This is a genomic window from Citrobacter sp. H12-3-2, assembly GCF_009649895.1.
Taxonomy (GTDB): domain Bacteria; phylum Pseudomonadota; class Gammaproteobacteria; order Enterobacterales; family Enterobacteriaceae; genus Citrobacter; species Citrobacter portucalensis.
In genome coordinates this window covers 1900930-1956352 of record NZ_CP045837.1, presented here as the reverse complement: position 1 = coordinate 1956352, position 55423 = coordinate 1900930, and the positions used below count along the sequence as shown (strand labels likewise).

Genomic DNA, 55423 nt, shown 5'->3' with positions numbered 1-55423 from the left:
TGCGTGAATAAGGATTTTGCGGGTCCCTGCTCGACTATCCGTCCTTGATCCATAAATATCGCTCTATCGGCAACATCGCGAGCAAAGCTCATTTCATGCGTCACAATTACCATGGTGCGTTTTTCCTGCGCCAGTTGGCGGATGGTATTAAGTACCTCACCAACCAGTTCAGGATCAAGCGCAGAGGTCGGTTCATCAAAAAGAATAACCTCAGGTCGCATCGCCAGCGCTCGGGCAATCGCTACGCGCTGCTGCTGTCCACCCGATAAACGCCGCGGATAGCTGGTTTCTTTGCCCGCCAGCCCGACTTTCGCCAGCAGCTCACGCGCACGAGCAGTCGCTTCAGCTTTTGGTTCACCTTTGACTATCACCGGCCCTTCAATAATGTTTTCCAGCACCGTTCGATGTGGGAACAAATTAAAGTTCTGAAACACAAAACCGACGTGCTGACGTAACTGACGAATTAGCCCTTTTTGCTGGGTCAACGAACGCGCGGTATCAATAGTAATCTCACCCACTTTAATGGTGCCCGCCTCCGGTTGCTCCAGCAAATTAATGCTACGCAGCAGCGTGGTTTTGCCCGATCCGCTCGGCCCGATAATCGCGACTACTTCACCAGGTTTGACGTCAAGATCGATCCCATGCAGCACCGTTTGCCCATGAAATTTTTTGACCAGGTTTCTGACTTCGATAGCACTCATTTCGGCTCTCTCTCCTGGCGGTTCAGTTGTTCTTCAAAATAGTTTTGCAGCGCAGAAAGCACCGTCGCCATCACCCAGTAAATCAACGAGGCCGCCAGATACATCGTAAAGACTTCCAGCGTACGCGAGGTAATCAGCTGCGCCTGACGGAACAGTTCCGGTACCTGGATAGTGGCGGCCAGAGAGGTGTCCTTCACCAGGCTAATAAAGCTGTTGCTCAGCGGCGGCAACGCAACGCGCGCAGCCTGCGGCAGGATTGCCCGGCGCATAGTCTGCCAGCGCGTCATACCAATACTGGCGCCTGCCTCCCACTGCCCTTTATCGATGGAAGATATTGCCGCACGCAGGGTTTCCGCAGCGTAGGCCGCTGTATTCAGCGACAAGCCAATCATCGCCGCCGGGATGGGATCAAGCTCAATACCAAACTGCGGCAGACCGTAATAGATCATGAACAGCTGGGCAATCAGCGGTGTTCCGCGAAAAATAGAGATATAAAAACGCGCCAGCCAGCGCACAGGCAACAGCGGCGACAAACGCATCAGCGCCAGGATAAACCCCAGCACGAGGCCAAAAAACATCCCGCCGATACTCAGTTGCAGCGTAAAAACCGCGCCTTTGAGCAGATACGGCAGAGAATCAATTACCAGTTGGATACTTTCATGCATTAGCGTTTTTCGACCTGGTTGTTACACGTGAGGATGGTAGGCAAACAGTGCAGGTGCCCCACCGGTATGAATAAAGAGGATTGGGCCTTCGTCTTTGAAGCGCTTCTGGCTGATGCCGTCAATCAAACCTGCCATCGCCTTACCGGTATACACCGGATCCAACAAAATGCCTTCCAGGCGCGCCAGCAGTTTTACCGCCTCCATGCCTTCTTCGTTTGGCGTACCGTAGCCCGGCGCATAATAATCATCCCATAACAGGATATCCGCTGAGGCCGTCAGTTCCAGTTCACGGGCAATATCCTGCTGCAACGTTACAACTTTGGGCTTTTGATCGGCGACGCTGCGCGAGACGGTCACGCCGATCAGCTCGACGTCTGGCATCAGTTGTTCCAGGCCCACGGCCAGCCCGGCGTGCGTTCCCGCGCTGCCCGATGCCACCACAACGGAAGAAAGCGCAACGGCCCCTTCACACTGCTGGGCAATTTCCAGCGCGCTTTCCACATAACCCAATGCGCCCAGGACGTTAGAACCGCCAACAGGGATCACATACGGGCGAAAGCCCTGTGCTTCAATGCGCGTCGCCAGTTCCTGAAGCTGCGCATTCGGGTCGGTCAGCGCATCGCACATTTCGATCTGCGTATTAAACAGGTCCAGCAGCAGACGGTTACCGTTGGTGAGATAGTTTTCCGCAGTAGTGCCAATCGGATTTTCCAACAGCGCCACGCAGTGCAGGCCAAGCTTAGCCGCTACCGCCGCCGTCTGGCGAACATGGTTAGACTGGATGGCACCCGCGGTTATCAGCGTATCAGCACCTTCACGAAGTGCGTCTGCGGCCAGGAATTCCAGCTTACGCAGCTTATTGCCGCCCATAGCCATCGGCGTGACGTCATCGCGTTTGATGAAAATATCGCGCCCGAGATAGTCGGAGAAGCGTGGAAGATATTCGAGCGGCGTTGGCGCGCCAATAAATTCCAGACGTGGAAAGCGCGTTAAGTTATGCAGCGGCATACAGCCTCCGGTATTCGTTGTTGTGATGTTCTTTTTATTATGCACGTTCAGGCGCAATGAAATAAAAAAAGGCGCTGTTAAAGGCGCCTTTTTTCATCGGATGCCGATTATTTCGTCACATCCGCTCCAAACCATTTTTCAGACAGAGCTTTCAGCGTACCGTCTTTCTGCATTTCAGCAATGGCCGCATCAACCGCTTTCAGCAGATCTTCATTGCCTTTGCGCAGCGCCACGCCGGACTCCTGGCGGGAGAATGCTTCACCGGTCACAGCCAGCGTATCCTTGGTTTTCTTGACCAGATCCAGCGCCGCCAGACGGTCAACCAGAATGGCGTCGATACGGCCTACACGCAGATCCTGGTATTTGGTCGGGTCATCATCATAGGTACGAATATCCACGCCCTGCACGTTCTGGCGCAGCCACTCTTCATAGTTGGTGCCCAGGCCAACGCCGACTTTTTTACCTTTCAGATCGGCAGCGGTCTTAATAACGCCTTCATTACCTTTCTTCACCAGCGCCTGAATACCAGAAACCGTATACGGGGTAGAGAAATCGTATTTTTTCTTACGTTCGTCAGAGATGGTCACCTGGTTGATGACCACGTCAATGCGCTTGGAATCAAGAGAGGCCAGCATACCGTCCCACTTGGTCGGCTTCAGATTAGCTTTCACCCCAAGGTGCTTGGCCAGTTCCTCAGCGAACTCCACTTCGAAACCGGTCAGCTTGCCGTCGTCACCCTGAAAACTAAACGGGGGATAGGTCCCTTCCAGGCCCACCAGCAGCGTGCCGCGCTCTTTAACTTTATTTAACAGACCTTCATCTGCATAAGTTTTTACGCTCATTCCGGCGACAAGTGCAACAGCCATTACACCCATCAGAGCCTGACGTCCCAAAAGTGCTAATTTCATAGTTACCCCGAATATTGTCATTAGTGACTGCTATTTATTCACAAAATCATTCGAGTTGTATCAAGGCGGCAAGCGAGTGAATCCCCAGGAGCTTACTAAAGTAAGTGACTGGGGTGAATGAGCGCAGCCAACGCAGAGACAGCTTGAAGGATGACGTGTATATGACTGTAGTGTAGAGCGTTTGTCGTGATCCACAAACACAACTCTGTTACACCTTATTCGTTTTTAATATATATCAGAACTGGCTGTCCAGGAGGATTTCTGCATATGCCCTATATGCGTATGGGCTTTGAACTGCTCATACTTACGTAAGGCGATGCGGTAATTGTTGGTGCTGGTTTCCGGCAGCCACGGGGCAAGGTTTTCGTCGAGGAACCCTTCCTGCAGCAGGTCATGAGAGATATTTTGTTCGGTCAGGTGATTTCCGAGGCGACGCAGGCGGACAACGTATTCACGTACCGTGCCGTGACTCATTTCGGTCTGCTCAAATAAAAACTGTTTAAAACCAATGATATCGAAAAATTCGCTCTGCTCTTTGCAATGCAAATCACCGCAAAAACGACACAGTGCCACCCACTCTTTTTTCTCCTGTTCCCACTCGGCTTCATCCAACAAAGTGTCCAGTCGGGCGATGGCGATTTTATTCACAATTTGCCCACGACGAACCAGCGTGATCCGGTCGAGCAACTTAAAGCAATGGGCGCAATGCGTCTGGCTGTGTTTGAAATCTTTGAGGTAGCGGCTTAGAGGCCGTCTTTTTGATTGCTGCACCGTCATGAGAACTCCTGGTAGTCAATTCGTAATGCGGCATTGTTCAGGGGTAATGATGTACCCCTATAGCTTACCCAGCTTGGTGCGTAGACGTTTGATGGCCTGACTGTGCAACTGGCTGACCCGTGATTCCCCGACTTCCAGTACCGCGCCAATCTCTTTCAGATTCAGCTCTTCCTGGTAGTACAGCGTTAACACCAGCTTTTCGCGCTCCGGCAACGCCTCGATCGCGTCCATCACGCGCTGGCGGAGGTTACCCTCAAGAAGCTGTTGTAACGGGTTTTCCTGCTGATGTTCTTCCGTCACCAGCTCAATACTATCGCCATGCTCTTCCCGCCACTCGTCATAAGAGAAGAGTTGGCTGTTATTGGTATCGAGCAACATCTGACGATACTCTTGCACAGGAATAGCCAGACGCTCCGCCACTTCGGTTTCCGTCGCGTTGCGCCCTAATTCCTGCTCCAGTTGTCCCATCGCCTGTGCCACTTCGCGAGCATTGCGCCGAACGCTACGCGGCACCCAATCCCGGCTACGTAGTTCGTCCAGCATTGCTCCACGAATACGCTGCACTGCGTAAGTGGTAAATGCCGTTCCTTGCAAAGCGTCATATCGGTCAACGGCATTCAATAACCCGATGCCGCCCGCTTGTAGCAGGTCATCCAGTTCTACGCTCGCCGGCAAACGCACCTGAAGGCGCAATGCTTCGTGACGCACCAACGGTACATAACGCTGCCACAGCGAGTGTTTATCCATTACACCTTCAGCGGTATACAGTGAATTCACGATAAACAGCCCTGCGTTAAATGAGTTATCGGCATGATTATCCGTTTCTGCAGGAGTTTTAATCGGGTGAATAGTGGGTGAAATGAGGGGTTATTTGGGGGTTACGGGTAAAGCTAAATATAAAAAACCCCGCCGGAGCGGGGTTTGCGCGATAAGCGTAAATTAACGCAGCAGAGACAGAACGTTCTGCGGAACCTGGTTGGCCTGTGCCAATACAGAAGTACCTGCCTGTTGCAGGATCTGAGCACGAGACATGTTGGACACTTCGGTCGCGTAGTCAGCATCTTCGATACGGCTACGAGCAGAAGACAGGTTGTTTACGGTGTTACCCAGATTGGTGATAGCAGAATCGAAACGGTTCTGGATTGCCCCCAAGTTAGACCGTAAAGCATCAACCTGAGAGAGGGCCTTGTCTAGGGCAGCCAATGGGTCATTAGTTTTACTTGTTGAAAGCGAAGTCAAACTATCGGTCTTGAGATTTTTATCCTTCAGATCAACAGCTGAATATGTCTTTGCGTCAACGCCGCTACCAATAGTGACAACTTCAGTTTTACCGTCTAAGCCACCCAACTCAATATTACTTGTTGCGGCTTTGCCGTCAGCATCTTTATAGCTAACGGTTTTAAGAGTAGCATTGCCATCTTTGTCCACATTAGCAGCAAAGCGTTTCCCATCAGCATTAACCAATGCATATGCACCAGTATCTTTACCATTTGCGTCTGTTAGCTTATTAAGCTTATATCCTGTCGGCGGGGTAACAGAAATGTCAACTTTCGCCGTTGTCGTTTCTTTCAAATCAGCCGGATCAACGCTAGAGACGTCTGTTCCTGTTATTGTTAGTTTGCCATCTTTATCTGCTGACGCTGTATAGTAACCATCCTTAGCTGTGGTAGCAACCGGAGGAGTGGCACCATCATTAGTGTCTTTTACCTTGACATATAACTGTCCGCTGGTGTCCGTGTAAACTTCATCGCCATCAATGGCTCCGTTATTTGGAACAGTAGTTATTGTAGAAGCTTTATCCAAGGACACGTCTGCCCCAGGAATGGTTGTTACTTCAGTAGCGTCTAAAGCTTCAGCCTTCTTGATACCAAACCCTGATAAACCAAGTGTATCAGAATTAATTTCCTGCAGTTTAATAGTGATTGTTTCACCATCATTGGCACCAACCTGGATTGTCATATCTTGGTTGGAGGCAAGTACTTTTACGCCGTTGAACTGTGTTTGGCCAGATACACGATCGATTTCACTCAGGCGTTGCTGGATTTCAGATTGAATAGAAGTCAGATCACTATCAGAGTTAGTACCGTTAGTCGCCTGTACAGACAGTTCACGAATACGCTGCAGGTTGTTGTTAATTTCGTTCAGAGAGCCTTCAGTGGTCTGTGCCACCGAGATACCGTCGTTGGCGTTACGGGAAGCCTGGGTCAGGCCTTTAACGTTGGCAGTGAAACGGTTAGCGATCGCCTGACCAGCAGCATCGTCTTTCGCGCTGTTGATACGCAGACCGGAAGACAGACGCTCGATAGCGGAACTCAGGGAAGACTGAGATTTGTTCAGGTTGTTCTGGGTCAACAGCGACAGGCTGTTTGTATTGATGACTTGTGCCATGATCTTTTCCTTATCAATTACAACTTGATGTTATTGGGCTGTTGCCCACGGTTTCTCACCGTAACCCATGTATCGGCACCTTAAATTCGAACTTTAGAAAATTTTTACTTTCCGCTCTCTTTTTTCTTAGCCTCAGAAATACCCGCAATATGCCCCACTATTCTGCGCATTATTTTTACAAAACTATCATTAAACTTTGCGCGCAGATTGCCGATAACCCGCTTAACTACTGTTTGCAATCAAAAGGAATTAGGCATGGCTTCATTTACTTCTCTTGGCGTCGGGTCAAATCTGCCGCTGGATACGTTGCTGAACAACCTGACAATCGCGGAAAAAAAACGCTTAAACCCAATAACTCAACAACAAAGCGACAATACCGCGCGTCTGACCGCCTACGGCACATTAAAAAGTGCACTGGAAAAATTTCAGACTGCGAACACAGCGTTAAATAAGGCCGATCTGTTCAAAAGCACGACCGTTACCAGCAGCAGCGAAGATCTGAAAGTGACCACCGAAGCTGGAGCGGCACCGGGTATCTATACCATTAGCGTCACCCAACTGGCACAAGCGCAATCTTTAAGAACCAACTCACCGACTACAATTGCTTCAACAAAAGACGCGCTGGGTGATAGTTCAGCAGAAACACGCACCATAAAAATTGCGCAAGACGGCCGTAAAGAGCCACTGGAAATTAAGCTGAATAAAGACCAGACCTCACTGGATGAGATCAGCAAAGCGATAAACGATGCCGATAGCGGAATTTCGGCCAGCATCGTTAAGGTTAAAGATGGCGACTACCAATTAGTACTGACTGCCAGTGAAGGCGAAGCCAATAAAATGACTATCTCCGTTGAGGGAGACAGTAAGCTAAATGACCTGCTGGCGTATGACAGCGAAACCGGCACCGGGAATATGAAGGAACAGGTTAACGCTCAAAATGCGAAGTTAACCGTAAACGGTATCGATATTGAACGTTCCAGTAATAAAATTACCGATGCCCCTCAGGGCGTAGTGCTCGATCTGACCAAAAAAGTCACTGATGTTCGGGTCACGGTAACAAAGAATAACGACAAAGCAACCGAAGCCATTAAAGGCTGGGTCGATTCATATAATTCCCTTATCGACACCTTTAATACGCTGACTAAATATAAAGAAGTTGATCCGGGTGCTGAAGCGCAAGACAAAAATAACGGAGCGCTGCTTGGTGACAGTGTTGTTCGTACGATTCAAAGTGGAATTCGTGCACAATTTGCTAACGGTGCCAGTGATGGCGCTTTTAAAACATTAAATGAAATTGGCATTAAGCAGGACGGCGCAACCGGCAAGCTAAAAATTGACGATGATAAGCTGAAAAAAGTCCTGAACGAAAATACAGCCTCCGTGCGTGAACTGTTAGTTGGCGATGGTAAAGAAACCGGTATCACCACCAAAATTGCCACCGAAGTAAAAAGCTATTTGGCTGATGACGGCATTATCGACAATGCGCAAGACAGTATTAACGCCACACTGAAAAAACTGACTAAGCAGTATCTGTCGGTCAGCGCCAGTATTGAAGATACGGTGGCGCGTTACACGGCACAGTTTACGCAGTTAGACACCATGATGAGCAAGCTCAACAACACCAGCAACTATCTGAGCCAGCAATTTACGGCGATGAGTAATTCCTGATAACACGAGGTAAGTATGTATACCGCGAGCGGTACCAATGCCTATGCACAGGTCAGCATAGAGAGTGGCGTGATGAGCGCTAATCCGCATCAGCTGATTGAAATGTTGTTTGATGGCGCGAACAGCGCCCTCGTGCGCGCTCGCCTGTTTATGCAACAGGGTGATATCGTCGCCAAAGGCGAGGCCTTAAGCAAAGCCATTAACATTATCGACAATGGCCTGAAAGCAGGCCTGGATCAGGAAACTGGCGGTGAAATCGCCACCAACCTGTCTTCGCTGTATGACTATATGATCCGCCGTTTACTGCAAGCTAACTTGCGTAATGATTGTCAGGCCATTGAAGAAGTCGAAGGGTTACTCGGCAACATTGCAGATGCCTGGAAACAGATCTCACCGAAAGCGTCGTCCCAGGAGTCTCGTTAATGACCTCAGCCGTGGAGTTTATCAACCGTTGGCAGCGCATCGCGCTACTCAGTCACTCGCTGCTGGAACTGGCGCAGCGCGGTGAATGGGACCTTTTACTGGAACAGGAAGTTACCTATCTGCAAAGTATTGAAGTGGTCATGGAAGAGCAAACTCCACCGGGCATTACGCGAAGTATTCAGGACTTAGTTGCCGGGTATATTAAGCAAACGCTGGATAACGAACAATTACTCAAAACGTTGTTGCAGCAGCGCCTGGATGAGCTCAGTAACCTCATTGGCCAGTCGACGCGCCAGAAGACGCTGAATAACGCTTATGGTCGTCTTTCCGGCATGCTGTTGGTACCCGACGCCCCCACCTCGCCACAATAATTTCCCGTCTCGTCTGAATTATCTTCCATACTCCAGAGGTCGGCCAAACGACTTCTGGAGCACGGAAGATGAAAAATCCCACGTTATTGCAGTACTTCCACTGGTATTACCCTGATGGCGGTCAACTCTGGCCCGAGCTTGCCGAACGCGCAGGCGGACTCAATGATATCGGCATCAATATGGTATGGCTGCCCCCCGCCTATAAAGGCGCGTCCGGCGGCTATTCCGTTGGCTATGACTCCTACGATCTGTTTGACTTGGGCGAATTCGACCAAAAGGGAACCGTCGCCACCAAATACGGTGATAAAAACCAGCTGCTGGCGGCGATTGACGCACTTAAGCACAATGATATTGCCGTACTGCTGGACGTGGTGGTTAACCACAAAATGGGCGCTGATGAGAAAGAAAAGATCCGCGTCCAGCGCGTTAACGCCGAGGATCGCACGCAAATAGATGATGAGATTATCGAATGTGAGGGCTGGACGCGCTATACCTTCCCTGCCCGCGCAGGCCAGTACTCGCAATTCATTTGGGATTTTAAATGCTTCAGCGGCATTGACCATATCGAGAACCCAACCGAAGACGGCATTTTTAAAATCGTTAACGACTACACCGGCGAAGGCTGGAACGATCAGGTTGATGATGAGTTGGGAAATTTTGATTATCTGATGGGCGAAAACATCGATTTTCGCAATCACGCGGTGACTGAGGAGCTCAAATACTGGGCGCGTTGGGTAATGGAGCAAACCCAGTGTGACGGTTTTCGTTTAGATGCCGTGAAACATATTCCGGCATGGTTTTACAAAGAGTGGATTGAGCACGTGCAGGAGGTTGCTCCCAAGCCGCTGTTTATTGTGGCGGAATACTGGTCCCATGAAGTCGATAAGCTGCAAACCTACATTAATCAGGTGGAGGGGAAAACCATGCTGTTCGACGCCCCTTTGCAGATGAAATTCCACGAGGCCTCCCGTCAGGGCCGCGATTACGACATGAGCCAGATTTTCACCGACACTCTGGTGGAGGCCGATCCTTTTCATGCCGTCACGCTGGTGGCCAATCACGACACCCAGCCATTGCAGGCACTCGAAGCCCCCGTCGAACCGTGGTTTAAGCCGCTGGCCTATGCGCTAATCCTGTTACGCGAAAACGGCGTACCGTCGGTGTTTTACCCTGACCTCTACGGAGCGCATTACGAAGACACCGGCGGCGATGGCGAAACCTATCCTATCGACATGCCGATCATTGAACAACTTGATGAACTGATCCTCGCACGCCAGCGCTTCGCGCATGGGGTACAGACGCTCTTTTTCGATCATCCTAACTGTATCGCTTTTAGCCGCAGCGGTACGGATGAGGATCCCGGCTGTGTGGTGGTGTTGTCTAACGGCGATGACGGAGAAAAGACCATCAATCTCGGCGCCAATTATGGCAATAAAACCTGGCGGGACTATCTGGGAAATCGTGAAGAAAGCGTGGTCACCGATGAAAACGGCGAAGCGACGTTTTTCTGTAACGGCGGGAGCGTCAGCGTGTGGGTGATTGAAGACGTGTTGTAAAGCTCAACCCCGGTGACCGATGGCTACCGGGGCGTACGGCTTATGGCAGCGGTGTTGCCAGCGGCGTTTTCTTTAACGCGTCAGCACATTCCTGCGTCGGGCGATCCACCCGTTGCAGCGTCATACCGTCATATTCCAGCGTATTGCCTTCACGCTCGATCTCGTACAGCTCGCGTTTCACCGTCACGTTGGTGAGATCGCCGGAAATCATCGTCAATTTCCCCGGCAGGGCAATGACCCGCTGCCACTGGCGACAATCCAGTGTATCGCCCTCTTTCGTTATCACCAGGCTGGCAATCGCTTCCGGACTCACCAGACTGCGTTGCGGACCTTTTGACTGCCAGTATCCTTCCAGACCGGCTGGCGCTGGCGTTTTCACCACGTCGTTATAATTTTCTACTTCGGCGCATCCGGTAAGCGCCAGAAATACACCAACGATTGCTAATTTTTTCATCATTCATCCTGCATGCGAAGAAAATGGGATTGTGGCATTAAAGGCCTGATGTCGCCAGCCTTTCGGCAGCGTTGAGAAAGATTGATCCAGACGGTGTTACCTCTTATTACTCATAGTCAAAAATTCTGAACGGTGTAGTATCCACACTTCTTGTTACATACCTTCTGAGTTCAGAGGCACAACGCATGTCATGGCAACACTTCAAACAGGCCTGGTTAATTAAATTTTGGGCCCCCGCCCCTGCGGTCATCGCAGCGGGTATTCTCTCTACTTACTATTTCGGCATTACGGGAACCTTCTGGGCCGTTACCGGTGAATTCACCCGCTGGGGTGGTCAAATCCTGCAACTGTTTGGTGTGCACGCCGAAGAGTGGGGATACTACAAGCTGATACATCTCGAAGGCTCGCCCCTGACCCGCATCGACGGCATGATGATCCTCGGTATGTTCGGCGGCTGTTTTGCTGCCGCACTGTGGGCCAACAACGTCAAGTTACGCATGCCGCGCAGTCGAGTGCGCATTATGCAGGCGATAGCCGGCGGGGCAATCGCCGGATTCGGCGCACGGCTGGCAATGGGCTGTAACCTGGCCGCATTCTTCACCGGCATTCCGCAGTTCTCACTACACGCCTGGTTTTTTGCGCTGGCCACGGCCATTGGCTCATGGTTTGGCGCACGCTTTACCCTGCTGCCGATGTTCCGTATTCCGGTCAAAATGCAGAAAGTCTCCGCCGCTTCGCCGTTAACGCAAAAGCCGGATCAGGCCCGTCGCCGTTTCCGCCTGGGCATGCTGGTGTTTATCGCCATGATCGGCTGGGCGCTGCTCACGGCGATGGATAAACCCAAGCTCGGTCTGGCGATGCTGTTCGGTGTTGGGTTCGGACTGCTGATTGAACGGGCGCAAATCTGCTTCACCTCCGCCTTCCGCGACCTGTGGATTTCCGGTCGCACCCATATGGCAAAAGCGATCATCTTCGGGATGGCGGTCAGCGCCATCGGTATCTTTAGCTATGTGCAACTGGGCGTCGAGCCTAAAATCATGTGGGCGGGTCCGAATGCGGTGATTGGCGGCTTGCTGTTCGGCTTTGGCATCGTTTTAGCGGGCGGATGTGAAACCGGCTGGATGTATCGCGCCGTTGAAGGCCAGGTGCATTACTGGTGGGTTGGTCTGGGCAACGTTATTGGCTCGACCATTCTGGCCTACTACTGGGATGATTTTGCTCCCGCGCTTGCCACTAACTGGGACAAAGTGAATCTGCTCAACACCTTCGGCCCGCTTGGCGGTCTGCTGGTGACCTATCTGCTGTTGTTTGCCGCGCTGATGCTCATTATCGGCTGGGAAAAACGTTTCTTCCGTCGCGCAGGGCTGACGCCTGCCAAGGAGTCTGTATGAAAAATATCGTGCCTGATTATCGCCTCGATATGGTCGGCGAACCGTGTCCGTACCCGGCTGTAGCCACGCTGGAAGCGATGCCGCAATTGAAGAAAGGTGAAATTCTGGAAGTGGTGAGCGATTGCCCGCAGTCAATCAACAATATTCCACTGGATGCGCGTAATCACGGCTATACGGTGCTGGATATTCAGCAGGATGGTCCAACGATCCGCTATTTGATTCAGAAGTAACTGGTTGCCGGATAGCGCTGCGCTTATCCGGCAAACATTCTCTGCACGTTGTCCCTACACCTGCATCGACATGACTTCCTGATACGCCGACATCAGTTTGTTACGCACCTGAATACCCATCTGCATCGATACCGACGCTTTTTGCATATCGGTCATCACATCATTTAACGCAATACCCGGCTCACCCAGGGTAAATTTCTCAGCCTGGGTACGGGACGCGGTTTGCACATCGCTGATCCTGTCTAACGCCGCATGCAGTTGTCCGGCAAAACTCACGGTCGGTTGTGGCTGCATATCCTGCGTTTTTGCTGACATCGCCGTGGCCTGTAACTGGCTGATGACCCCTTCAATCCCCTGTATTGCCGACATTCTGATCCCCTGGATGATTTTTTACGTAGCTGAGATTACCAGTTAGTCAATAAGATAAAGGCGTTAAATAACGATAAAAAACCACGGTTTTTAACGCATAGAAAAATTCGAAAACGCAAATAATGAGACCGTCAATTTTTCGAGTTTGCTGACCCGGGAGTGAGTCTTGTTCCACTTTGCAAAAAACGCCGTCCACGATAAGCCACGAGGTGCGAGATGAGTGCGACAGCATCGACTGCAACCCAGCTTAAACCTCTCGAGTGGTTAAACCGCCTGCGCGCGAATCCCAGAATTCCTTTGATTGTGGCGGGAGCCGCTGCCGTCGCTATCATCGTGGCGATGGTCCTGTGGGCCAAAGCGCCTGACTATCGCACGCTGTTCAGCAATCTTTCCGATCAGGATGGTGGCGCGATTGTCACCCAACTGACGCAGATGAACGTTCCCTATCGTTTTACTGAGGGAAGCGGTGCTATCGAAGTTCCTGCCGATAAAGTCCACGAACTGCGCTTACGTCTGGCGCAGCAAGGCCTGCCGAAAGGCGGCGCCGTTGGTTTTGAACTGTTGGATCAGGAAAAGTTTGGTATCAGCCAGTTTAGCGAGCAGGTCAACTACCAGCGTGCGCTGGAAGGTGAATTAGCCCGTACCATTGAAACGCTGGGACCGGTAAAACGCGCCCGCGTGCATCTGGCAATGCCGAAACCGTCGCTGTTTGTGCGTGAGCAAAAAGCGCCTTCAGCCTCCGTGACCGTGAATCTTGAACCGGGTCGCGCACTGGATGAGGGTCAGATCAGTGCAGTTACGCATCTGGTTTCCAGCGCTGTCGCCGGGTTACCGCCGGGCAACGTTACGCTGGTCGACCAGGCGGGTCATCTGTTAACTCAGTCGAACACCAGCAGCCGCGATCTTAACGATGCGCAGCTGAAATACGCCAGCGATGTCGAAGGCCGCGTTCAACGTCGTATCGAATCGATCCTGTCGCCGATTGTCGGCAACGGTAACGTACATGCACAGGTCACCGCGCAGCTGGATTTTGCTAATAAAGAGCAAACCGAAGAACAGTACCGTCCAAACGGTGATGATTCCCAGGCCGTGCTGCGTTCACGCCAGTTAAACGTCAGCGAGCAGATCGGAAGCGGAGCGCCAGGCGGCGTACCGGGCGCATTGTCTAATCAGCCAGCACCGGCGAATACCGCGCCAATCGCCAACCCTCCAGCTAATCAGCAAAATGCGCAAACCACGCAGACGGCAAATAACAGCAATAATGCCGGTCCACGCAGTACGCAGCGCAATGAAACCAGCAACTATGAAGTCGACCGTACCATTCGCCACACCAAAATGAACGTCGGGGATGTGCAGCGTCTCTCGGTTGCAGTGGTGGTCAACTATAAAACGTTGCCGGACGGCAAACCGCTGCCGCTAACCGCCGATCAGATGAAACAGATTGAGGATCTGACCCGCGAAGCGATGGGCTTCTCCGACAAACGTGGCGATACCCTGAACGTGGTGAACTCTCCGTTCACGGCGACCGACGATTCCATGGGCGAGCTGCCGTTCTGGAAACAGCCGTTCTTTATTGATCAGTTGATGACCGCAGGCCGTTGGTTACTGGTTCTGCTTGTTGCCTGGATCCTGTGGCGTAAGGCTGTTCGTCCGCAGTTGGTTCGCCGCAGCGAAGAAGCAAAAGCGGTACAAGAACAAACGCGTATTCGTCAGGAAACCGAAGAAGCGGTAGAAGTTCGCCTCAGCAAAGACGAACAGACCCAGCAGCGTCGTACGAATCAGCGTCTGGGTGCAGAAGTGATGAGCCAGCGTATTCGTGAAATGTCAGATAACGATCCGCGCGTCGTGGCGCTGGTCATTCGCCAGTGGATGAGTAACGATCATGAGTAATGCCCTTACCGGTACCGATAAAAGCGTCATCCTGCTGATGACCATTGGCGAAGATCGCGCGGCAGAGGTGTTTAAACACCTTTCCACGCGCGAAGTTCAGGCGCTGAGTACAGCGATGGCGAACGTACGCCAGATCTCCAACAAACAGTTGACGGAAGTGCTGGCCGAGTTTGAGCAAGAAGCAGAACAGTTTGCCGCGCTGAATATCAACGCCAACGAATATCTGCGCTCCGTGCTGGTGAAAGCGCTGGGCGAGGAACGCGCCTCCAGCCTGCTGGAAGATATTCTGGAAACCCGCGATACCACCAGCGGCATTGAAACGCTCAACTTTATGGAGCCGCAAAGCGCCGCCGACCTTATCCGCGACGAGCATCCGCAGATTATCGCCACCATTCTGGTGCACCTCAAACGGGGCCAGGCCGCCGATATTCTGGCGCTGTTCGACGAGCGTTTACGTCACGACGTGATGCTGCGTATCGCCACCTTCGGCGGCGTGCAGCCTGCCGCACTGGCAGAACTGACCGAGGTACTGAACGGTCTGCTCGATGGCCAGAACCTCAAGCGCAGCAAAATGGGCGGCGTGAGAACGGCGGCAGAAATTATCAACCTGATGAAAACCCAGCAGGAAGAAGCGGTTATCACCGCCGTACGCGAGTTCGACGGCGAACTGGCGCAGAAAATTATCGACGAAATGTTCCTGTTCGAAAACCTGGTGGACGTCGACGATCGCAGTATCCAGCGCCTGCTGCAGGAAGTGGATTCCGAATCGCTGCTGATTGCGCTGAAAGGTGCCGAACAGCCGCTACGCGAGAAGTTCCTGCGCAACATGTCGCAACGTGCTGCCGATATTCTGCGCGACGACCTTGCCAACCGCGGTCCGGTGCGCTTGTCGCAGGTGGAAAACGAACAGAAAGCGATTCTGCTTATTGTGCGTCGTCTGGCGGAAACCGGCGAGATGGTGATCGGCAGCGGCGAGGATACCTATGTCTAACGAACTGCCGTGGAAAGTCTGGACTCCGGACGATCTCGCCCCACCGATGGCAGAGTTCGTGCTGGCCGACCACAGCGAAACGCCGCTGTCCGAAGAGACGGAAGAACCCGAGCTTTCCGCAGAGCAACAGCTTGAACAACAGCTCGCACAGCTGCAAATGCAGGCCCATGAGCAAGGGTATAACGCGGGGCTGGCGGAAGGTCGACAAAAGGGTCATGAACAAGGTTATCAGGAAGGTCTGAGCCAGGGGCTGGAGCAAGGCCAGAACCAGGCGCGAGCACAGCATGCGCCGATCCATGCCCGTATGCAGCAGCTGGTGAGCGAGTTTCAGAATACGCTGGACGCACTGGACAGCGTCATTGCCTCGCGCCTGATGCAAATGGCGCTGGAGGCGGCGCGTCAGGTGATTGGTCAGACGCCTATCGTGGATAACGCTGCGCTGATTAAGCAGATCCAACAGTTATTGCAACAGGAACCGCTGTTTAGCGGTAAACCGCAGCTACGCGTACATCCGGACGATCTCCAGCGTGTGGAGGAGATGCTCGGTGCCACTCTCAGCCTGCACGGCTGGCGGCTGCGCGGCGATCCCACGCTGCATCACGGTGGTTGTAAAGTCTCAGCCGACGAAGGCGATCTGGATGCCAGCGTCGCCACACGCTGGCAAGAACTCTGCCGTCTGGCAGCGCCGGGAGTCGTGTAATGACCACTCGCCTGACTCGCTGGCTCAATACGCTGGACAACTTCGAAGAGAAAATGTCGCTGCTGCCTGCGGTGCGTCGTTACGGTCGCCTGACCCGCGCCACCGGGCTGGTGCTGGAAGCCACGGGGTTACAGCTGCCGCTGGGTGCCACCTGCGTCATTGAACGCCAGGATGGCAACGAAACCCAGGAAGTTGAAAGCGAAGTCGTAGGCTTTAACGGTCAACGTCTGTTTCTGATGCCGCTCGAAGAGGTCGAAGGCGTTCTGCCCGGGGCGCGCGTGTACGCGAAGAACATTGCCGGAGAAGGTCTGCAAAGCGGGAAGCAATTACCGCTTGGCCCTGCTCTGCTGGGGCGTGTGCTGGACGGCAGCGGCAAACCGCTCGACGGACTGCCCGCCCCGGATACCACCGAAACCGGCGCGCTGATTACACCACCGTTTAACCCGCTGCAACGTACCGCAATTGAACACGTTCTGGATACCGGTGTACGCCCCATCAACGCGTTGTTAACCGTAGGCCGCGGCCAGCGTATGGGGCTTTTCGCAGGTTCCGGCGTCGGTAAAAGCGTCCTGCTCGGCATGATGGCGCGTTATACCCAGGCCGACGTCATCGTCGTGGGCCTGATTGGCGAGCGTGGCCGCGAAGTTAAAGATTTTATTGAAAATATTCTCGGCGCTGACGGTCGCGCACGCTCGGTAGTGATTGCCGCTCCGGCGGACGTCTCGCCGCTGTTACGTATGCAAGGCGCGGCCTACGCCACGCGCATCGCCGAAGATTTCCGCGATCGCGGACAGCACGTATTGCTGATTATGGATTCCCTCACCCGCTATGCGATGGCGCAACGTGAGATAGCCCTGGCGATCGGCGAGCCGCCGGCGACTAAAGGTTATCCGCCGTCAGTATTCGCCAAATTACCGGCGCTGGTTGAACGTGCCGGGAACGGTATTCACGGCGGCGGTTCAGTCACCGCGTTTTATACGGTACTGACCGAGGGTGACGACCAGCAGGACCCGATTGCCGATTCCGCGCGCGCAATTCTGGACGGCCACATTGTGCTGTCACGTCATCTGGCCGAGGCGGGTCACTATCCGGCCATCGATATTGAAGCCTCGATCAGCCGCGCCATGACCGCGCTCATTAGTGAAAAACATTACGCACGGGTGCGCAACTTTAAACAGTTGCTGTCCAGCTTCCAGCGTAACCGCGATCTGGTTAGCGTGGGGGCGTATGCCAAAGGCAGCGATCCAATGCTGGATAAAGCCATCGCCTTATGGCCACAGCTGGAAGCGTTTTTACAGCAAGGCATCTTTGAACGGGCTGACTGGGAAGATTCTCTACAAGCTTTAGAACTGATTTTCCCTGGTGTGTGATTAAGCAGGAGAGCATAGGTCATGGCACAACATGGTGCGTTAGCAACACTGAAAGACCTGGCTGAAAAAGAGGTAGATGACGCCGCTGTCTTATTAGGAGAGATGCGTCGTGGCTGTCAGCAGGCGGAAGAACAGTTAAAAATGCTGATCGATTATCAGCATGAGTATCGCAACAATCTGAATACCGATATGGGCCAGGGTATTACCAGCAATCGCTGGATTAACTACCAGCAATTCATTCAGACGCTGGAAAAAGCGATTGAGCAACACCGCCAACAGCTCAATCAGTGGACGCAAAAAGTGGACATGGCTTTGAACAGTTGGCGCGACAAAAAACAACGATTACAGGCGTGGCAGACGTTGCAGGACAGACAAACCTCGGCGGCGTTACTGGCCGAAAACCGTCTGGATCAGAAAAAAATGGATGAATTTGCTCAGCGCGCAGCTATGAGGAAACCCGAATGATTACTTTACCCCAACTGATTACCACCGACACCGACGTAACCGCAGGTCTTCAGTCAGGCAAAGCGGTAGATTCACCCGAAGATTTTTTAGCGCTGCTGGCTGGCGCATTAGGTGCGGGCGACGCGCAGGGTAAAGACGCTCCGCTGTCGCTTGCCGACTTACAGGCGGCCAGCAGTAAGCTGCAAAAAGGGTTACTGCAAAAAAATGGCGATACCGCACAGTCGGTCAAATTAACCGATCTGTTGGCGCAACAGGAGCTACAAACCGAGGCTTCTCTTGCCGACATGACAGACGCTCAGCAACTGTTGTCTGCTCTCACACCTTCACTGAAAGCTAATGCCCTGACGACGCTGGGCAAAGTCGCTCAGCAGGACGAAAAAAACACTACGCTGAGTGATGACGATCTCGCCAACCTGAGTGCGTTGTTCGCCATGCTGCCAGGACAACCGCTGGCTACGCCTGCCGTCGACAGCGCACCAGCCCCGGTTGATGCCACGCTTTCGGTGTTGTCACGTGGCGCGGTACACGGCGCGACGACTGATAATGCAGACGAATTGCTGCCGGGTGATGCCAAAAAAGGCAAAGCGGATGTCACACTTGCTGGCGGTGGTGCTAATCAGGCAAACAATACAGCACTAACCCCGCTGACGGCGGCGGCGAACGCCAGAGCTGAAATCGACAGCACCCCGTCACCGACCAGCATTGGCATGACTGCGGCCCCGCTAAGTGGTCCACAAACACACGCACAACCGTTACCGACGGCCGCGCCAGTGTTAAGCGCTCCGTTAGGTAGCCATGAATGGCAGCAATCGCTGAGCCAGCACGTCACATTGTTCACGCGCCAGGGCCAGCAAAGCGCAGAGCTGCGTCTGCATCCGCAGGACCTGGGTCAGGTACATATTTCCCTCAAGCTGGACGACAACCTCGCACAGTTGCAAATGGTATCACCGCACAGTCACGTGCGCGCCGCACTGGAAGCCGCATTACCGATGCTGCGTACGCAGTTGGCTGAAAGCGGCATTCAACTGGGGCAAAGCAACATCAGCAGTGAAAGCTTCGCTGGCCATCAGCAGTCTTCCGGGCAGCAACAGCAGGCTGGTCGCGCTCAAGGACAAGACATTTTTGCCGCTGAAGATGACGCAATACTGGCAACCCCAGCCTCGCTGCAAGCCGCTGCCCGCGGCGATGGCGCAGTAGACATCTTCGCCTAACGCCAGAGGTAGCATGATTATCCGCGTCTTTTCCACGCTTTGTCGTGGACAGGACACGGGATAATCAGCCCATAAGCTGTACCGAAACAGGAAGCCCGTATCTGATGACTGACTCCGCGATTAACAAAAAAAGTAAACGCGCTATTTGGATCCCTCTGCTGGTATTAATTACCCTCGCCGCCTGCGCAACTGCGGGTTATAGCTACTGGCGCATGCAGCAGCAGCCGTCCGCCAGCGTCAAAGCGGAACCGCCTCCACCGCCAGCCCCGGTATTCTTTGCGTTGGATACCTTTACCGTCAATCTGGGTGATGCAGATCGTGTGCTGTATATCGGTATCACGCTGCGCATGAAAGATGAGGCGACACGTTCACGTCTTAACGAATATCTGCCGGAAGTGCGCAGCCGCTTGCTGCTGCTGTTCTCTCGTCAGAATGCAGCCACACTCGCCACCGAGGAAGGTAAGCAACAGCTGATTACCGCCATCAAAGAGACGCTGGCGACTCCGCTCGTTGTTGGGCAGCCGAAACAGGTTGTCACCGACGTTCTTTATACAGCTTTTATTCTGCGGTAAAGACATGGGCGACAGTATTCTTTCTCAGGCTGAAATCGACGCATTGCTCAACGGCGATAGCGAAACCAAAGACGAACCCATTTCAGGTATCGCAAAAGAAAGCGATATTCGTCCTTATGATCCCAACACTCAGCGTCGCGTGGTACGTGAGCGTTTACAGGCGTTGGAGATCATTAACGAACGCTTTGCGCGCCAGTTCCGTATGGGGTTATTTAACCTGTTGCGCCGTAGCCCGGATATTACCGTGGGTGCGATCCGTATCCAGCCATACCATGAATTTGCGCGCAACTTACCGGTTCCGACCAACCTGAACTTAATCCACCTGAAGCCGCTGCGCGGTACGGGTCTGGTGGTGTTCTCACCGAGTCTGGTATTTATCGCCGTAGACAACCTGTTTGGCGGTGACGGTCGTTTCCCGACGAAAGTCGAAGGCCGCGAATTTACGCACACGGAACAGCGCGTTATCAACCGCATGTTGAAGCTGGCGCTGGAAAGCTACAGCGACGCGTGGAAGGCCATCAACCCGCTGGAAGTGGAATACGTCCGTTCGGAGATGCAGGTGAAATTTACCAATATCACTACCTCTCCGAACGACATCGTGGTGAATACCCCGTTCCACGTTGAAATTGGCAACCTGACCGGTGAATTTAACATCTGTCTGCCATTCAGCATGATTGAACCGTTGCGTGAGCTGTTGGTGAATCCGCCGCTGGAAAACTCACGTAATGAAGATCAGAACTGGCGCAATAATCTGGTGCGTCAGGTTCAGCATTCTGAGCTGGAGCTGGTGGCAAACTTTGCCGACATTCCGCTGCGGCTATCCCAGATTTTAAAACTGAAACCCGGCGATGTACTGCCGATTGAAAAACCCGACCGCATTATTGCTCATGTGGACGGCGTGCCTGTGCTGACCAGCCAGTATGGCACCGTAAACGGTCAGTATGCGTTACGCGTAGAACATCTGATAAACCCGATTTTGAATTCGCTGAATGAGGAACAGCCCAAATGAGTGATATGAATAATCCGTCCGATGAGAACACTGGCGCATTGGACGATCTGTGGGCTGACGCGTTAAACGAGCAAAAAACCACGCCCACCAAAAGTGCGGCCGATGCGGTATTCCAGCAGTTAGGTGGCGGCGACGTCAGCGGTGCTTTGCAGGACATCGACCTGATCATGGACATTCCGGTCAAGCTGACCGTCGAACTAGGCCGTACCCGCATGACCATCAAAGAGCTGCTGCGTCTGACGCAGGGTTCGGTTGTCGCACTGGATGGTCTGGCAGGCGAACCGCTGGATATTCTGATCAACGGTTATCTGATTGCCCAGGGCGAAGTCGTCGTAGTTGCGGATAAATACGGTGTGCGTATCACTGACATTATCACTCCGTCTGAACGTATGCGCCGCCTGAGCCGTTAATCATGAATACCCAGGCTACCATTTCTCAACCCGCCGCCGTTCCCGGCTCACCGCTGGTGCAGGTAAGCGGCGCGCTGCTCGGGATCATCGTCTTGATCCTGGCGGCGGCCTGGGTCATTAAACGTCTGGGGTTTGCCCCCAAAAGTGCCGGTACGCGCGGGCTGAAAGTCACGACCAGTACCTCACTGGGTCCACGTGAGCGCGTGGTGATTGTCGAGGTCGAAGATGCCCGTCTGGTACTGGGCGTCACAGCCTCGCAGATTAACGTCCTGCACACCCTGCCCCCGGCACCTGCCGATGCAGAAGAAAAAACGGCCTCCCCTGCGGATTTCCAGGCCATGATGAAGAGTTTGCTGAAGCGTCCTGGGAGATCCTGATGCGCCGTTTGTTATCCCTTACGCTGGCAGGCTTGTGGCTTTTCAGCCCCGTTGCCCTCGCCCAACTCCCGGGTCTGGTCAGTCAGCCGTTGCCGGGCGGCGGACAAAACTGGACGTTGCCCGTGCAGACGCTGGTGTTCATCACCTCGCTGACGTTCCTGCCTGCAATTTTGCTGATGATGACCAGCTTCACCCGCATCATCATCGTTTTTGGTCTACTGCGAAATGCGCTGGGTACCCCCTCAGCACCACCTAACCAGGTGCTCCTGGGCCTGGCGCTCTTTTTGACCTTTTTCATCATGTCGCCGGTGATCGATAAAATCTACGTTGACGCATACCAACCGTTCAGCGAAGAGAAGATCTCCATGCAGGAAGCCATGGAGAAAGGCGCCCAGCCGCTGCGTGGGTTTATGTTGCGCCAGACCCGTGAAGCCGATCTGGCACTCTTCGCGCGCTTAGCAAATAGCGGTCCGTTACAGGGACCAGAAGCCGTGCCGATGCGAATTTTGCTGCCCGCTTATGTCACCAGTGAGCTGAAAACAGCATTCCAGATAGGCTTTACCATTTTTATTCCGTTTCTGATTATCGACCTGGTGATCGCCAGCGTGTTGATGGCGCTCGGGATGATGATGGTCCCGCCCGCCACAATCGCGTTGCCGTTCAAGCTGATGCTGTTTGTGTTGGTAGACGGTTGGCAGCTACTTGTCGGCTCGCTGGCACAAAGCTTTTACAGTTAGAGGCGCGAAATGACTCCTGAATCGGTCATGATGATGGGCACAGAGGCGATGAAAGTCGCTCTGGCCCTTGCCGCGCCTTTGCTGTTGGTCGCTCTCATCACGGGTCTTATCATCAGTATTCTGCAGGCGGCGACCCAGATTAACGAAATGACGCTGTCCTTCATCCCCAAAATTGTCGCGGTGTTTATTGCCATCATTGTTGCTGGCCCGTGGATGCTTAACCTGCTGCTCGACTACGTGCGTACGCTGTTCAGCAATATCCCCTATATCATCGGGTAGACAACGTTATGTTGCAGGTGTCCAGCGTTGAGTGGCTCCACTGGCTGAATTTATACTTCTGGCCTTTGTTGCGCATACTGGCGCTCATCTCAACGGCCCCCATCCTCAGTGAACGAGCCATCCCCAAACGGGTAAAGCTGGGGCTGGGGTTGATGATTACCGTCGTTATCGCCCCATCGATTCCCGCCGTTGACGTCCCCATCTTTTCTGTTGGCGCGCTTTGGCAGGCAATGCAACAAATCCTGATCGGTATCGCATTAGGCTTCACCATGCAGTTTGCGTTTGCCGCAGTACGTACCGCCGGGGAATTAATTGGCCTGCAAATGGGCCTTTCCTTCGCGACGTTCTTCGATCCCGGTAGCCGTCTGAATATGCCGGTTCTGGCACGACTGATCGACATGCTCGCCATGCTGCTGTTCCTCACCTTTAACGGCCATTTATGGCTGATTTCGCTGCTGGTAGATACTTTTCATACTCTGCCCATCGGCGGCAATCCGGTGAACAGCAATGCGTTTCTCGCGCTGGCACGGGCAGGTAGCCTGATTTTCCTCAACGGACTAATGCTGGCCCTGCCGGTAATGACGCTGCTGCTCACGCTGAACCTTGCACTTGGTTTGTTAAATCGCATGGCACCACAGCTGTCGGTTTTCGTCATCGGCTTTCCTCTCACTCTGACCGTAGGTATTTCACTAATGGCGGCGCTAATGCCATTAATTGCGCCATTCTGCGAACGATTATTCAGTGAGATTTTTAATTTACTGGCCGATATCGTCAGCGAAATGCCTGGAAAATAATAACCCTTATTTTTTATCCTGTTTTACTAAGGATTGTCCTAAATTTAAAAAGTGACAACATCCACCAGGATATCTCTGTCGCGGCTTATTTGTTTTTGCCTCACTCACATAACGCAACATTCACTTTACTTTAAGATGTTTCCTGGCAAATTATACGCAACTTTACGGGATAGTAAATTCACCTGAAAAACAGCGAAAGCGTCATCTTGGGTCGTTATTATTCCGTTTAGTTGTGATGAAATAATCAGGTAAGGGGAATTATCGTTACGCATTGAGTGAGGGTATGCCATGTCAACGATTATTATGGATTTATGCAGTTACACCCGACTAGGGTTAACCGGATATCTGGTAAGTCGGGGAGTGAAAAAAAGGGAAATCAACAACATTTCCAACGTTGATGAACTCAGTCTCGCCTGTGTCTCTCAACAACCCGCTGTGGTGTTTATTAATGAGGACTGCTTTATCCACGATCCTGCTAATAGCCAGCAAATAAAGCAAATCATTAATCAGCATCCCAGCACATTATTTATTGTGTTTATGGCAATTGCCAACGTGCATTTTGATGAATATCTACTCGTCAGAAAAAATTTATTGATTAGTTCTAAGTCGATTAAACCTGACTCACTGGATAAACTACTTGGCGATATTCTGAAAAAGGAAGTAGATATTGCTATTGATGTGAATCTGCCGACATTATCATTAAGTCGAACCGAATCCAGCATGCTGCGTATGTGGATGGAGGGTCAGGGAACAATACAGATATCAGATCAAATGAATATCAAAGCCAAGACGGTGTCATCCCATAAGGGGAATATAAAACGAAAGATTAAAACGCATAATAAGCAAGTTATCTATCACGTTGTAAGGCTTACGGATAACGTCACCAATGGTATCTTTGTGAATATGCGCTAAGACGTTCTGACTGGTGGCGACTCCACCAGTCAGAATCAAACAGCGAAACTCATCTCAATCCACTTTTTCCACAAAGATACCATCCTGATGACCTGATTCATTAAAGAACCAGATACCGAGCGGGTAGTCTTCCAGCGAAACCAGGTACATGGTGCCTTCACTAAACTCTTCGATTGCCAGTACCACGCCCGGTCGACGAGGACCGCCGTCCGTTTTGACTGTGACCCGATCATTCACCTTCATAGTTTTCCTCCTGTGGCTTTGTGCCAGTGTAGAACAAATTCCTTTTTCTGGCAGCGCTGTGCACGCGCGATTGCGGGTTTTATCGACGGTCTATACTTAAGTTGTGCGTATCTGATGTTTGGGTACGCTCCCCCGGTATCCTTAACGGTTGAGAGGTATGAGGATGAAAACCGCGAAAGAGTACAGCGATACGGCCAAACGTGAAGTCAGCGTCGATGTCGACGCGCTGCTAAAGGCAATCAACGAAATCTGCGAGAGTGAAATTCATCGCAGCCAAGATGACCCGGAGCGCGTCAGCGTTGACGGGCGTGATTACCATACATGGCATGAACTGGCCGATGCGTTCGAGCTTGATATCCATGATTTTAGCGTGTCGGAGATCAATCGCTGACTGAGGGCGAAAAAAATCCCGGCCCTTACCGGGTCGGGATCAAGCTTGCTTATGCAAGAAGCACTTGTAAATTCGTTACACCAGAAAATCTGATGTGAACCAAACCTTATCTGCAATTTTTTTGCCTGACAAGTAAATAATTCTCACCGGAATGATAAATATAACTAATGGGTGAGAGATCACCAGGTTACGGTCGAGCCAAATGTTCAGGCATCCTGGGAGAGCTGTCTTCGCTCGCCAGGCACCACCAGTTCATCTTCACGGAATGCTTCCCGTTTAACGCCAAAGCCGTCGTACCAGCGACACTCCACCATTCCGCTGGCATACCCGGTAACGATCATACGTGGGCCACCCTCTTTAGAGGTGACTTCCTCACTGACAGAAAAGACCATACCTGCCTCCTGTATCAAGAGAAACCTTTACACCTTAGATGACAAGGAGGCGTTTTGCGTAATCAGTCCTGTAACAATTAGTGCGAAATCCCGCGCACTCTGGCGACCGCTTTTACCAGCAGAACGACAATCCCACCGATGATAAAGCCGAGCACCAGGTTAAGCAGGGTCGGAAGCATTAGCGAAATCAATGTACTTTGCTGCTGAGCAAAATGTTCAATCGCATGATGCAGCGGCGATATTCCGTGTACCACAATGCCGCCTCCCACTAAAAACATCGCCAGTGTGCCGACCACAGAAAGTGTTTTCATAAGCCAGGGGGCAACCACCAGCAACCCTTTGCCCAGCGACTGGGCAAGCAGGCTGCGCTTTTCTGCCAGCCAGTAGCCGATATCATCAAGCTTAACGATAATCCCCACCAGGCCATACACGCCCACGGTCACCACTAACGCGATACCTGATAGCACCAACACCTGATTCAGCAAGGGTGCGTCCGCTACAATACCCAGCGTAATCGCGACAATCTCAGCAGACAAAATGAAGTCGGTACGTATTGCCCCTTTGATTTTATCTTTCTCAAAGGTGAGTGGATCCTGTGCGGCCAGAGCAGCCAGACGCTGCTGACGCTCTTCCGGGCTTTCTTTGTGCTTACGCGCCTCCAGGGTATGCAGAACCTTTTCCACACCTTCAAAACAGAGAAACGCCCCGCCTACCATTAATAAGGGGGTGATCGCCCAGGGAATAAATGCGCTTATCAATAGCGCCAACGGCACCAGAATAACTTTGTTTACAAACGATCCTTTCGCCACGCTCCAGACCACCGGGAGTTCGCGGTTCGCCCGCACGCCCGACACCTGCTGCGCATTAAGCGACAGATCATCCCCCAGCACGCCCGCGGTTTTTTTCGCGGCCAGTTTTCCCATCACTGAGATATCATCCAGCAGCGTGGCGATATCATCGAGTAAGGTCAGTAAGCTACTTCCTGCCAAAATTTTCACCCTCAATATTATTTTTTTGCAGTCATAAGTATGAAGTAAAACACGCCATGCTGAAACTGACCTTTCTGGTCAACAAGTTTTTAACATCAACACGTAATTATAAATCTCGCCAGCAAGATAGTTTTGACGTTTACTATGTTGTACCTTTTTATTTCCACCGTGAGGGATTATGCGTTTCAGGCAATTGTTACCGCTTTTCAGTGCGCTATTCGCGCTGTACATCATTTGGGGTTCCACGTACTTCGTTATTCGTATTGGCGTTGAAAGCTGGCCGCCATTAATGATGGCAGCCGTACGTTTTCTCTCCGCGGGCATTTTATTAACAAGTTTCTTACTTATTCGCGGGCACAAGCTGCCCCCCTTACGCCTAATCCTGAACGCCGCGTTAATTGGTATCCTGCTGCTGGCTGTAGGTAATGGGCTGGTCACCGTCGCAGAACACCAAAATGTCCCTTCCGGTATTGCCGCCGTGGTGGTCGCCACCGTCCCGTTATTTACGCTGTGTTTTAGTCACTTTTTTGGCATCAAAACGCGCAAGCTGGAATGGTTGGGGATAGCGATTGGGCTAGCAGGGATCATCATGCTAAACAGCGGAGGCAATTTAAGTGGCAATCCGTGGGGCGCTATTTTAATCCTGATCGCTTCAATAAGCTGGGCGTTTGGCTCGGTGTACGGTTCACGCATTACGCTACCCGTTGGCATGATGGCCGGAGCCATTGAAATGTTAGCCGCCGGTATTGTGCTGATGTGCGCATCGCTACTCTCAGGGGAAAAACTGACCACCATGCCAACATTCTCAGGCTTTATGGCGGTGGCTTACCTGGCCCTGTTTGGCTCCATTATTGCCATTAATGCGTATATGTTCCTGATCCGCAATGTCAGCCCGGCGCTAGCCACCAGCTATGCCTACGTCAATCCGGTTGTTGCCGTGCTGTTAGGTACCGGTCTGGGGGGAGAAAGACTGGCCCCTATCGAATGGCTGGCGCTCGGCGTGATCGTGTTTGCTGTGGTACTGGTAACGTTGGGGAAATACCTGTTCCCTGTTAAAGCGGATGCCGTTGCTACCCCGTCGGAAAAAACGTTACAGTAAATGAATACCGAGAGTGTCGATCTGCGCGGTGTCACCACCGCCGCAGATCCACTCGATGACACGTTCAGATAACGCTTCATCGTCCAGCTTTTCGCGACCGCGCAGGGCACACTCCCAGACAATCAGTACGCGCCAGCCCAGAACCTGCAACTTTTCACAATCCCGCGCATCGCGCTGGACATTTTTGCCTATTTTTTCCAGCCAGAATTCCGTTCGTGTCGCGGGGACTTTAAACAAATAGCAATCGTGGTGGTGCCAGAAACAGCCGTGAGTAAAAATCACACAATGATAATCATCCACCACAAAATCGGGGCGACCGGGTAACGTCGCATCCTGCACACGAAACGTTACCCCCTGCTCTGTCAGCACGCTGGCAAGGCGTTTTTCAATTGCGGTATCGCGGGTAGCTATCGCCCGCATATTTTTACTGCGTGTTGCTTTATCGTGAACGTCTGCCACGCTGATTCTCTTTCTCGCGAATAGCAACTGCCTGCCTGATTTTCGGCTCCAGCAGCCTGGCCACCGCCGCAAATGCCGGAACGACCACCGAATTACCAAACTGGCGATAAGCCTGGGTATCCGACACGGGGATCCTGAACTGATAGCCCTGCGGAGATTCAAACCCCATTAGACGCGCGCACTCTCTGGGCGTAAGTCTGCGTGGGCGGTGGCGCTGATTCTGCGGATCGTCAAAATCTTTCTCACCCAGCGCCATATCCCAACCACGGTCAATCAGGATCTCCGCCCCATCCTTATAATAACGCGCAGATAACGTGCGCGTTACGCAATCAGGGTTACCGGGATACACCATGCCATAGCCAAATCCATTGCCCCGCGCCTGATGCTTTTTCGCATAGCGATAGAGGTATTTCCACAGCACCGGCGTCAGTACATATTTCGCATCGACGGTCGGCTCAAGCAGTTCTGCCAGCGTGGTACGCCGCGGCGGATAACGCGTGACAATATCCCGCAGCGTGAAGTCTGATTTCAAATTCAGATCGCGTCGGAAGCCGACAAGCACGATACGTTCGCGATGCTGAGGCAAAAAATGTTGCCCATCGATGATTTTCGGATCGTCCGGACCGTTATCCGCCGCATCCGCTACGTCATAACCCAGCTCGTCCAGCGTTTGCATAATGATGCGAAACGTTTTGCCCTGATCGTGACTCTTCAGGTTTTTGACGTTTTCGAGCACAAATATGGCTGGCCGACGCGCATCGATAATGCGCACTACATCAAAAAAAAGTGTGCCTTGCGTATCACAGGCGAAACCATGGGCCCGCCCTAACGCGTTTTTCTTTGATACACCAGCCAGAGAAAATGGCTGACAAGGGAATCCGGCTAACAGCACGTCATGTTCAGGAACATGCTGGCGAATATGTTCTGCCGCCTGCTGGTCACTCACCCCATCGTGATGGCTGAGTGTGATATCACGAATATCTTCATTAAAGTTGTGCTGGAGCGGATCGCAGTAGTTGTTCGCTTTATAGGTGCGCACCGCATGCTTGTTCCACTCACTGGTAAACACGCACTGCCCGCCAATCGCTTCAAAGCCGCGACGAATACCGCCAATGCCAGCAAAAAGATCGATAAAGCGAAAGGCATAATGCGGATGATGCGCAGGTGGTTTCGGTAACAAAGTATTCAGATGAATGAGCTCGCGGTCGCTGAGGCGATGCCATGTTTCATTAGCAACCACTCGTTTAAAAATGGCCGGGCTCCAGCGGTTCTCGCCAACGCCATTCAGATGAGCAACCAGCGTTTTCACGTCATATATTTCAAGCAACTTGGCCAACATCACCTGCACGTCGGTCTCGTTTTCATCTGTCATCGGGTTCATGGAGCCTGCTACTGAAAAATTATCCTGCATACATTTAACCGGCAGAAATGGATAACCGACAGATTAACATAAATTAGCACGGTTGACGTTTCAGCCGTATTGACGACTAGCGCGCTTTAAAGGGTTGAATCGCCTCAAGATCCAGCATTTCGTATTCTCCTTTTAACTCCGCACTCAGCTTCGCCATATACGTCAGTAAAAAATCCGCATTATGTTGTGCCAAATGCCTCCCTTGTTCTGTTTGCATCGTCAACGGCAACGTCAATAACTTGGTCTGGAAGTGATCGAGCGCGTACTGTTTATCGTCAAGGCTACGCTTTCGGGCAAACGGATCTTCCGCATCGAACAGCGCAACCCCTAACGCCCCTGAAACGGCAAATACGCGCGCTAAACCAATTGCACCCAGCGCCTCAAGCCGGTCTGCATCCTGCACGATTTTCGCTTCAAGGGTTTCTGGCGCGATTTTTGCGCTAAAACTGTGCGCCTCAATGGCATGACACACTGCCGATAACCGCTGTTGTGGAAAATCCGGAAAATCGCGCATCAAAACACGACATGTTTCCTTGGCTGCCAGTACCGACGAACAATGACGCTCAGGATGGTTCTTTGGCAGACTGACGAGATCGTGGAAGTAGCACGCGGTCAACACCACCAGCCAGTCTACGGTTGCATCTGTACTCAGCTTTTGCGCCGTTATCCACACACGTCGAAAGTGAAAGATGTCATGTGCAGCATCTTGTCCAGAATGGTTATCAGCTAACCAGGCTTCAAATCGCGACTGCCAGTCGTGCAGTTTCATGCTATCTCCCTTTGTAGAAAGAAAATCACCTTAGCAACAATTTTCATTGCAGACCACTGCCCGCCCCATTACATAATCATCTTTTATTATTGCACTAAAAATAAAATCCACATGAATTTATAAAGCCCACCATGCCAATATCGAAAAATAATTTATATGAATATTAAAAACAAACATCTAAAACAAATAAAATACACATAACAAATAAATAGATAAACACATATAACTAACTGATTAAAAACAATTCACATGGCGAATACCAATGTAATTAACACACACGCATAATTATATAAAGATGCAATAGAAACATTTTGAAATATTTTAAATACATTTGTTACATGTTATATTTTAAATTAAATGAACTTCATAGATAGTATCCAAATGTAGTCACTCGGATAGTACTACATATTCATTTTAATTATCATGCAAAGGGAATACATAATGAAAAGAAAAGTATTGGCACTGCTTCTCCCTGCTTTATTAGCTGCAGGCGCAGCAAATGCGGCTGAAATCTATAATAAGAACGGCAATAAACTGGATCTGTACGGTAAAGTCGACGGTCTGCGTTATTTCTCTGACGATGCGGGCAACGATGGCGATCAGACCTATGCGCGTGTAGGTTTCAAGGGTGAAACACAGATCAACGAGATGCTGACCGGTTACGGTCAGTGGGAATATAACATTCAGGCCAACGGTACCGAAGGTGAAGGCGCAAATTCCTGGACTCGTCTGGCCTTTGCCGGCTTAGGCTTTGGTGAGAACGGTACCTTCGACTACGGTCGTAACTACGGCGTGGTCTACGACGTAGAAGCCTGGACCGATATGCTGCCAGAATTTGGCGGTGACACCTACACCCAGACCGACGTGTATATGACCGGTCGTACCAACGGCGTAGCCACCTACCGTAATAAAGGTTTCTTTGGTCAGGTTGATGGCCTGAACTTCGCCCTGCAATACCAAGGTAATAATGAAAGTGCAGGAGCAGGCGAAGGTACTGGTAACGGTGAGAACCGTAAATTGTCTAGAGAGAACGGCGACGGTTTCGGCCTGTCAACCTCCTATGATTTCGACTTCGGTTTAAGCCTCGGGGCAGCATACTCCAGCTCTGACCGTTCAAATAACCAGGTTGCTAAAGGCTATCAAGATGGAATTAATCATCGCAACAGCTATGCAGGCGGTGAAACAGCAGATGCATGGACTGTTGGTGCGAAGTATGACGCGAACAACGTGTACCTGGCTGCTATGTACGCAGAAACCCGTAACATGACATCATACGGTAGCGGAAAAAATGATGATGGCTCCGCGAAAGGCGGTATTGCCAACAAAACGCAGAACTTTGAAGTTGTTGCACAGTATCAGTTCGACTTCGGTCTGCGCCCTTCCGTCGCTTACCTGCAATCTAAAGGTAGCGATTTAGGTGGTCAGGAAGTCAGTCGTGGTAACTGGCGTTATGTCGACAAAGACCTGGTCAAATATGTTGATGTGGGTGTGACTTACTACTTCAACAAAAACATGTCCACCTATGTCGATTATAAAATCAACCTGCTGGATGAAGACGACAGCTTCTATGAAAGCAATGGTATCGCAACTGACGACATCGTTGCCGTTGGTTTAGTCTACCAATTCTAATTGACGCAAAAACAAGCAAGCCCGCTTCATATGAAGCGGGCTTTTTATTTATACGAAACGTATTTTTTTATCACACGGGCATTACAACGATAAACTTGTGAGGATACTCAAAGAAAAAAACATCCATGAGAACTGTCGTTGAAAGCGAGGCGTGCAAGTGCTTGAATAGTGGCGGAGAGAGGGGGATTTGAACCCCCGGTAGAGTTGCCCCTACTCCGGTTTTCGAGACCGGTCCATTCAGCCGCTCTGGCATCTCTCCGTTTTGGCGGTTGCCATGATGCCAGGTAATTTGGCATTTTAACAGACCCCGTTCCGTCAATTTCGTTCAAGTGACGAGTTTGCGAGCAAAACGATGATTAAGTGGCCCTGGAAAGAGCAAGAAACAACCCGGAGTGACGACTGGCCGTGGGACGACGCCCTGGCTATTCCTCTTCTGGTGAATCTCACCGAGCAAGAACAAGCCAGGCTTATTGCCCTGGCCGAGCGCTTTTTACAGCAAAAAAGATTGGTAGCGCTTCAGGGGTTTGAGCTGGATCCACTAAAAAGTGCGCGCATTGCGCTGCTTTTCTGTTTGCCTGTTCTGGAATTGGGGATCGAGTGGCTCGACGGGTTTCATGAAGTTCTCATCTACCCTGCCCCGTTTGTCGTGGACGATGAATGGGAAGACGATATTGGGCTGGTACATAATCAACGTGTTGTACAGTCCGGGCAGAGCTGGCAGCAAGGTCCAATAATCCTCAACTGGCTCGACATTCAGGATTCTTTTGATGCCTCCGGCTTCAATCTGATCATCCATGAAGTGGCACATAAGCTTGATATGCGTAATGGCGACCGCGCCAGCGGTATTCCGGCGATCCCTCTGCGAGATATTGCCAGTTGGGAGCACGACCTGCATGCTGCAATGAATAACATTCAGGATGAAATTGATCTGGTCGGTGAAACCGCGTGCAGTATAGATGCCTACGCAGCGACCGATCCTGCCGAATGCTTTGCCGTTCTATCGGAGTATTTCTTCAGTGCCCCTGAATTATTTGCACCACGTTTTCCGGCATTATGGCAACGTTTCATTCAGTTTTACCGCCAGAACCCCATGGAGCGGTTACGCGATACCCGCTAAGGTGGCCATTGTCGCTCACCAAATGTGCATTAACGCTGAATTTGAAGATTAATTAACCAATTGAAATGACGCGCTAATTTTACTGTTGACACCTCATGGTGAGGTCAGTAATATGCGCCTCGTTCAAACGATTCCTCTGTAGTTCAGTCGGTAGAACGGCGGACTGTTAATCCGTATGTCACTGGTTCGAGTCCAGTCAGAGGAGCCATATTTAAGAAGCCTGCTTAGGAAACTAAGCAGGCTTTTTGCTTTTCAGGTCGCTATAAAATCCCTCTCATAAGCCCCCTGCCTGCTCTGCACCGCTGTTACATGCCGCATCACAACGTTGATTAAAGTTATGTAAATGTAAATCGTTTAAACTTTGCAATTATTGTAAGTGCTAGTGATTATCATTTATTGTACGCGGGCCAAAGGAACGAGCCCCCCGCTCGGTTCACTGTACGTTCCAATTACTCTGGGATATAAACGATGAATTCTCTGCCTCGCGCCGGACTGCGCCGTATCACCCTTGCCTCTGCCCTGGTCTTCTCTGTTAGCCTACCGGCTTTCGCTCAGGATACGTTAACGCTCTATACCACCCGTGAACCGGGTCTGATCCAGCCTTTGCTTGATAGCTGGACCAAAACCAGCGGCATCAAAGTCAGTACGGTCTATATCAAGGACGGTATGCTTGAGCGCGTTAAAGCTGAAGGTAAAAATTCACCTGCTGACCTGCTGATGACCGTTGATGCCGGTAACCTCATTGATTTAGTGGAAGCGGGTGTAACTCAGCCAGTAGAGTCAGAAGCACTGAAAACCGCTATTCCGGCTAATCTGCGCGGTGCAGATAATCAGTGGTTTGCGCTGTCGATGCGTGCCCGCGTGCTGTATGCCGAGAAGTCACTGCCAATCGATAACTGGCATTACGAACAACTCGCCAGCCCTGAGTACAAAGGTAAAGTCTGTATTCGTTCCGGACAGCACCCGTATAACACAGCGCTGATCGCCGCAATGATTGCTCATCACGGTGAAGCAAAGACCGAAGAATGGCTGCGCGGCGTGAAAGCTAACCTGGCGCGTAAAGCTACCGGTGGCGACCGCGATGTAGCTCGCGATATTCTCGGCGGCATTTGCGATATTGGTCTCGCCAACTCCTATTACGTCGGCCATATGAAAAACGCCAAAGAAGGCAGTGATGCGCGTCAGTGGGGCGATGCGATTAAAGTCGTTAAACCCACCTTTGAAAATGGCGGTACACACGTCAACATCAGTGGCGCAGCTGTAGCCCGCTATGCACCAAATAAAGCCGATGCCGTTAAGCTGATGGAATATCTTGTTTCCGCACCTGCCCAGCAGCAGTATGCGAAAGCGAACTTCGAATACCCGGTACTGAAAGGCGTGACGCTTGATCCGGTTATCAGTGCAACTATTGGTGAAATCGACGTCGATAAAACGCCGTTAACCGAAATCGTTAAATATCGTAAACAAGCTAGTCTGCTGGTAGATAAAGTTGGATTCGATCAATAAACCTCTGCAGTTTCCGACGTTACGCGGCCTGGTTTCCGGGCCGCAGTCATTATTAACGCCGCTACATCTTGGCGCGCTGTGCGTAGCGCTTGGCGTTCTGACACCGATCGTTGCGCTGATTTGGCAGGCTACCCAGGCCGATTTATCTCACTGGGATAATCTCCTGACGTATGTACTGCCTGCCGCACTAAAAAATACCGTGCTGTTATTAGCCGGTGTCGCGGTGATGGTCGGCGTGATTGGCGTAGGCAGCGCATGGGCGGTAACGGCATGGGATTTTCCTGGACGTAAAATTCTTAGCTGGGCGTTACTGTTGCCGCTGGCGATGCCGACCTACATAGTGGCCTTTGCGTGGCTCGATCTGCTGCATCCGATTGGCCCTCTGCAAACCTTTATCCGTTTTTTATTGGGTTTTGACAGCCCAAGACAGTTCCGGCTGCCAGATTTACGCTCACTTTCCGGCGCAATCATCCTGCTCGGATTAGTGCTGTACCCATACGTGTATCTGACAACCCGCGCCATGTTTATTAGCCAACCGGCTCATTTACTGGAAGCCGCACGCACGCTGGGATGCAGCGCAACCGGAACCTTCTTTCGTGTTGCTTTGCCCATGGCTCGTCCGGCGTTGGCCGTTGGGATCAGTCTGGCACTGCTGGAAACGCTCAACGATATTGGCGCATCGGAGTTCCTCGGTGTACAGACGTTAACCGTTACCGTGTACACCACATGGATCTCACGGTCTGATTTATCTGCCGCGGCACAAATTGCCTGCATGATGCTGATGTTTATATTCCTTATTCTGACGCTGGAATTTTATGGTCGCAGAAAACAAGGATTCAGCAGCCGCAGCCTACGGGAAGTTCAACCAACGCGCGTGCATGGCTGGCGTGGTTGGCTGCTCGGTGGCGTTATTTCACTGCCGGTTGTGCTGGGTTTTCTGGCTCCGGTACTGTTTTTAATGTGGGAAAGCGCCAAACGCATAGGCGATGAGAACCCCCTTTCCTCTTCGTTACTGTCAGCATTGCAAAATACGCTATCGCTGGCAGCGGGAACTACGCTAGTGGTGGTTTGCGTCAGTATGCTGGTGGCCTGGAGCGCGCGTCATAGCGCCGCAGACAACGCCATGCCGGGATTTCGTCGCGGCGTGATGCGTCTGGCCTCTTTAGGCTATGCGGTTCCCGGCACAATTCTGGCGATTGGCTTTTTACCCCCCGCCATGGCTGTCGACCGCTGGCTGGCAGATTTACTGGATGTTCGCGGCCTGCCGCTGATGTCCGCCGGGATCCTGCTGGTAATTTGTTGTGCCATGCGATTCCAGGCGATTGCCATTGGCGCGCTGGATTCTGGTCTGGGCCGCATTCCACCTTCGCTGGAACAGGCGTCTCGTCTGTTGGGTGAGAATGGTGCGGGGACGTTTGCACGAGTCCATTTTCCCCTGCTGCGCCCGGCGTTAGTCAGCAGTGCCCTGCTGGTTTTTGCTGATGCCATGAAAGAGCTGCCAACAACGTTGCTTTTGCGCCCGGTCAATTTTGAAACGCTGGCAACGTTGCTGTATGCGGAAGCCGCACGTGGAACCTATGAAGAAGGTGCTATCGCCGCGCTAATGATTGTTTTAGCTGGCACGCTACCGGTTATTTTGTTGGTGCGTCACCAAATGACTCGCCGTGGTTAAGAGAGCAACAATGTCAGAAATTGCATTACGACTCCAGGATGTACACGTTGCTTATGGCAACAGCCAGCAATCGGTACTGAGCGGATTTTCAATGTCGGTACGTAAAGGTGAAATTGCCTGTCTGCTGGGCGCTTCAGGCTGCGGAAAAACCACGGTGCTACGCGCAGTAGCCGGATTTGAACGCCTGCAAAACGGAGAGATCTATGTGTCACAGCGACGTGTTGCCGGTCCCGGCGTTCATCTGCCACCGGAAAAACGTCATGTCGGCATGGTCTTCCAGGAATATGCGTTATTCCCCCATCTGACCGCGCAGCAAAATGTGGCCTTTGGGTTGCGTCGCATGCCGCGTGAGGAACAACAGGCCAGAGTGACTGAGCTGTTGAAAATGGTGGAGTTACACAGCCATGCCAACCGATATCCGCATGAGCTTTCCGGCGGGCAACAACAGCGTATCGCCCTTGCTCGCGCGTTGGCGCCACATCCGGAAATCCTGTTGCTCGATGAACCCTTCTCCAGCCTGGATAAGCGCACGCGTGAGCGTCTTGGCAACGAGGTACGGGATATTTTGCGCGCCGCCGGGCAAACGGCGCTGTTGGTTACCCACAGTGAACACGAAGCCCAGCTAATGGCTGACCATATTGGCGTGGTAAAAATGGGGCAGTATCAAATTAAAAAAGCGACCCATCCGAACTGAAGGTAAACAGGGTCGCCCTGAAAATTAATAATGCTTCTGTACCAGGCTGATGTTCACCGGCATACCGGAACGTCTTTCCAACGCCTGGCTCCCGCGGCTCACATCCACGTCATTCCCGCTGATAAAGGTGCGCAAAGCGGGAGTGACTGGCAAAGGCACCTTTCTGTCAGACTCGTATTCCGAACGGTTTCGTGACAGCGGCTCATGTACTTCCACCCAGCGACTACCGTCCGGCTCTTCGCTGTATTTCACCGGTCGGTCAATTAATTGTACACGCGTCCCTACAGGCACCGTATCAAACAGGTACTTGATGTCGTCATTCCGCAAACGGATGCACCCCTGGCTTACCCGCAGACCAATACCGAAATTGGCATTTGTCCCGTGAATGGCATAAAGCCTGCCAATATAAATTGCATACAGGCCCATCGGATTTTCTGGCCCAGCAGGCACAAAAGCCGGCAAGCTTTCACCGCGAGCGGCGTATTCACGTCGGGTATTTGGCGTCGGCGTCCAGCTTGGTGCTTCCTGCTTACGTTCTACCGCTGTCACCCAGTTACGCGGCGTTTCTCTACCCGCCTGACCAATGCCAATGGGTAAAACCTCAACCGTATTGCTGCCAGCAGGATAATAGTAAAGCCGCATCTCGGCGACGTTGATGACAATCCCCTCACGCACGGTATCCGGAAGTATCAGTTGCTGTGGCACAACCAGCGTTGAACCCGATTTAGGCAGAAAAACATCGACGCCCGGATTGGCTTCAAGCATATTGCTCAACCCCTGCCCGTACTGAGCGGCAAATGCCTCCAGCGGCTTGGTGTTTCCTTGTGGAACCGTAATAGTCAAAGTGCTACCCACCAGGCGACTCCCCTCTGGCGGCAGCGGATAACTCACCGCCTGCGCTCCCTGACTCGCAAGCAGCATAATGAGTGAACAAAGCAGTTTTACACGACGCATCTTTTTCCTTTCCTTCGTCGCAACAGATATCCGTTAAGTATAGCTTTTATTATCTGTTTTAGTGGGTTACGACATATTTGCGCATAAAAAAACCTCGCCATCAGGCGAGGTTCAGGTTGAGCGGTAACTACGCTTCCTTACCATCTGGAAGCACGATGTTACTGGCGGCGAGCTGCCCCATATTTTTGTACATCGCACAGGCAGCTTCAATAATCGGCATCGCCAGCGCGGCCCCGCTACCTTCGCCCAAACGCATCCCCATATTCAGATAAGGATCCAATTCAAGATGCGCCAGCGCGGTGCGGGCGCCCTTCTCAGCGGAGAAGTGTGACGGAATTAAGTAGGGTTTAATTTGTGGTGCAATCTGGCTGGCCGCCAGAGCAGCAGAATACGAAAGAAAACCGTCCAGCACGACCGGCAGACCACAGGAGGCCGCCCCAAGCATCACCCCCGCCATACCGACAAGATCAAACCCGCCAACCTTAGCCAGCACATCGACACCGTCATGGCGATCCGGTTGATTGACGGCAATTGCCCGGCGCACAACGTCTACCTTATTCCCCACCCGAGAAAGAGGAAGGTTAGCGCCAATACCCACGACTTCCTCAGCATCACTGCCGGTCAGCACGCTGACAATGGCCGCCGCAGGTGTAGTATTTGCCATACCAAGCTCCCCGACGCCAAACAGCGTTACACCGTCTTTTGCCAGTTCATGGGTATAGCGGATGACTTCCAGCAACAGCTCCTCGGCCTGCGAACGGCTCATTGCCGGGCCTTCGGCTATATTGCCGCAGCCGCGTGCCACACGCATATTTACCACACCGGGAATAGGTTCAGCATCAATCCCAACATCTATCACATGAACCTTCGCCCCAGCCTGAGCGGCCAGGACGCAGACGCCGGTCGTTCCACGCGTCATATTGGCAGCCTGTATAGCCGTGACAATTTTAGGCGAAACGGCAACCCCTTCATCCCACACGCCGTGATCGGCGCACATCACCAGCATCGCTTTGCCGTTCACATGCGGCACACCCTTCAGGCCAGGCATCCCGGCCAATTGTACGGCGAGAGATTCGAGTCGCCCTAAACTTCCCGGCGGCTTAAGCAAGCCGTCAATATGCTGCTGTGCACGCAGCATCGCGGCACTGTCGGGTGATGGGATCGTGCGGAGTAAAGAGGTTAAAGTCTGCATAAGGGTTCCAGTATGTGGGCTGACTCAGAGCAGAGCCAGCAAGAAAATCAACTCGCCAAGTTCAATGGCAGCGCCCAGCGTATCGCCGGTTTGCCCACCCAACGTGCGTTTTAATAACTGCCCAAGAATAAAAATCGCCACTATTGTGACAACCAGCGCTGCCACGCCGCGCATGCCAGGAAGTAGCACGGCGGCAAGGATCGCCGCTAATCCCAACGTAACGCAGGTTTGACGCCCGGTGACTTTGCCAATAAAAACGTTGCCCAGCCCTTCTTCGCGGGCATAGCGATGCCGATACATCAGCAACACCGCCGTTCCTCGCCCGGCGACACATGCCGCTGCCAGCGCGGCCAGCATTGGCGTGCCACGCAAAGCCAGTTCACTCACCACCAGCACCTTCGCCAGTAAAACGAAAATTAACGCCAGCCCACCGTGGGTGCCCAGACGACTGTCGCGCATGATTTCCAGCATCCGCTCGCGTCGGCGCGCCGAAAAAATGCCATCACAGGCATCCGCCAGACCATCCAGATGAAATCCCCCGGTCAGCAATGCCAGTGTCAACACCGCAAAAAGGGCCGCCAACGGAATACCGCACCAGGGCTGGAGCGCCATAAAGACCAGCCCCGTCAGCCCTCCCAACACGACGCCAATCAGGGGAAACATTACAATACCGCGGGAATAGTGCTCGAAATCCAGTCCTTGCGACCAGCGAGCAGGAACGGGCAAGCGACTGATAAAAGAGAGCATTGCCCAGAACAACTTACTCATTTAATTTTGACTCCAATTCCTGATACCACCAGCCAGACCTCATCCGCCGCCGCCGCCAGTCGCTGGTTCACGCGTCCTGCAATATCACGAAAATGCCGCGCCAGACGGTTCTCCGGCACAATCCCCATTCCCACTTCGTTAGTGACCAACACGATCTTTGCCGGGCAGCGTTGACAGGCTGCGATCAGCGAACGGATTTCACCTTCGATAGACTGCTCCATCGCCGCGTAATCCCAGCTGTCCGGATCGCTTTCACCGCCCAGCGCAAACAGCAAGTTGGTCACCATCGTGGTGATGCATTCCAGCAGAATAGCTTCCTGAGGATCGTTCGTGTCCGTGATCAGTTCATCAAGATGTTGCCAACGTTCGGCTGTCCGCCAGTGCGCAGGACGTCCATCGCGATGATGCTGAATTCGCGCAGCCATCTCCTCATCAAAAATCTGCGAAGTCGCGATATACAAAACGTTTGGGGAATCAGCGATCAGCGCTTCCGCATGCCGACTCTTACCGCTTCGCGCGCCGCCAGTAACCAGAATCATCATACTGGCTCCCGGTGTTGCTGCATGATGGTATAAATTTTTTCAATATCGATGTGTTGCCGCATCGCATCCGCCAGCAGATCAAACTGCTGCGATTTATATTGCGCGTAATGGAAGGTGGAATCCAGCGGAGCTAACCCTTTACGTTCTCGCAGGCCATTGACCAACGCACGGGTGAAATCATCGCTGTCGAAAAGACCGTGAAGATAGGTGCCGAACGCCAGGCCATCCGGAGTGACCGCGCCGTCAACAACGTTGCCGCCGTCTTTGTGCAACGTCATCACCGACCGGCATTCATCGGTTAATGCTGTTTCGCCCATATGAATTTCATAACCGCGAACGGATAACCCCGCCGTGCCCGCCAGCCAGTCAGGCAGCGATGAAGACATTTGTCCCTCAACCAGGGTCGTGGTTTTGTGCTGGGCAAAATGGGTGACTGTATTGAGTAAGCCCAGACCCGGCAGCGTACCGAGGCCCGACTCTACTTCATCAATGATGGTGTCGCCGAGCATTTGATAGCCGCCACAAATCCCAACCACCGGTACGTTATTACGATGTAATTGCACGACGCCATGCGCCATCCCGCTTTCACGCAGCCACACCAGATCGCCAAGGGTGTTTTTGCTACCCGGCAAAATCACCAGATCGGCCCCCGCCAGCTCTTCAGGCTGGCGAACATAGCGCACGCGCACGTCCGGCTGAGCAGCAAGCGCATTGAAATCAGTAAAGTTAGAAATGTGCGGTATTTGAACTACGGCGATATCGATATCGCGTTTGTCAGTGCGCAAATACTTGCCCTTTTGCAGCGCAACGCCGTCTTCATCTTCCAGATCAACATCCAGCCATGGCATCACGCCCAGTACCGGAACACCGGTCAGCGCTTCAATTTGCTCGATACCGGAGTGCAGTAGCGTCACATCACCGCGAAACTTGTTGATGATCACCCCTTTTACCCGCGCGCGTTCGTGATCGTGCAACAGCGCCAGCGTGCCGTAAATGGAGGCGAACACCCCGCCACGATCGATATCCGCCACCAAAACGACAGGGCACTGCGCCATCTCTGCCATACCCATATTGACGATATCGCGATCGCGCAGGTTAATCTCTGCCGGGCTCCCCGCACCTTCCAGCACCAGCACATCAAACTCCTGCGCCAGGCTGTTATAAACTGACAGGATCTGTTCCCGCAGACGTGGCTTGTACTCGTGGTAACTCACCGCATCCATATCGGTTGCCACTTTACCCATCAGCACTACCTGCGCTTTTCGATCGCTGGTCGGTTTAAGCAGCACCGGGTTCATACGCACATCTGGCGTAATGCCTGCGGCTTCGGCCTGAAAAATTTGCGCGCGGCCCATTTCTTTTCCCTCTGGCGTAATGCCAGAGTTCAGCGCCATGTTCTGCGATTTGAACGGCGCGGTATGCAGTCCATCCTGATAAAAAATACGACACAGCCCGGCGACCAATACGCTTTTACCCACATCAGATGCCGTTCCCTGCAACATTATTGCCTGCGTCATGACGCCTCCTTCAGTGCGTTCTCTCGCATACAGCTAAAAAATTCAGCCTCTGTTTTACACAGCGGGAAGCCCAACTCTGTATGCAGCTTCACCAGCCAGGGCTGAGTTAATCCCGCTTGTTCAATAAGATCCGTACGGGCGAAAACGTCGCCTGGCGTACCGTGCGTGAGCACTTCGCCCCGGCGTAAAACGTACACCGCATCGCTGACTTCATAGATAAGATCGATATCATGGCTGGAAATTACGACGTGGTTTCCTTGCGCAACGATGCGTTTGATTATCTCAATCATCTGCGTGCGGCCTGACGGGTCGAGGCCCGCAGTAGGTTCATCCAGCAGCAGATACTGCGCCTGCAACACCAACGCCCCGGCAATCGCTACGCGTTTTTTTTGCCCATGGCTTAAACACTGAATGGGCTGATGGCGAAAATGCTGGGCGTCGACCAGCGTAAGCGCATCTTCCACGCGGCGAGCGATTTCAGCTTCATCCACCCCAAGATTGCGCAGGCTAAAGGCGATATCGCTGTCGATATCCGTATAAAAGATTTGCTGATCGGGGTCCTGAAATACCGTTGCCACCTGTTGACGCAGCGCCAGCAGGCCGCGCTTGCTGTAATCCAGCGGTTTGCCCTGCCACATCACCGCGCCTTGCTGTGGGCGCAATAAGCCACTCAGGTTCATAAACAGCGTGGATTTCCCGCAGCCATTAGCGCCTACCAGTCCGGTGACGGCATGCGTCGAAAAATCCAGCGTTAGCCCTTTGAGGATCGGGTCATCCTGATAGCGAAACCAAAGCGCTGAGGTGGCAAGCATACTTTTCCTTACAGGTGAAAATCACCCTGATACAGTTTGATATCCAGTGTGGTGGTCATTTGCTGGTAGCGGATCAACACGCGGGTAAACAGCAATCCCACCAGCATTGCCAGAGAGCGGTAGCCCAACGGCAAGCTACGATAACCAAAACGCAGCGTTTGTGCGCGGTGTATAGCCAGCGCCTCGTCTAACAGGATAAAAATAAACCGCCAGGTCAGCAGGATCTGCTCAGTTAGCAGGCGAGGAACGTGCGCGCGTTTGAGTAAGATAATTAATTGCGGAAACGGCAGATTCAGCACCAGCCAGAAAGTTGCCGCCAGCGCGGCAAGGCTGCGCCAGAAGGTTTCATTGGCGGTTACCACACCTGGTGCGCTGATCCCCAACCAGTAACTTCCCACAGGTATGCTGGCCAACAGCGTCTGTGGATCGCGGCTGATGCTAAACAAAATGGTCACCACGCCAACCGTGAGAAAACCAAATGGCAATGCCATCCAACGGCACCAGCGCCAGAAGGAAATACGCAGCAGCCAGCAGCTCAGCGCGGCAATAAGTAAAAGCTCAATACCCTGCCCCAATGGGGGCAGAGTAAACGCCAGAATCATCATCACCAGCCAGAGCAGAAATTTCCGCACCGGCGAGACATGAACCCAACGGCTTTGATAGCTAAGCCTGTCAAGCCCGGTCATCACGGCGTTGCCTGCCCTTGGTGTAACCCAGGATATAGAAAATCACAGCTGCGCCAAGCGATCCCTGGAGCGTAAACAGCAGACTTTCAATTTCACCGCTTGCGGGTTCATACAACGGCTGGAACCAGGGCTCATAATGCGGGGCAATAGCCTGAATCTGGCTTTCCGCCTCACCATCTGAACCGCCGTACTCCCCACCGTGGTTGATAAAGAACGGCAGGATCACCAGCGCCACTACCATGCCCAATATAATCAGCGTCTTTTTCATCGTTAATGCCCTTGTGCGGTTATCAACTGGCGTTTGGTTAGCTGATCGTAAATCAGCACGGTAAGTAACCCTTCCGCAATCGCAATTGGGATCTGCGTCAGGCAGAAAATCCCCATGAACTTAATGATTGAGCCGGTAGCGCCAGCAGAGGGATCCGGGAACGCAACGCCCAGCTGTACAGAAGTCACGAAATAGGTGACGAGATCCGCCAGCATCGCACACAGGAAGACGCAGACATCACGACGCAGCCCTGCGCGGCAGGCCATTTTCCACACCATGTAACCCACTACCGGGCCAATTACCGCCATCGACATGCCGTTCGCACCGAGCGTCGTTAAACCACCGTGTGCCAGCAGCAGAGCCTGGAACAGCAGGACAATCGCCCCAAGGATGGCTACCACGCCCGGTCCAAACAGGATAACCGCCAGGCCTACACCGGTAGGATGTGAGCAGCTTCCGGTAACGGAAGGAATTTTCAGCGCCGACAGCACAAAAATAAAAGCGCCACACAGGGCCAGCAAAACCTTCTGGTGGTTATCCTCCTGCACGATTTGGCGCAGACGTACCAGTCCGTACCACAGGCAGGGTAAAAACAGCAGCCACCAGGCCAGCGCCCACATCGGCGGCAAGAAACCTTCCATAATGTGCATGGCGAACGCTTGTTCAGGAACAATCATCAGTAATAGCGCCGCAGCCAACCCGCTGAAAGACAGCTGTTTTAGCTGTTGTTCAAGCTTCATTGTGCATACTCCCACTGTTTATTGACCAGAATGGTCGAGAAATAAGGCAGCGGCTGATCGTCGCTCACCTCATCGAGATGACGCCAGCACTGTTCACCTGGCAGAGTGGCTTCAGACATCATTAATGCACAGTCCAACAAACCTTCTTGTTGTAGCAGCGCTTTGATACGTGCAAAACGACCGTACACTTTCATCAACACCAGACTGTCATGCTGTTTTAACGCTTGCTGGATTTCCACTTCCGGCGCGGTACAGGAGACCACCGCCAGTGACTGCTGCTCCATAGCGAGCGGCGTTTTGGAGCGCGCGGCAATCGCGGCGAAAGAGGTCACGCCCGGAACGATTTCCAACCAGTCAGGACAGCCAATACGCTGAAGTAAAAAGACCCAGGTGCTGAACAGCATCGCATCGCCGAGAGTGATAAACCCCACCTGCTTACCGGCCTCGACTTCCTGAACCAGCGCGGCAGCAACCTCATCCCAGACGGCCTCTTTTTCAGCGCTATCGGCACTCATAGGAAAATGGCAGCAGCGGACTTCGGTCTGTTCACCGATATACTCACGTACAATCGACAATGCCAGACTGTCACCGCCTTTACGCCCGGCAGGCGCATAGAGAATATCCAGCGCGCCCAGCGTGCGTGCGGCACGCACGGTAATCAAGTCGGAAGCACCTGGCCCGGTGCTCAGTGCATACAGTTTTCCGCTCATGCTGCTTCCTCCAGCGCCACATTAAGCGCCTGCTGTAAATGTGCCGCGAACATGGCGCGAACCGCTGGGTTCTCACCCAGACCACTAAGCCACGGCGTAGCCGGTATCCCTGCTGCATTGAACAACGTTTTCCAGGAATCATCTTCGTCGGAGGCCATATCGTTGATGGCATGGTCGCCAGCGACTAACATCAGCGGCATCAGATGCACCGCCGTCACCCCTTCCTGAGATAAACTTTCAATCAGCACATCCACTTCCGGATAGCTTTCCACCGCCCCAACCCGCGCCGGAAAGCGCTGCGCCGTCATCATGTGGTCGAGACAGGCATAGGCGGCAAAAGCATGGTGGCTGGCGCCGTGTCCCATAAAGACCACTTTTTCACTTTCGCCAAGCGCCGGCATCTGCTGTTGCAGCGCCAGCATCAACTGTGCGTAATCTTCATGGCTGCTCAGCAGCGGTACGCCGAGCGTCAGGCGTGAAAACAGCGGACGCATACTTTGCACTTCGCGGACAATTTTTTCGTATTCGTCACCATTAATAATGTGCAGCGACTGAATAGCCACATCCTGATACCCCTGCTCCGCCAGTTTTTGCAGCGCCTGCAGCGGCGTGTCGATTTCAATGCCGTCGCGCTGCTTCAGCTTGCGGATTATCATCCCGGAGGTAAACGCCCGGAACAGGTCGCGGTCAGGGCAGCTAGCTGCAAGATCGCGCTCACAGGCCACAATATTTTTCTCGCAGGTGTCGTGATAGCTGGTGCCAAAACTGACCACCAGAAGCGCCTTTTTCATCTCAAACTCCTTAAGCAGTGGCCAGCCAGCGCGTTAAACGCGCCCCAAAGGCGGCCTGACTTTCCAGTAACTCTTCTCCCGTCACCAACGGTGCCGGACGTGTAATCACGATGCAGGGGATTCCGGCATCCAGACAGGGTTGAACCTTTTCCTGATAACCACCTTCAGCGCCAGATGCTTTGGTGATCACCACATCAGCCTGGCACTGGCGATAAAACGCAGCGTTGAACTCGGCGCTAAACGGTCCGCACAGTGCGAAGATTTCACCGACGCCAAATCCCAGATCCGCGCATTGCTGAATGACCTCAGGAACAGGCAGAACGCGCGCCAGCAGCGTTTTTTCAGGCAACCCTTCGCGCCAGATAGCCAGATCTTTACTGCCGGTCGTCAGCAGCACACGATCGCCGAAGCGTCGCGCCACCTCGCAGGCTTGCGGAATGCTTTGTACGGTATACAGGTGCGGGTGAGTTAAACCACTCAACTGCTCAGGGCGCTGGTAGCGGCTCAGCAGTACGCCCGCCGCTTCGCAGGCGCTCATGATGTTGCGGCTCACCACCTCGGCGTACGGATGCGAGGCATCAATCACCCAGCGCGTCCGATTTTCCTGTAGCCAGGCAATCATTTGTTCGCGCTCCAGACGCCCGCAGCGCACCTGGCCTTTGATATCTCCCGCCAGTTGTTTCCCTGTTGGGGTTGCAACTGACAGGGTATAGGCCACGTTTGCCGCATCCAGTTGCTGGCACAGCATGCGCGCATCGCTCGTACCGCCCATGACCAGCACATCACCGTAATTCACAGCACATAACCTCGTGGCGTGATCATCAGGCCGTCCTGAACATAGGTTGTTTTGTTACCCACGATCACAAGGCTGGTCATATCAACCGGTTCGAAATCCATTTCACCGAGCGTGGTTAACCATTTTTCCTGCTTTTTACGTCCGGCAGACTTCACAATACCAACCGGCGTTTGCGCGCTTTTGCTGGCGGAAAGCAGCTCAAATGCGCGCGCCAGATGACCTTCGCGACCCCGACTGCGCGGGTTGTAGAAACAGATAACAAAGTCTGCCTCACCGGCGGCAACGATGCGTTTTTCGATAACCGGCCATGGCGTTAACAGATCGCTTAAGCTGATGTGGCAGAAGTCGTGCATCAGCGGCGCGCCCAGCAAAGAGGCCGCGGCAATACTAGCGGTCATGCCAGGTATTAGCCTGACCTCAACATCCAGCTTTTGCTTGCTGACCAGTTCGAGCACCAGCCCGGCCATACCGTAAATCCCCGCGTCACCGCTACTGATCAGCGCCACGTTGTGACCCGCCTGTGCCAGTTCGATCGCCGCCTGGCAGCGTTCAATCTCTTTGCACATTCCGGTTTTGATCACCTGCTTGTCACCCGTGAACGCTTTTACCAGATGGGTGTAGGTTTTATAGCCAACGATGATTTCCGCTGCCTGCAGTGCTTCAACGGCTTCCATGGTCATCATTGCCTGCGAGCCAGGGCCAATTCCAATTACGCTTAACATCAGTGTGAAACTCCCAAAGTGATAGTGACGCCCTGTTCTCGCAGGGTCTCGCCTAACAGTTTTCCGTGGCTCAACAGCCAGGCTGCAGGACCGGAAACGCTTCCTGTACCCACCGTTTTGCGAACAAACGATGAGGCTGGAAAACGGTGCTCATGCTCACGCAGCGCGTCAGCGGTAAAGGTTTCGAAAGGAACGCGGCAGCACGAAGCCAGTTGGATAAGTCCCTGTTCATCTTTTTTCAGCGAGATGCTGCCAATCGCTTTTAGCGCCAACGGATCGAGCTGTTGAGCTTCAAGTTGCCGGGCAAGCAGCGCAGCCAGCAGAGGGAACGGCGTATCACGGCGACAGCCAATTCCGGCCACAACCCGCTGTGGCACCAACTTCCAGTGCGGAACAGGCAGGTCAGGTAAATTGGTGCGTAAGGTGATGCACACCAACGCATCCAGTTCAGGGAGCTGGTTGAGATCGGTAACCGTGATAAACCCGCGCCGGTCGCAATGGCTGACATCCTGCGTCAGTTCGTCATCCCACCACAAACCAACCCGCTTATTGCTGACCAGCATCTGGTTCACGATCTTCACCGCCGAACGGAAATCACTCATCCGGGCATTCAGTTGAAATGCCAGCGTATCCAGTGCCGCCATATCGTTCACATCCGTCGCGGTAGTGATAACCGGGTCAGCGCCCAACATGCCCGCCAGATAACGCGCCAACGCATTGGCACCGCCCGCGTGGCCGGAGAGCAGGCTGATGACATGCTGGGCACGTTCATCAATGACCACCACCGCCGGATCGCAAAACTTGTCGTTGACCAGCGGGGCCAGTACGCGCACCGCAATACCGGTCGCACCGATAAAAATCAGCGCCGAGTAATTCGTAAACGCTTCGCGGGCGGTATTCGCAAAGCCGTTTTCAAAGGGAATAAACCCCTCCTCCAGCAGCTTTTCACTGGTAAAACAGGTAACCGGCAGCATGGCTGCCAGACGTTTCGCCAGCACAACGCCGCCAGGAGTCAGGCAAAAAAGCGCAATTGACTCAGGCTTTACGGTATTCATGGCTAAAGTCCGCCGCATAGAGTTTGGAGTAGTGATACTCCGAGCCCAGGAAATTACCGACCAGAATAAGGGCCGTTTTACGGATGCCCGCATCGCGAACCTTGTCGCCAATATCCGCCAGGGTCCCGCGCACGGTCTGGCTTTCCGGCCAGGTCGCTTTATAGATCACCGCCACGGGCGTGGTCGCCGGATAGCCGCCTTCAATCAGACGCTCAGCCACCCGATGAATGCGCTGGACGGAAAGATAAATCGCCATTGATGTCTGGTGGCTGGCAAAAGACTCCAGCTGTTCACGCTCTGGTACCGGGGTGCGGCCTTCCAGGCGCGTAATGATCAGGCTCTGTGAAACTTCAGGTACGGTGTACTCCACGCCCAGCTCCGCCGCCGCGCCGAGGAACGCGCTGACGCCGGGCACCACCTGCCAGTCAATCCCGCGTTTGGTCAGCTCCTCACCCTGCTCGCGTACGGAACCGTACAACGAGACATCACCGGTTTGCAGGCGCACAACGGTCTTGCCCGCTTTCACTCCGGCCTCCATCAGATCAAGGATCTGCTCCAGATGCAGTTCGGCACTGTCGTGACATTCAGCACCGGCAGGGCAATACTCCAGCAATTCAGTGTTAATCAGCGATCCGGCGTAGATAACAACCTGCGCCTGCTGCAGCAACCGGTAACCTTTGAGGGTAATCAGCTCGCGATCGCCAGGACCTGCGCCAACAAACCACACGCTACGGGGATCAAAAATCTCAGACATGGTTTCCTTCCTTCTGACAGGCGATAACAAATACGGGGTTATTCGGTTTAAAATAGTGACCATTGCCAAGCGTGGTAAGCGAGGAAACCTGTAGCTGCAGGCAATCCACTCCCTGTACGCCAAGATGATCCAGATGTGCCAGCGCGGTGTTGAGGTTTTCCTGGAGGATAAACGTCATCACCAAACGCCCTGCGGGATGCAATTGGCGCATCGACCAGTCAATCAGTTCGGTCAGATGGCCGCCGCTGCCGCCCATAAAAATGGCATCGGCTTTTTCCGCGATAGTCATGGGAGCAACGCCGGGAAAAATATCGATATTTGCGCAGGCAAAATGCTGGCGGTTTTCATCCAGCAACCTGAGTGCCGCCGGGTTACGTTCGATGGCCGTTACACGTAATCCGGGATATTGCATCGCGGCTTCTATCGACACGCTGCCGGTTCCGGCACCAATATCAATCAGGTGACTGGCGCGGTGTAATTCAAGTTTTGAGAGGGCAAGTGCGCGTACCGCTTCTTTGGTCATCGGCACTTTCTCTCCACGCAGAAACAGCTCATCTTTCATCAAGGATCACCACTGCATTCATGTCATAGTCAGCGTTAACTTCACGCACAGGCAGGAAATGGATCTGTTCGTTTTCCATCGCCAGGTTTTCGCCAATCACCATCCAGCGATGCCCCTTGCCTCGGGCAATGAGCTGCTGCGCGATTTCACGCGGGCCACACAGCGCATCAGTCACCATCGCCACCTTGTTATGTCGCGCCAGCTCATCAAAACAGACGCTGCGGCCATGGCTACTGGTCAGCCACATATCGTTCATATCAATACCGGACTGCGCGCACAGGTACTGCACCGCACTAATGCCGGGAATAATCCGCACATTCTCAATACCAAAATGCGCCACCATGCGCGTCCCGATGCCGTAAAACAGGGGGTCGCCAGACGCCAGTACCACAACGTGCTTCTCCTGGTGTGCGCTAATCCAGCTCAGGAGTTCCGGGATATTGGCGCCAAGAGCAAACTGTTCACCGGTAAAATCCGGGAATTGCTGCAAATGCCGCTTTCCACCGACCAGAACATCCGCCGCCGCGACCGCTTCACGTGCCGCAGGCGTCATCAAATGCAAACCGGCGGGGCCCATCCCTACAACGGTTAACATTGCATCTCCTCAGCAATCTCTGCGACCGGACGATTACTTCCAAGAACCTGATTATCAAAAGAAAACATGATGGCATCGCAGGTCGGGGGATTTTTGGTAAAGCGCAATGTTTGCAGGACACGCATACAAATGCGCTGAGCCAGATGGTCATAAATGTGCTGGAAACCGTACGCGTCGATATGTTCCATCGCCGCTTCGGTGGTATCGCACTCGCTGACCAACGTCAGCAGTTCCAGCGGTGCGCCAAGTAGCGCGAGGTGGGCCACCAGCGTTTCCATGCGGGCATCGGCAATATGGCTATGGGTATGGAAGATCCCCGCCGCGATTTTGACGAGCTTACCGGGGTGCCCCACCAGTACGATTTGCCGGAACCCCAGACGTACAGCTTCTTCAATCATGTAACCAACAAAGTTGCTCATGGTAACCACAACCTGGGTGTCGATACCCATCTGCTCGCGCACAAAACGCTCGCCGTGGTTTCCCGGCACCAGTACAACACGCTCCAGCCCTGCCGCCCGCTTAATTTCCAGCTCAAGCGACAGCGAACGCTTCCAGCTCTCTTCTGACATCGGCGTGACAATACCCGTGGTGCCGATAATCGAAATGCCGCCAAGAATGCCAAGGCGAGAGTTGTAGGTTTTTTGCGCCCGTTCTTCGCCTTCTGGCGCGAAGATTTCAATCTGCGCCCCACGATTTGGGCCAATCGCTTCGCGGACAGCTGATTCAATGGTCTGGCGAGGTGTACGGTTAATCGCCGAACTGCCCACCGGCAGGCCAATCCCCTTGCGGGTTACCGTACCGACCCCTTCACCGCCCTGTAAGGCAATCACGCCACTATCGTCTAACGTCACACGGGCAAAAATCAGCATGCCGTGAGTGGCGTCCACATCATCTCCACCGTCTTTGCGGATGGCCGCTATTGCCTGCTGCCCTTCGATATGCGGTGACTCCACGTTCAGGCACAGCGTCACCCCGGAAGGCGTCACGATGGAAACCTGATGGATGAGGTGTTGGCGCAATACCATCAACGCGGCAACTTTTGCCGCCGCCGTGGCGCACGATCCCGTGGTATATCCTTTACGCAGCGCTTTACCGTTGTGCCACACCGGTGTATCGAAGGCCTCGCTCATCGCGCCCCCTGCATGTGATAAAGCATGGCGTTGACGATAGCGGCGGCGACATTGCTTCCCCCTTTGCGGCCTAACGCTGCAATGGCGGGCAAATTGCTTTGGGTCAGGGCATCTTTCGACTCTTCAGCACCAACGAACCCGACCGGTACACCCACCACACCGCTGACGGCAACATCATGCTCAAGCAGGCGGAACAGCGCAGTCGGCGCGTTGCCAAAGACAAACAGCTTTTCCCCCTCTTCCTTCACCGCAATGTCGACTGCCGCCATGGACCGGGTAATACCCTGCTCTTTTGCCGTACGCACAACCCGCGGGTCGCTGATGTAGCAGCGGCATTCACCGCCGAATTTTGCCAGCAGCGTTTTATTGATCCCGGAAAGCGCCATCGTGGTATCGGTGTAAATCACGCTCGAACGGCTAAGCGCCGCACAAAACTGCTCCAGCACATCACTGGAAAACCACAGAATGTCCAGCCAGTCGAAATCTGCCGTCGTGTGAATAACCCGCTTGATAATGGCTTCATGTAACGGACTGGCAAACTGATAGTCCGGACGGGTTTCACGGATGATCTCGCCAATAATGTCGAAACTTTTGGCTTCAATCGCCTGGGGTTGCTGGATGTATTGCATTATGTTGTCCTCAGGCTACACCGACCCACAGCCACCGCAGCGCAATAAACAGCGCCAGTGCCAGCGTCGATGCCACCCACATCAGTCGAATCGTATGGGAAATGTCGTCTACCGAAATGTCGCGTTGAGCATCACCGATCCACGGTTTCTCAACGCGCTCGCCAAAGTAGTCATTAGGACCACCCAGCCGAATGCCTAATGCCCCGGCTACAGATGCCTCTGACCACGCACAGTTTGGGCTGCTGTGGTTGTAGCGATCGCGCCAGCCAATCTGTAAAGCTCGCGAGCCGTCTTTACGGCATAAAAATGCCGCCACGCCCAGCAGCAGCCAGCTCAGTCTTGCAGGAATAAAGTTCGCGACATCGTCCAGACGCGCGCTGACCATACCAATAGCGCGGTATTTTTCATGTTTGTAACCCACCATGGAGTCAAGGGTGTTTACCGCTTTGTAGGCCATCGCCAGGGGCGCACCGCCGAGGAGGAGAAAGAACAACGGCGCGATAATGCCGTCTACGGTGTTTTCAGCCACGGTTTCCACCACCGCGCGATTGATCTGCTGCGGTTGCAGCTGTGAGGTATCACGCCCCACAATCCATGACAATTTTTCCCGACTCACAGCAAGGTCACCGGCCCGTAGCGGACGTTCGACATCCTGCGCGGCCTTTGCCAGGCAGCGTCCGGCCAGCACGGTAAAGATCATCCATACCTCTACCACCCACCCCAACCAGGGATGAATAGATTCTGCCAGTGCCAGCACGCCCCAGGACACAGCCCAGGTCAGACCAACCACCACAACCCACATCACCGCGCCGCCGATGCGCAGCGCACGGTCGCTATGGCAATAACGCCGAATAACTCGCTGCACGGCAGAAATCAGATTGCCAATCCAGCGCACCGGATGTGGCCAGTTCTGCGGATCGCCGATGATAAAATCAAGCAGCCAGGCAACACACCATGCAAGGATCGTCATAGCGCACTCCTCGCGGCTGCCAGCCAATGGTTAAGCATCTGCGGACGTTGAGCAAAATGAACGTGTAGATAGCTGGCAAAGGTGTTTCCGACCTGCCAGCCGCCGGACCAGGCTTGCAGCGTTTTACCATCGCGCACTTTGCGACAGTTCATCACCGCTGGCGTTTCAGGGGTAAAATCGGAATAGTGGAATTCATGCCCGCGCAGCACTTCGCCTTCTGCAGCTAACAATGTTTGCTGCGCGGCCTGCGCTTCGCAGTAGCCAAATCGGGTCAGACGTTTCCCCATTTTGCTGTGGCCGGGAATGATATCCGCCATCGGCCAGATATCGCCGTTGCTGTCCTCAAGCGAACTGCCGAGATACATCAGCCCGCCGCACTCTGCATAAATCGCGACGCCACGTTGATGAGCCTCTCGCAGTTGATTCAGCATCGAGACATTGCGAGCCAGCGCCGCAGCGTGTAGCTCAGGATATCCGCCACCTAACCAGATCATCTGACAGTCCGGTAAACAGGTGTCGTGCAACGGGCTAAAACGAACAATATTTAGTCCCGTACGTTCCAGCAGCGTAATGTTATCCGGGTAGTAGAAGTTGAAGGCTTCGTCATCGGCAATGGCAACCGTTAGCCCTGCTCCGGCGTCTGCGGCAGGAAGCGCGGGCCATTCGCCAGCAGGAAGATTGGTTGACTGGCTTAATGTCAGAAGCGCGTCGATATCAAGGGTTTGCTCCAGCGTCGCGGCAAAAGCCTGCCACGGTTGCTGATTGATAACCGACTCACGTGCGGTTACTAAACCCAGATGACGTTCGGGAAGGGCAACACCCTCCATACGGGGTACGTAGCCCAAGACGGGTACATCGCAGTATCGTTCGATTGCGACTTTCAGTAACTGGTAATGCGTTTCGCTGTTAACCCGATTAACAATAACCCCGGCGATGTTCAGGGTGGAATCAAAATGCTGAAAACCCATTACCGTGGCGGCGATTGAAGTGGAAACGGCTTTGCCATCAACCAGTAAGATGACCGAACAGCCTAACTGTTTAGCCATCGCGGCGGTGCTGCAGTAGTTTGGATCGGTACCATAGCCGTCATACAGCCCCATCACACCTTCAATAACGGCGATATCCGCATGTTGCATCTGCTCGTTGAATAGAGCGTTCAGCGTGGGGACGGGAAGCATGAAGCTATCAAGATTGCGGGAAGCGGTACCGCATACCGCTGTATGCCAGCCGGTATCAAGGTAATCAGGACCTACTTTGCAAGGCTGGACGCGCAAACCGCGTTTTTTCAACAAGCTCAACAAGCCCAGCGTCACCGTGGTTTTACCACAGCCGCTTCCGGTACCTGCAAGAACAAATGCGTGAAAATTGGCCGCCATACCCTGATCCTGTTCAGGGTGGTAGGGGTGTAGAGATACCCAGTCTCTCGACTGTATGCATCTGAACCACCCACTTCCCACCGAAGTTGTTGGTAGTCACTGACAGGCAGGTCTTCTGGCTTAGCGTCATCCTCACCCGTCCTTCCCAATCTTGCGATCAGTGGTCCATACGGGGTCGTCAGCATCACAGCAGCGGGGGCTGCGGGGGATTCTCACCCCCTTCCCTACCACAAATGTGGCAAACCTGTCAGTTCAAGAGCCTGGTTAATTAAGCTCTCTGTTATGAGGTAAATTCACGACCTCATGACAATAATTCAATTTAATATCTTTCCGAGTTCATTCAGCCAATTTTCTGGCCTTAACCCACTTATTCATACGTTCACTTTTTGAATGAAAGTATCAGCTAAGAATAAAGAAAGTCATTCACACAGACACTGTATCTCATCACAAAAATAAAAACTGGTGCAGTTTATCCCTCTAATACCATTATTTTGTTGCGCTATGACAATTTATTGACTGCTGTTGTCACATTTCATTTTATAATGACTAACATAGCGCCCTATATCAAAAATCGGCAATAGCAAAATATTGCTATTTAAGCGGATTCACCACGTGAAATGACATTTATTTGCTGGCGAAATGCCTGCGGCGTAACCTGATAGGTCTGGCGGAAAACTTTGCAAAAATAACTTGTTTGCGAAAAGCCTAAATTACGCGCAATGCTGGCTATGCTCCAGTCACTGTGACAAAGCAGCTCTTTGGCACTGGCCATTCTTTGCTGGTTTACCCATGCGTTAAAACCAATACCCTGATATTTTTTGAACAATTTGCTGAAATAGTACGGGCTAAGGAAAACA

At 52.9% G+C, this 55423-nt stretch carries 63 protein-coding genes, 2 tRNA genes, 1 pseudogene and 1 riboswitch (2 of these 67 running past the window's edge); of the genes and pseudogenes, 28 read left to right on the top strand and 38 right to left on the bottom strand.

Annotated elements, in window-relative coordinates:
- The 7 genes from tcyN to GHC22_RS09245 all read right to left on the bottom strand — a co-directional run.
- Positions 1-701, bottom strand: the 5' portion of a protein-coding gene (gene tcyN, locus GHC22_RS09275) for an L-cystine ABC transporter ATP-binding protein TcyN (RefSeq protein ID WP_003030477.1). It extends 52 nt beyond the left edge of the window; 701 of the gene's 753 nt are visible here — the first part of the coding sequence; it begins with the start codon at positions 699-701; the stop codon falls past the left edge of the window.
- Entirely contained in the window at positions 698-1366 is a 669-nt protein-coding gene (tcyL, locus tag GHC22_RS09270) for a cystine ABC transporter permease (RefSeq protein ID WP_003030474.1), read from the bottom strand. The genes tcyN and tcyL overlap by 4 nt, the downstream gene beginning before the upstream one ends.
- A gap of 21 nt (positions 1367-1387) precedes the next feature.
- Positions 1388-2374 carry a D-cysteine desulfhydrase gene (gene dcyD / locus GHC22_RS09265; protein WP_111465427.1) on the bottom strand — a complete coding sequence of 329 codons (987 nt, stop codon included), beginning with the start codon at positions 2372-2374 and terminating at the stop codon, positions 1388-1390.
- Between the two features lie 107 nt (positions 2375-2481).
- Positions 2482-3282: a cystine ABC transporter substrate-binding protein gene (tcyJ, locus tag GHC22_RS09260; RefSeq protein WP_003030469.1), complete on the bottom strand. Its 801-nt coding sequence runs from the start codon at positions 3280-3282 to the stop codon at positions 2482-2484.
- Positions 3283-3507: 225 nt separating this feature from the next.
- Complete coding sequence (gene fliZ, locus GHC22_RS09255) at positions 3508-4059, bottom strand: flagella biosynthesis regulatory protein FliZ (RefSeq protein ID WP_153752768.1); 552 nt, start codon at positions 4057-4059, stop codon at positions 3508-3510.
- A gap of 57 nt (positions 4060-4116) precedes the next feature.
- Positions 4117-4836 carry an RNA polymerase sigma factor FliA gene (gene fliA, locus GHC22_RS09250; protein WP_016153479.1) on the bottom strand — a complete coding sequence of 240 codons (720 nt, stop codon included), beginning with the start codon at positions 4834-4836 and terminating at the stop codon, positions 4117-4119.
- Positions 4837-4998: 162 nt separating this feature from the next.
- A complete protein-coding gene (locus GHC22_RS09245; protein WP_153752766.1) occupies positions 4999-6447 on the bottom strand; it encodes a flagellin in 1449 nt (482 codons plus the stop codon).
- A gap of 255 nt (positions 6448-6702) precedes the next feature.
- Between GHC22_RS09245 and fliD the strand changes: the two genes are divergently transcribed.
- The 4 genes from fliD to amyA all read left to right on the top strand — a co-directional run bounded on the left by fliD (position 6703) and on the right by amyA (position 10465).
- Complete coding sequence (fliD, locus tag GHC22_RS09240) at positions 6703-8115, top strand: flagellar filament capping protein FliD (RefSeq protein ID WP_063940425.1); 1413 nt, start codon at positions 6703-6705, stop codon at positions 8113-8115.
- A 15-nt stretch (positions 8116-8130) separates the two neighbouring features.
- Positions 8131-8538: a flagellar export chaperone FliS gene (gene fliS, locus GHC22_RS09235; protein WP_118262567.1), complete on the top strand. Its 408-nt coding sequence runs from the start codon at positions 8131-8133 to the stop codon at positions 8536-8538.
- Positions 8538-8909: a flagella biosynthesis regulatory protein FliT gene (gene fliT / locus GHC22_RS09230; protein ID WP_008785101.1), complete on the top strand. Its 372-nt coding sequence runs from the start codon at positions 8538-8540 to the stop codon at positions 8907-8909. The genes fliS and fliT overlap by 1 nt, the downstream gene beginning before the upstream one ends.
- 68 nt (positions 8910-8977) lie before the next feature.
- Entirely contained in the window at positions 8978-10465 is a 1488-nt protein-coding gene (gene amyA / locus GHC22_RS09225; RefSeq protein WP_057067684.1) for an alpha-amylase, read from the top strand.
- 40 nt (positions 10466-10505) lie between these two features.
- Here the strand turns inward: amyA and yedD are convergent, their stop codons facing one another.
- Complete coding sequence (gene yedD / locus GHC22_RS09220; RefSeq protein WP_079934681.1) at positions 10506-10919, bottom strand: lipoprotein YedD; 414 nt, start codon at positions 10917-10919, stop codon at positions 10506-10508.
- A 185-nt stretch (positions 10920-11104) separates the two neighbouring features.
- Between yedD and yedE the strand changes: the two genes are divergently transcribed.
- Both yedE and yedF read left to right on the top strand, forming a co-directional pair.
- Positions 11105-12310 (top strand): selenium metabolism membrane protein YedE/FdhT, encoded by a 1206-nt coding sequence (gene yedE / locus GHC22_RS09215; protein ID WP_153752764.1) that lies wholly within the window; start codon positions 11105-11107, stop codon positions 12308-12310.
- Positions 12307-12540 carry a sulfurtransferase-like selenium metabolism protein YedF gene (gene yedF, locus GHC22_RS09210; RefSeq protein WP_000790504.1) on the top strand — a complete coding sequence of 78 codons (234 nt, stop codon included), beginning with the start codon at positions 12307-12309 and terminating at the stop codon, positions 12538-12540. The genes yedE and yedF overlap by 4 nt, the downstream gene beginning before the upstream one ends.
- Before the next feature lie 54 nt (positions 12541-12594).
- On the opposite strand, the gene fliE is transcribed toward yedF, so the two are convergent.
- Positions 12595-12909, bottom strand: a complete 315-nt coding sequence (fliE, locus tag GHC22_RS09205) for a flagellar hook-basal body complex protein FliE (RefSeq protein ID WP_153752762.1) — start codon at positions 12907-12909, stop codon at positions 12595-12597.
- 216 nt (positions 12910-13125) lie between these two features.
- Between fliE and fliF the strand changes: the two genes are divergently transcribed.
- The 14 genes and pseudogenes from fliF (at position 13126) to rcsA (ending at position 24626) form a co-directional block, all read left to right on the top strand.
- Positions 13126-14799 carry a flagellar basal-body MS-ring/collar protein FliF gene (gene fliF, locus GHC22_RS09200; RefSeq protein ID WP_008785112.1) on the top strand — a complete coding sequence of 558 codons (1674 nt, stop codon included), beginning with the start codon at positions 13126-13128 and terminating at the stop codon, positions 14797-14799.
- The gene (fliG, locus tag GHC22_RS09195) at positions 14792-15790 is read left to right on the top strand and encodes a flagellar motor switch protein FliG (protein WP_003030443.1); all 999 of its coding nucleotides are present in this window, start codon (positions 14792-14794) and stop codon (positions 15788-15790) included. Before fliF ends, fliG begins: the two co-directional genes overlap by 8 nt.
- Positions 15783-16490 carry a flagellar assembly protein FliH gene (gene fliH, locus GHC22_RS09190; protein WP_003834049.1) on the top strand — a complete coding sequence of 236 codons (708 nt, stop codon included), beginning with the start codon at positions 15783-15785 and terminating at the stop codon, positions 16488-16490. Before fliG ends, fliH begins: the two co-directional genes overlap by 8 nt.
- Positions 16490-17860 (top strand): flagellar protein export ATPase FliI, encoded by a 1371-nt coding sequence (gene fliI / locus GHC22_RS09185; RefSeq protein ID WP_003030440.1) that lies wholly within the window; start codon positions 16490-16492, stop codon positions 17858-17860. The genes fliH and fliI overlap by 1 nt, the downstream gene beginning before the upstream one ends.
- Positions 17861-17881: 21 nt before the next feature.
- Complete coding sequence (fliJ, locus tag GHC22_RS09180) at positions 17882-18325, top strand: flagellar export protein FliJ (protein ID WP_003834052.1); 444 nt, start codon at positions 17882-17884, stop codon at positions 18323-18325.
- Complete coding sequence (fliK, locus tag GHC22_RS09175; protein WP_153752760.1) at positions 18322-19536, top strand: flagellar hook length control protein FliK; 1215 nt, start codon at positions 18322-18324, stop codon at positions 19534-19536. The genes fliJ and fliK overlap by 4 nt, the downstream gene beginning before the upstream one ends.
- A 104-nt stretch (positions 19537-19640) precedes the next feature.
- On the top strand, positions 19641-20108 hold the full coding sequence (fliL, locus tag GHC22_RS09170) for a flagellar basal body-associated protein FliL (RefSeq protein WP_003834054.1): 468 nt from the start codon (positions 19641-19643) through the stop codon (positions 20106-20108).
- A gap of 4 nt (positions 20109-20112) precedes the next feature.
- Positions 20113-21117, top strand: coding sequence for a flagellar motor switch protein FliM (fliM, locus tag GHC22_RS09165; RefSeq protein WP_003030434.1), 1005 nt, complete (start codon positions 20113-20115; stop codon positions 21115-21117).
- Entirely contained in the window at positions 21114-21527 is a 414-nt protein-coding gene (gene fliN / locus GHC22_RS09160; RefSeq protein WP_003030433.1) for a flagellar motor switch protein FliN, read from the top strand. Before fliM ends, fliN begins: the two co-directional genes overlap by 4 nt.
- The gene (fliO, locus tag GHC22_RS09155) at positions 21527-21904 is read left to right on the top strand and encodes a flagellar biosynthetic protein FliO (RefSeq protein ID WP_153752758.1); all 378 of its coding nucleotides are present in this window, start codon (positions 21527-21529) and stop codon (positions 21902-21904) included. The genes fliN and fliO overlap by 1 nt, the downstream gene beginning before the upstream one ends.
- On the top strand, positions 21904-22641 hold the full coding sequence (fliP, locus tag GHC22_RS09150) for a flagellar type III secretion system pore protein FliP (RefSeq protein WP_153752756.1): 738 nt from the start codon (positions 21904-21906) through the stop codon (positions 22639-22641). Before fliO ends, fliP begins: the two co-directional genes overlap by 1 nt.
- Before the next feature lie 9 nt (positions 22642-22650).
- Positions 22651-22920: a flagellar biosynthesis protein FliQ gene (gene fliQ, locus GHC22_RS09145; protein WP_008785117.1), complete on the top strand. Its 270-nt coding sequence runs from the start codon at positions 22651-22653 to the stop codon at positions 22918-22920.
- An 8-nt stretch (positions 22921-22928) separates the two neighbouring features.
- A pseudogene (fliR, locus tag GHC22_RS09140) lies at positions 22929-23769 on the top strand (flagellar biosynthetic protein FliR).
- 233 nt (positions 23770-24002) lie between these two features.
- Positions 24003-24626, top strand: a complete 624-nt coding sequence (gene rcsA, locus GHC22_RS09135; protein WP_003030421.1) for a transcriptional regulator RcsA — start codon at positions 24003-24005, stop codon at positions 24624-24626.
- Between the two features lie 54 nt (positions 24627-24680).
- On the opposite strand, the gene dsrB is transcribed toward rcsA, so the two are convergent.
- Complete coding sequence (gene dsrB / locus GHC22_RS09130; RefSeq protein ID WP_194841960.1) at positions 24681-24869, bottom strand: protein DsrB; 189 nt, start codon at positions 24867-24869, stop codon at positions 24681-24683.
- A 163-nt stretch (positions 24870-25032) separates the two neighbouring features.
- On the opposite strand from dsrB, the gene yodD reads away from it, so the two are divergent.
- Positions 25033-25260, top strand: coding sequence for a YodD family peroxide/acid resistance protein (yodD, locus tag GHC22_RS09125; protein WP_003030417.1), 228 nt, complete (start codon positions 25033-25035; stop codon positions 25258-25260).
- A 206-nt stretch (positions 25261-25466) separates the two neighbouring features.
- Here the strand turns inward: yodD and GHC22_RS09120 are convergent, their stop codons facing one another.
- Together GHC22_RS09120 and GHC22_RS09115 are read right to left on the bottom strand one after the other, a co-directional pair.
- A complete protein-coding gene (locus GHC22_RS09120) occupies positions 25467-25652 on the bottom strand; it encodes a YodC family protein (RefSeq protein WP_003834060.1) in 186 nt (61 codons plus the stop codon).
- A 77-nt stretch (positions 25653-25729) separates the two neighbouring features.
- Positions 25730-26641: a DUF808 domain-containing protein gene (locus tag GHC22_RS09115; RefSeq protein WP_048235177.1), complete on the bottom strand. Its 912-nt coding sequence runs from the start codon at positions 26639-26641 to the stop codon at positions 25730-25732.
- A gap of 178 nt (positions 26642-26819) precedes the next feature.
- On the opposite strand from GHC22_RS09115, the gene yedA reads away from it, so the two are divergent.
- On the top strand, positions 26820-27740 hold the full coding sequence (gene yedA / locus GHC22_RS09110) for a drug/metabolite exporter YedA (protein ID WP_153752752.1): 921 nt from the start codon (positions 26820-26822) through the stop codon (positions 27738-27740).
- On the opposite strand, the gene GHC22_RS09105 is transcribed toward yedA, so the two are convergent.
- The 3 genes from GHC22_RS09105 to GHC22_RS09095 all read right to left on the bottom strand — a co-directional run bounded on the left by GHC22_RS09105 (position 27732) and on the right by GHC22_RS09095 (position 30379).
- On the bottom strand, positions 27732-28199 hold the full coding sequence (locus GHC22_RS09105; protein WP_071445469.1) for a very short patch repair endonuclease: 468 nt from the start codon (positions 28197-28199) through the stop codon (positions 27732-27734). The genes yedA and GHC22_RS09105 overlap by 9 nt on opposite strands.
- Complete coding sequence (locus GHC22_RS09100) at positions 28180-29610, bottom strand: DNA cytosine methyltransferase (protein ID WP_079935377.1); 1431 nt, start codon at positions 29608-29610, stop codon at positions 28180-28182. The genes GHC22_RS09105 and GHC22_RS09100 overlap by 20 nt, the downstream gene beginning before the upstream one ends.
- 76 nt (positions 29611-29686) lie before the next feature.
- A complete protein-coding gene (locus GHC22_RS09095; protein ID WP_153752751.1) occupies positions 29687-30379 on the bottom strand; it encodes a phosphohydrolase in 693 nt (230 codons plus the stop codon).
- Between the two features lie 441 nt (positions 30380-30820).
- Here GHC22_RS09095 and ompC point away from each other — a divergent pair, with 441 nt between their 5' ends.
- The gene (gene ompC / locus GHC22_RS09090; RefSeq protein WP_153752749.1) at positions 30821-32008 is read left to right on the top strand and encodes a porin OmpC; all 1188 of its coding nucleotides are present in this window, start codon (positions 30821-30823) and stop codon (positions 32006-32008) included.
- Positions 32009-32177: 169 nt separating this feature from the next.
- On the opposite strand, the gene GHC22_RS09085 is transcribed toward ompC, so the two are convergent.
- Positions 32178-32267 (bottom strand) — tRNA-Ser (locus tag GHC22_RS09085).
- 93 nt (positions 32268-32360) lie between these two features.
- Here GHC22_RS09085 and mtfA point away from each other — a divergent pair.
- From mtfA to GHC22_RS09060, 5 genes are all read left to right on the top strand, one after another.
- Positions 32361-33125, top strand: coding sequence for a DgsA anti-repressor MtfA (gene mtfA, locus GHC22_RS09080; protein WP_032943883.1), 765 nt, complete (start codon positions 32361-32363; stop codon positions 33123-33125).
- 132 nt (positions 33126-33257) lie between these two features.
- A tRNA-Asn gene (locus tag GHC22_RS09075) sits at positions 33258-33333 on the top strand.
- 260 nt (positions 33334-33593) lie between these two features.
- Entirely contained in the window at positions 33594-34631 is a 1038-nt protein-coding gene (locus GHC22_RS09070) for an extracellular solute-binding protein (protein WP_048235116.1), read from the top strand.
- The gene (locus GHC22_RS09065; protein ID WP_153752748.1) at positions 34615-36303 is read left to right on the top strand and encodes an iron ABC transporter permease; all 1689 of its coding nucleotides are present in this window, start codon (positions 34615-34617) and stop codon (positions 36301-36303) included. Before GHC22_RS09070 ends, GHC22_RS09065 begins: the two co-directional genes overlap by 17 nt.
- Before the next feature lie 10 nt (positions 36304-36313).
- Positions 36314-36997, top strand: coding sequence for an ABC transporter ATP-binding protein (locus GHC22_RS09060; RefSeq protein ID WP_153752746.1), 684 nt, complete (start codon positions 36314-36316; stop codon positions 36995-36997).
- Between the two features lie 24 nt (positions 36998-37021).
- Here the strand turns inward: GHC22_RS09060 and ldtA are convergent, their stop codons facing one another.
- The 22 genes from ldtA to pocR all read right to left on the bottom strand — a co-directional run.
- Entirely contained in the window at positions 37022-37951 is a 930-nt protein-coding gene (gene ldtA, locus GHC22_RS09055; RefSeq protein ID WP_008785129.1) for a L,D-transpeptidase, read from the bottom strand.
- A 127-nt stretch (positions 37952-38078) separates the two neighbouring features.
- Complete coding sequence (gene cobT, locus GHC22_RS09050; RefSeq protein ID WP_153752744.1) at positions 38079-39143, bottom strand: nicotinate-nucleotide--dimethylbenzimidazole phosphoribosyltransferase; 1065 nt, start codon at positions 39141-39143, stop codon at positions 38079-38081.
- Positions 39144-39167: 24 nt separating this feature from the next.
- A complete protein-coding gene (gene cobS, locus GHC22_RS09045; protein ID WP_153752742.1) occupies positions 39168-39911 on the bottom strand; it encodes an adenosylcobinamide-GDP ribazoletransferase in 744 nt (247 codons plus the stop codon).
- A complete protein-coding gene (cobU, locus tag GHC22_RS09040) occupies positions 39908-40453 on the bottom strand; it encodes a bifunctional adenosylcobinamide kinase/adenosylcobinamide-phosphate guanylyltransferase (RefSeq protein WP_048216012.1) in 546 nt (181 codons plus the stop codon). Before cobU ends, cobS begins: the two co-directional genes overlap by 4 nt.
- Positions 40450-41970, bottom strand: a complete 1521-nt coding sequence (locus GHC22_RS09035) for a cobyric acid synthase (protein ID WP_048216011.1) — start codon at positions 41968-41970, stop codon at positions 40450-40452. Before GHC22_RS09035 ends, cobU begins: the two co-directional genes overlap by 4 nt.
- A complete protein-coding gene (locus GHC22_RS09030; protein ID WP_003839037.1) occupies positions 41967-42782 on the bottom strand; it encodes an energy-coupling factor ABC transporter ATP-binding protein in 816 nt (271 codons plus the stop codon). The genes GHC22_RS09035 and GHC22_RS09030 overlap by 4 nt, the downstream gene beginning before the upstream one ends.
- Positions 42783-42790: 8 nt before the next feature.
- The gene (locus GHC22_RS09025; protein WP_008785133.1) at positions 42791-43468 is read right to left on the bottom strand and encodes an energy-coupling factor ABC transporter transmembrane protein; all 678 of its coding nucleotides are present in this window, start codon (positions 43466-43468) and stop codon (positions 42791-42793) included.
- The gene (locus GHC22_RS09020; RefSeq protein WP_003030289.1) at positions 43455-43736 is read right to left on the bottom strand and encodes an energy-coupling factor ABC transporter substrate-binding protein; all 282 of its coding nucleotides are present in this window, start codon (positions 43734-43736) and stop codon (positions 43455-43457) included. Before GHC22_RS09020 ends, GHC22_RS09025 begins: the two co-directional genes overlap by 14 nt.
- A gap of 2 nt (positions 43737-43738) precedes the next feature.
- Complete coding sequence (cbiM, locus tag GHC22_RS09015; protein WP_003834098.1) at positions 43739-44476, bottom strand: cobalt ECF transporter S component CbiM; 738 nt, start codon at positions 44474-44476, stop codon at positions 43739-43741.
- Entirely contained in the window at positions 44473-45186 is a 714-nt protein-coding gene (locus GHC22_RS09010) for a cobalt-factor II C(20)-methyltransferase (RefSeq protein WP_111465413.1), read from the bottom strand. The genes cbiM and GHC22_RS09010 overlap by 4 nt, the downstream gene beginning before the upstream one ends.
- Positions 45183-45977 carry a sirohydrochlorin cobaltochelatase gene (locus GHC22_RS09005; RefSeq protein WP_153752741.1) on the bottom strand — a complete coding sequence of 265 codons (795 nt, stop codon included), beginning with the start codon at positions 45975-45977 and terminating at the stop codon, positions 45183-45185. The genes GHC22_RS09010 and GHC22_RS09005 overlap by 4 nt, the downstream gene beginning before the upstream one ends.
- Positions 45978-45987: 10 nt before the next feature.
- Positions 45988-46773: a cobalt-precorrin-6A reductase gene (locus GHC22_RS09000; protein ID WP_048216008.1), complete on the bottom strand. Its 786-nt coding sequence runs from the start codon at positions 46771-46773 to the stop codon at positions 45988-45990.
- Positions 46770-47495 (bottom strand): precorrin-3B C(17)-methyltransferase, encoded by a 726-nt coding sequence (locus tag GHC22_RS08995; RefSeq protein ID WP_003030278.1) that lies wholly within the window; start codon positions 47493-47495, stop codon positions 46770-46772. The genes GHC22_RS09000 and GHC22_RS08995 overlap by 4 nt, the downstream gene beginning before the upstream one ends.
- Positions 47495-48550 (bottom strand): cobalt-precorrin 5A hydrolase, encoded by a 1056-nt coding sequence (gene cbiG, locus GHC22_RS08990; protein WP_008785137.1) that lies wholly within the window; start codon positions 48548-48550, stop codon positions 47495-47497. Before cbiG ends, GHC22_RS08995 begins: the two co-directional genes overlap by 1 nt.
- Complete coding sequence (locus GHC22_RS08985) at positions 48531-49304, bottom strand: cobalt-precorrin-4 methyltransferase (RefSeq protein WP_003030275.1); 774 nt, start codon at positions 49302-49304, stop codon at positions 48531-48533. Before GHC22_RS08985 ends, cbiG begins: the two co-directional genes overlap by 20 nt.
- The gene (locus GHC22_RS08980) at positions 49297-49866 is read right to left on the bottom strand and encodes a decarboxylating cobalt-precorrin-6B (C(15))-methyltransferase (RefSeq protein ID WP_153752739.1); all 570 of its coding nucleotides are present in this window, start codon (positions 49864-49866) and stop codon (positions 49297-49299) included. The genes GHC22_RS08985 and GHC22_RS08980 overlap by 8 nt, the downstream gene beginning before the upstream one ends.
- Entirely contained in the window at positions 49856-50461 is a 606-nt protein-coding gene (locus tag GHC22_RS08975) for a cobalt-precorrin-7 (C(5))-methyltransferase (protein ID WP_100272193.1), read from the bottom strand. Before GHC22_RS08975 ends, GHC22_RS08980 begins: the two co-directional genes overlap by 11 nt.
- On the bottom strand, positions 50455-51591 hold the full coding sequence (cbiD, locus tag GHC22_RS08970) for a cobalt-precorrin-5B (C(1))-methyltransferase CbiD (protein ID WP_003030269.1): 1137 nt from the start codon (positions 51589-51591) through the stop codon (positions 50455-50457). The genes GHC22_RS08975 and cbiD overlap by 7 nt, the downstream gene beginning before the upstream one ends.
- A complete protein-coding gene (locus GHC22_RS08965) occupies positions 51588-52220 on the bottom strand; it encodes a cobalt-precorrin-8 methylmutase (RefSeq protein WP_008785140.1) in 633 nt (210 codons plus the stop codon). The genes cbiD and GHC22_RS08965 overlap by 4 nt, the downstream gene beginning before the upstream one ends.
- A 10-nt stretch (positions 52221-52230) precedes the next feature.
- A complete protein-coding gene (gene cbiB / locus GHC22_RS08960) occupies positions 52231-53190 on the bottom strand; it encodes an adenosylcobinamide-phosphate synthase CbiB (protein ID WP_100272192.1) in 960 nt (319 codons plus the stop codon).
- Positions 53187-54566, bottom strand: a complete 1380-nt coding sequence (locus GHC22_RS08955; RefSeq protein ID WP_100272191.1) for a cobyrinate a,c-diamide synthase — start codon at positions 54564-54566, stop codon at positions 53187-53189. The genes cbiB and GHC22_RS08955 overlap by 4 nt, the downstream gene beginning before the upstream one ends.
- A gap of 87 nt (positions 54567-54653) precedes the next feature.
- A riboswitch (cobalamin riboswitch) is annotated at positions 54654-54829 on the bottom strand.
- 332 nt (positions 54830-55161) lie between these two features.
- On the bottom strand, positions 55162-55423 hold the end of the coding sequence (gene pocR, locus GHC22_RS08950; protein WP_003834122.1) for a regulatory protein PocR. 650 nt of this gene lie beyond the right edge of the window; only the last 262 of its 912 coding nucleotides appear in the window; its start codon lies off the right edge, out of view; the stop codon is at positions 55162-55164.

Excerpts from the sequence above, each read along its gene's own strand:
- GHC22_RS09060 (WP_153752746.1), top strand. The coding sequence starts at position 36,314 with ATGTCAGAAATTGCATTACGACTCCAGGATGTACACGTTGCTTATGGC.
- yedD (WP_079934681.1), bottom strand. The coding sequence starts at position 10,919 with ATGAAAAAATTAGCAATCGTTGGTGTATTTCTGGCGCTTACCGGATGC.
- GHC22_RS08975 (WP_100272193.1), bottom strand. The coding sequence starts at position 50,461 with ATGTTAACCGTTGTAGGGATGGGCCCCGCCGGTTTGCATTTGATGACG.
- GHC22_RS08965 (WP_008785140.1), bottom strand. The coding sequence starts at position 52,220 with ATGCAATACATCCAGCAACCCCAGGCGATTGAAGCCAAAAGTTTCGAC.
- cobS (WP_153752742.1), bottom strand. The coding sequence starts at position 39,911 with ATGAGTAAGTTGTTCTGGGCAATGCTCTCTTTTATCAGTCGCTTGCCC.
- GHC22_RS09245 (WP_153752766.1), bottom strand. The coding sequence starts at position 6,447 with ATGGCACAAGTCATCAATACAAACAGCCTGTCGCTGTTGACCCAGAAC.
- cbiD (WP_003030269.1), bottom strand. The coding sequence starts at position 51,591 with ATGAGCGAGGCCTTCGATACACCGGTGTGGCACAACGGTAAAGCGCTG.
- tcyL (WP_003030474.1), bottom strand. The coding sequence starts at position 1,366 with ATGCATGAAAGTATCCAACTGGTAATTGATTCTCTGCCGTATCTGCTC.
- GHC22_RS09120 (WP_003834060.1), bottom strand. The coding sequence starts at position 25,652 with ATGGTCTTTTCTGTCAGTGAGGAAGTCACCTCTAAAGAGGGTGGCCCA.
- cobU (WP_048216012.1), bottom strand. The coding sequence starts at position 40,453 with ATGATGATTCTGGTTACTGGCGGCGCGCGAAGCGGTAAGAGTCGGCAT.
- mtfA (WP_032943883.1), top strand. The coding sequence starts at position 32,361 with ATGATTAAGTGGCCCTGGAAAGAGCAAGAAACAACCCGGAGTGACGAC.
- GHC22_RS09035 (WP_048216011.1), bottom strand. The coding sequence starts at position 41,970 with ATGACGCAGGCAATAATGTTGCAGGGAACGGCATCTGATGTGGGTAAA.
- amyA (WP_057067684.1), top strand. The coding sequence starts at position 8,978 with ATGAAAAATCCCACGTTATTGCAGTACTTCCACTGGTATTACCCTGAT.
- fliZ (WP_153752768.1), bottom strand. The coding sequence starts at position 4,059 with ATGACGGTGCAGCAATCAAAAAGACGGCCTCTAAGCCGCTACCTCAAA.
- yedE (WP_153752764.1), top strand. The coding sequence starts at position 11,105 with ATGTCATGGCAACACTTCAAACAGGCCTGGTTAATTAAATTTTGGGCC.
- fliI (WP_003030440.1), top strand. The coding sequence starts at position 16,490 with ATGACCACTCGCCTGACTCGCTGGCTCAATACGCTGGACAACTTCGAA.
- GHC22_RS09020 (WP_003030289.1), bottom strand. The coding sequence starts at position 43,736 with ATGAAAAAGACGCTGATTATATTGGGCATGGTAGTGGCGCTGGTGATC.
- fliM (WP_003030434.1), top strand. The coding sequence starts at position 20,113 with ATGGGCGACAGTATTCTTTCTCAGGCTGAAATCGACGCATTGCTCAAC.
- GHC22_RS09070 (WP_048235116.1), top strand. The coding sequence starts at position 33,594 with ATGAATTCTCTGCCTCGCGCCGGACTGCGCCGTATCACCCTTGCCTCT.
- fliG (WP_003030443.1), top strand. The coding sequence starts at position 14,792 with ATGAGTAATGCCCTTACCGGTACCGATAAAAGCGTCATCCTGCTGATG.
- GHC22_RS09100 (WP_079935377.1), bottom strand. The coding sequence starts at position 29,610 with ATGCAGGATAATTTTTCAGTAGCAGGCTCCATGAACCCGATGACAGAT.
- GHC22_RS09095 (WP_153752751.1), bottom strand. The coding sequence starts at position 30,379 with ATGAAACTGCACGACTGGCAGTCGCGATTTGAAGCCTGGTTAGCTGAT.
- cbiB (WP_100272192.1), bottom strand. The coding sequence starts at position 53,190 with ATGACGATCCTTGCATGGTGTGTTGCCTGGCTGCTTGATTTTATCATC.
- GHC22_RS08995 (WP_003030278.1), bottom strand. The coding sequence starts at position 47,495 with ATGTTAAGCGTAATTGGAATTGGCCCTGGCTCGCAGGCAATGATGACC.
- fliL (WP_003834054.1), top strand. The coding sequence starts at position 19,641 with ATGACTGACTCCGCGATTAACAAAAAAAGTAAACGCGCTATTTGGATC.
- GHC22_RS09005 (WP_153752741.1), bottom strand. The coding sequence starts at position 45,977 with ATGAAAAAGGCGCTTCTGGTGGTCAGTTTTGGCACCAGCTATCACGAC.
- fliS (WP_118262567.1), top strand. The coding sequence starts at position 8,131 with ATGTATACCGCGAGCGGTACCAATGCCTATGCACAGGTCAGCATAGAG.
- cobT (WP_153752744.1), bottom strand. The coding sequence starts at position 39,143 with ATGCAGACTTTAACCTCTTTACTCCGCACGATCCCATCACCCGACAGT.
- GHC22_RS08985 (WP_003030275.1), bottom strand. The coding sequence starts at position 49,304 with ATGTCTGAGATTTTTGATCCCCGTAGCGTGTGGTTTGTTGGCGCAGGT.
- fliK (WP_153752760.1), top strand. The coding sequence starts at position 18,322 with ATGATTACTTTACCCCAACTGATTACCACCGACACCGACGTAACCGCA.
- fliE (WP_153752762.1), bottom strand. The coding sequence starts at position 12,909 with ATGTCGGCAATACAGGGGATTGAAGGGGTCATCAGCCAGTTACAGGCC.
- rcsA (WP_003030421.1), top strand. The coding sequence starts at position 24,003 with ATGTCAACGATTATTATGGATTTATGCAGTTACACCCGACTAGGGTTA.
- fliF (WP_008785112.1), top strand. The coding sequence starts at position 13,126 with ATGAGTGCGACAGCATCGACTGCAACCCAGCTTAAACCTCTCGAGTGG.
- fliN (WP_003030433.1), top strand. The coding sequence starts at position 21,114 with ATGAGTGATATGAATAATCCGTCCGATGAGAACACTGGCGCATTGGAC.
- GHC22_RS08980 (WP_153752739.1), bottom strand. The coding sequence starts at position 49,866 with ATGAAAGATGAGCTGTTTCTGCGTGGAGAGAAAGTGCCGATGACCAAA.
- dsrB (WP_194841960.1), bottom strand. The coding sequence starts at position 24,869 with ATGAAGGTGAATGATCGGGTCACAGTCAAAACGGACGGCGGTCCTCGT.
- yedA (WP_153752752.1), top strand. The coding sequence starts at position 26,820 with ATGCGTTTCAGGCAATTGTTACCGCTTTTCAGTGCGCTATTCGCGCTG.
- fliT (WP_008785101.1), top strand. The coding sequence starts at position 8,538 with ATGACCTCAGCCGTGGAGTTTATCAACCGTTGGCAGCGCATCGCGCTA.
- fliJ (WP_003834052.1), top strand. The coding sequence starts at position 17,882 with ATGGCACAACATGGTGCGTTAGCAACACTGAAAGACCTGGCTGAAAAA.
- fliD (WP_063940425.1), top strand. The coding sequence starts at position 6,703 with ATGGCTTCATTTACTTCTCTTGGCGTCGGGTCAAATCTGCCGCTGGAT.
- fliP (WP_153752756.1), top strand. The coding sequence starts at position 21,904 with ATGCGCCGTTTGTTATCCCTTACGCTGGCAGGCTTGTGGCTTTTCAGC.
- tcyJ (WP_003030469.1), bottom strand. The coding sequence starts at position 3,282 with ATGAAATTAGCACTTTTGGGACGTCAGGCTCTGATGGGTGTAATGGCT.
- fliQ (WP_008785117.1), top strand. The coding sequence starts at position 22,651 with ATGACTCCTGAATCGGTCATGATGATGGGCACAGAGGCGATGAAAGTC.
- yedF (WP_000790504.1), top strand. The coding sequence starts at position 12,307 with ATGAAAAATATCGTGCCTGATTATCGCCTCGATATGGTCGGCGAACCG.
- GHC22_RS09010 (WP_111465413.1), bottom strand. The coding sequence starts at position 45,186 with ATGAGCGGAAAACTGTATGCACTGAGCACCGGGCCAGGTGCTTCCGAC.
- GHC22_RS09025 (WP_008785133.1), bottom strand. The coding sequence starts at position 43,468 with ATGACCGGGCTTGACAGGCTTAGCTATCAAAGCCGTTGGGTTCATGTC.
- GHC22_RS08955 (WP_100272191.1), bottom strand. The coding sequence starts at position 54,566 with ATGGCGGCCAATTTTCACGCATTTGTTCTTGCAGGTACCGGAAGCGGC.
- dcyD (WP_111465427.1), bottom strand. The coding sequence starts at position 2,374 with ATGCCGCTGCATAACTTAACGCGCTTTCCACGTCTGGAATTTATTGGC.
- yodD (WP_003030417.1), top strand. The coding sequence starts at position 25,033 with ATGAAAACCGCGAAAGAGTACAGCGATACGGCCAAACGTGAAGTCAGC.
- GHC22_RS09030 (WP_003839037.1), bottom strand. The coding sequence starts at position 42,782 with ATGCTTGCCACCTCAGCGCTTTGGTTTCGCTATCAGGATGACCCGATC.
- ompC (WP_153752749.1), top strand. The coding sequence starts at position 30,821 with ATGAAAAGAAAAGTATTGGCACTGCTTCTCCCTGCTTTATTAGCTGCA.
- ldtA (WP_008785129.1), bottom strand. The coding sequence starts at position 37,951 with ATGCGTCGTGTAAAACTGCTTTGTTCACTCATTATGCTGCTTGCGAGT.
- fliH (WP_003834049.1), top strand. The coding sequence starts at position 15,783 with ATGTCTAACGAACTGCCGTGGAAAGTCTGGACTCCGGACGATCTCGCC.
- cbiM (WP_003834098.1), bottom strand. The coding sequence starts at position 44,476 with ATGAAGCTTGAACAACAGCTAAAACAGCTGTCTTTCAGCGGGTTGGCT.
- cbiG (WP_008785137.1), bottom strand. The coding sequence starts at position 48,550 with ATGAATACCGTAAAGCCTGAGTCAATTGCGCTTTTTTGCCTGACTCCT.